This is a genomic window from Carnobacterium mobile DSM 4848 (assembly GCF_000744825.1).
Lineage (GTDB): Bacteria > Bacillota > Bacilli > Lactobacillales > Carnobacteriaceae > Carnobacterium_A > Carnobacterium_A mobile.
In genome coordinates, this window is sequence record NZ_JQMR01000001.1 from 922,744 (window position 1) to 980,414 (window position 57,671).

General features: G+C 36.3%; 49 protein-coding genes (2 of these 49 only partly in view). 5 read left to right on the top strand and 44 right to left on the bottom strand.

Annotated features, from left to right (window positions below; genetic code table 11):
• The 6 genes from murC to pepA form a co-directional block, all read right to left on the bottom strand.
• Positions 1-988 carry the 5' portion of a UDP-N-acetylmuramate--L-alanine ligase gene (gene murC / locus BR87_RS04180; RefSeq protein ID WP_035029076.1) on the bottom strand. The gene continues 341 nt to the left of window position 1, outside the view, so 988 of the gene's 1,329 nt are visible here — the first part of the coding sequence; its start codon is at positions 986-988; its stop codon lies beyond the left edge, outside the window.
• A gap of 250 nt (positions 989-1,238) precedes the next feature.
• Positions 1,239-4,070, bottom strand: coding sequence for a DNA translocase FtsK (locus BR87_RS04185; protein ID WP_035029079.1), 2,832 nt, complete (start codon positions 4,068-4,070; stop codon positions 1,239-1,241).
• Between the two features lie 161 nt (positions 4,071-4,231).
• Entirely contained in the window at positions 4,232-4,843 is a 612-nt protein-coding gene (ytpR, locus tag BR87_RS04190; RefSeq protein ID WP_035032787.1) for a YtpR family tRNA-binding protein, read from the bottom strand.
• A complete protein-coding gene (locus tag BR87_RS04195; protein WP_035029082.1) occupies positions 4,843-5,316 on the bottom strand; it encodes a universal stress protein in 474 nt (157 codons plus the stop codon). Before BR87_RS04195 ends, ytpR begins: the two co-directional genes overlap by 1 nt.
• 31 nt (positions 5,317-5,347) lie before the next feature.
• Positions 5,348-5,671: a thioredoxin family protein gene (locus tag BR87_RS04200; protein ID WP_035029085.1), complete on the bottom strand. Its 324-nt coding sequence runs from the start codon at positions 5,669-5,671 to the stop codon at positions 5,348-5,350.
• A 20-nt stretch (positions 5,672-5,691) separates the two neighbouring features.
• Positions 5,692-6,771 carry a glutamyl aminopeptidase gene (gene pepA / locus BR87_RS04205; RefSeq protein ID WP_035029089.1) on the bottom strand — a complete coding sequence of 360 codons (1,080 nt, stop codon included), beginning with the start codon at positions 6,769-6,771 and terminating at the stop codon, positions 5,692-5,694.
• Between the two features lie 172 nt (positions 6,772-6,943).
• Here pepA and BR87_RS04210 point away from each other — a divergent pair, with 172 nt between their 5' ends.
• Positions 6,944-7,282: a PepSY domain-containing protein gene (locus BR87_RS04210; RefSeq protein WP_035029092.1), complete on the top strand. Its 339-nt coding sequence runs from the start codon at positions 6,944-6,946 to the stop codon at positions 7,280-7,282.
• A 172-nt stretch (positions 7,283-7,454) separates the two neighbouring features.
• Here the strand turns inward: BR87_RS04210 and trmB are convergent, their stop codons facing one another.
• The 6 genes from trmB to BR87_RS04240 all read right to left on the bottom strand — a co-directional run bounded on the left by trmB (position 7,455) and on the right by BR87_RS04240 (position 13,781).
• Entirely contained in the window at positions 7,455-8,102 is a 648-nt protein-coding gene (trmB, locus tag BR87_RS04215) for a tRNA (guanosine(46)-N7)-methyltransferase TrmB (RefSeq protein WP_035029095.1), read from the bottom strand.
• Positions 8,103-8,187: 85 nt separating this feature from the next.
• Positions 8,188-8,985 (bottom strand): phosphotransferase family protein, encoded by a 798-nt coding sequence (locus BR87_RS04220; RefSeq protein ID WP_035029098.1) that lies wholly within the window; start codon positions 8,983-8,985, stop codon positions 8,188-8,190.
• 317 nt (positions 8,986-9,302) lie between these two features.
• Positions 9,303-10,745: an MDR family MFS transporter gene (locus BR87_RS04225; protein ID WP_226799470.1), complete on the bottom strand. Its 1,443-nt coding sequence runs from the start codon at positions 10,743-10,745 to the stop codon at positions 9,303-9,305.
• Positions 10,746-10,857: 112 nt separating this feature from the next.
• Positions 10,858-11,718, bottom strand: coding sequence for a D-amino-acid transaminase (gene dat, locus BR87_RS04230; protein ID WP_035029100.1), 861 nt, complete (start codon positions 11,716-11,718; stop codon positions 10,858-10,860).
• Between the two features lie 96 nt (positions 11,719-11,814).
• Positions 11,815-13,044 carry an ABC transporter permease gene (locus tag BR87_RS04235; RefSeq protein ID WP_051929656.1) on the bottom strand — a complete coding sequence of 410 codons (1,230 nt, stop codon included), beginning with the start codon at positions 13,042-13,044 and terminating at the stop codon, positions 11,815-11,817.
• The gene (locus tag BR87_RS04240) at positions 13,041-13,781 is read right to left on the bottom strand and encodes an ABC transporter ATP-binding protein (protein ID WP_035029103.1); all 741 of its coding nucleotides are present in this window, start codon (positions 13,779-13,781) and stop codon (positions 13,041-13,043) included. Before BR87_RS04240 ends, BR87_RS04235 begins: the two co-directional genes overlap by 4 nt.
• A 219-nt stretch (positions 13,782-14,000) precedes the next feature.
• On the opposite strand from BR87_RS04240, the gene BR87_RS04245 reads away from it, so the two are divergent.
• The 3 genes from BR87_RS04245 (at position 14,001) to BR87_RS04255 (ending at position 15,951) form a co-directional block, all read left to right on the top strand.
• A complete protein-coding gene (locus BR87_RS04245; RefSeq protein WP_035029106.1) occupies positions 14,001-14,429 on the top strand; it encodes an HIT family protein in 429 nt (142 codons plus the stop codon).
• Positions 14,430-14,431: 2 nt separating this feature from the next.
• Positions 14,432-14,788, top strand: a complete 357-nt coding sequence (locus tag BR87_RS04250; RefSeq protein ID WP_035029110.1) for a YtxH domain-containing protein — start codon at positions 14,432-14,434, stop codon at positions 14,786-14,788.
• Positions 14,789-15,000: 212 nt separating this feature from the next.
• A complete protein-coding gene (locus BR87_RS04255) occupies positions 15,001-15,951 on the top strand; it encodes a peptidylprolyl isomerase (protein WP_035029113.1) in 951 nt (316 codons plus the stop codon).
• 64 nt (positions 15,952-16,015) lie between these two features.
• Here BR87_RS04255 and BR87_RS04260 read toward each other — a convergent pair whose 3' ends face one another.
• The 5 genes from BR87_RS04260 to BR87_RS04280 form a co-directional block, all read right to left on the bottom strand.
• On the bottom strand, positions 16,016-16,981 hold the full coding sequence (locus BR87_RS04260) for a 3'-5' exoribonuclease YhaM family protein (protein WP_035029116.1): 966 nt from the start codon (positions 16,979-16,981) through the stop codon (positions 16,016-16,018).
• A 25-nt stretch (positions 16,982-17,006) separates the two neighbouring features.
• Complete coding sequence (locus tag BR87_RS04265) at positions 17,007-19,847, bottom strand: ATP-binding protein (RefSeq protein ID WP_035029119.1); 2,841 nt, start codon at positions 19,845-19,847, stop codon at positions 17,007-17,009.
• The gene (locus BR87_RS04270) at positions 19,837-21,078 is read right to left on the bottom strand and encodes a metallophosphoesterase family protein (protein ID WP_035029121.1); all 1,242 of its coding nucleotides are present in this window, start codon (positions 21,076-21,078) and stop codon (positions 19,837-19,839) included. Before BR87_RS04270 ends, BR87_RS04265 begins: the two co-directional genes overlap by 11 nt.
• Positions 21,079-21,196: 118 nt before the next feature.
• Positions 21,197-21,541, bottom strand: coding sequence for a YlbF family regulator (locus tag BR87_RS04275; RefSeq protein ID WP_035029124.1), 345 nt, complete (start codon positions 21,539-21,541; stop codon positions 21,197-21,199).
• Positions 21,542-21,639: 98 nt separating this feature from the next.
• Positions 21,640-23,757, bottom strand: a complete 2,118-nt coding sequence (locus BR87_RS04280; RefSeq protein ID WP_035029127.1) for a PBP1A family penicillin-binding protein — start codon at positions 23,755-23,757, stop codon at positions 21,640-21,642.
• Between the two features lie 486 nt (positions 23,758-24,243).
• On the opposite strand from BR87_RS04280, the gene BR87_RS04285 reads away from it, so the two are divergent.
• Positions 24,244-25,590 carry a hemolysin family protein gene (locus BR87_RS04285; protein ID WP_035029130.1) on the top strand — a complete coding sequence of 449 codons (1,347 nt, stop codon included), beginning with the start codon at positions 24,244-24,246 and terminating at the stop codon, positions 25,588-25,590.
• Positions 25,591-25,700: 110 nt separating this feature from the next.
• Here the strand turns inward: BR87_RS04285 and BR87_RS04290 are convergent, their stop codons facing one another.
• The 27 genes from BR87_RS04290 to BR87_RS04420 form a co-directional block, all read right to left on the bottom strand.
• Positions 25,701-26,666, bottom strand: a complete 966-nt coding sequence (locus tag BR87_RS04290) for a DHH family phosphoesterase (protein WP_035029133.1) — start codon at positions 26,664-26,666, stop codon at positions 25,701-25,703.
• A gap of 18 nt (positions 26,667-26,684) precedes the next feature.
• Positions 26,685-28,016 carry a DRTGG domain-containing protein gene (locus BR87_RS04295; RefSeq protein WP_035029136.1) on the bottom strand — a complete coding sequence of 444 codons (1,332 nt, stop codon included), beginning with the start codon at positions 28,014-28,016 and terminating at the stop codon, positions 26,685-26,687.
• Positions 28,017-28,043: 27 nt separating this feature from the next.
• Positions 28,044-28,724, bottom strand: a complete 681-nt coding sequence (locus BR87_RS04300) for a metal-dependent hydrolase (RefSeq protein WP_035029138.1) — start codon at positions 28,722-28,724, stop codon at positions 28,044-28,046.
• Between the two features lie 108 nt (positions 28,725-28,832).
• A complete protein-coding gene (gene dinB, locus BR87_RS04305; protein ID WP_035029141.1) occupies positions 28,833-29,960 on the bottom strand; it encodes a DNA polymerase IV in 1,128 nt (375 codons plus the stop codon).
• Between the two features lie 130 nt (positions 29,961-30,090).
• Positions 30,091-30,738, bottom strand: coding sequence for a metal-dependent transcriptional regulator (locus BR87_RS04310; protein ID WP_035029144.1), 648 nt, complete (start codon positions 30,736-30,738; stop codon positions 30,091-30,093).
• Between the two features lie 162 nt (positions 30,739-30,900).
• Positions 30,901-33,528, bottom strand: coding sequence for a bifunctional acetaldehyde-CoA/alcohol dehydrogenase (adhE, locus tag BR87_RS04315; RefSeq protein WP_035029147.1), 2,628 nt, complete (start codon positions 33,526-33,528; stop codon positions 30,901-30,903).
• Positions 33,529-33,785: 257 nt separating this feature from the next.
• Positions 33,786-34,067 carry a post-transcriptional regulator gene (locus BR87_RS04320; RefSeq protein ID WP_035029149.1) on the bottom strand — a complete coding sequence of 94 codons (282 nt, stop codon included), beginning with the start codon at positions 34,065-34,067 and terminating at the stop codon, positions 33,786-33,788.
• Positions 34,068-34,273: 206 nt separating this feature from the next.
• A complete protein-coding gene (yajC, locus tag BR87_RS04325) occupies positions 34,274-34,597 on the bottom strand; it encodes a preprotein translocase subunit YajC (RefSeq protein WP_035029152.1) in 324 nt (107 codons plus the stop codon).
• Between the two features lie 92 nt (positions 34,598-34,689).
• Positions 34,690-35,835, bottom strand: coding sequence for a tRNA guanosine(34) transglycosylase Tgt (tgt, locus tag BR87_RS04330; RefSeq protein WP_035029155.1), 1,146 nt, complete (start codon positions 35,833-35,835; stop codon positions 34,690-34,692).
• A gap of 531 nt (positions 35,836-36,366) precedes the next feature.
• Positions 36,367-37,398, bottom strand: a complete 1,032-nt coding sequence (gene queA, locus BR87_RS04335; RefSeq protein WP_035029158.1) for a tRNA preQ1(34) S-adenosylmethionine ribosyltransferase-isomerase QueA — start codon at positions 37,396-37,398, stop codon at positions 36,367-36,369.
• A gap of 13 nt (positions 37,399-37,411) precedes the next feature.
• On the bottom strand, positions 37,412-38,422 hold the full coding sequence (ruvB, locus tag BR87_RS04340; protein ID WP_035029160.1) for a Holliday junction branch migration DNA helicase RuvB: 1,011 nt from the start codon (positions 38,420-38,422) through the stop codon (positions 37,412-37,414).
• Between the two features lie 30 nt (positions 38,423-38,452).
• Positions 38,453-39,067: a Holliday junction branch migration protein RuvA gene (gene ruvA / locus BR87_RS04345; RefSeq protein WP_035029162.1), complete on the bottom strand. Its 615-nt coding sequence runs from the start codon at positions 39,065-39,067 to the stop codon at positions 38,453-38,455.
• A gap of 209 nt (positions 39,068-39,276) precedes the next feature.
• Positions 39,277-39,714, bottom strand: a complete 438-nt coding sequence (gene msrB / locus BR87_RS04350) for a peptide-methionine (R)-S-oxide reductase MsrB (RefSeq protein WP_035029164.1) — start codon at positions 39,712-39,714, stop codon at positions 39,277-39,279.
• A 184-nt stretch (positions 39,715-39,898) separates the two neighbouring features.
• Entirely contained in the window at positions 39,899-41,851 is a 1,953-nt protein-coding gene (gene mutL, locus BR87_RS04355) for a DNA mismatch repair endonuclease MutL (RefSeq protein WP_035029166.1), read from the bottom strand.
• A 48-nt stretch (positions 41,852-41,899) separates the two neighbouring features.
• Positions 41,900-44,521, bottom strand: coding sequence for a DNA mismatch repair protein MutS (gene mutS / locus BR87_RS04360; RefSeq protein ID WP_035029168.1), 2,622 nt, complete (start codon positions 44,519-44,521; stop codon positions 41,900-41,902).
• A 56-nt stretch (positions 44,522-44,577) separates the two neighbouring features.
• On the bottom strand, positions 44,578-45,381 hold the full coding sequence (locus BR87_RS04365; protein WP_035029169.1) for a TIGR00282 family metallophosphoesterase: 804 nt from the start codon (positions 45,379-45,381) through the stop codon (positions 44,578-44,580).
• A 125-nt stretch (positions 45,382-45,506) separates the two neighbouring features.
• Positions 45,507-47,066, bottom strand: coding sequence for a ribonuclease Y (gene rny, locus BR87_RS04370; protein WP_035029172.1), 1,560 nt, complete (start codon positions 47,064-47,066; stop codon positions 45,507-45,509).
• Positions 47,067-47,436: 370 nt separating this feature from the next.
• Positions 47,437-48,510 (bottom strand): recombinase RecA, encoded by a 1,074-nt coding sequence (gene recA, locus BR87_RS04375; RefSeq protein ID WP_035029175.1) that lies wholly within the window; start codon positions 48,508-48,510, stop codon positions 47,437-47,439.
• A gap of 132 nt (positions 48,511-48,642) precedes the next feature.
• Positions 48,643-49,917: a competence/damage-inducible protein A gene (locus BR87_RS04380; RefSeq protein ID WP_035029178.1), complete on the bottom strand. Its 1,275-nt coding sequence runs from the start codon at positions 49,915-49,917 to the stop codon at positions 48,643-48,645.
• Between the two features lie 179 nt (positions 49,918-50,096).
• Complete coding sequence (pgsA, locus tag BR87_RS04385) at positions 50,097-50,678, bottom strand: CDP-diacylglycerol--glycerol-3-phosphate 3-phosphatidyltransferase (protein WP_035032797.1); 582 nt, start codon at positions 50,676-50,678, stop codon at positions 50,097-50,099.
• An 88-nt stretch (positions 50,679-50,766) separates the two neighbouring features.
• The gene (locus tag BR87_RS04390) at positions 50,767-51,633 is read right to left on the bottom strand and encodes a helix-turn-helix domain-containing protein (protein ID WP_035029181.1); all 867 of its coding nucleotides are present in this window, start codon (positions 51,631-51,633) and stop codon (positions 50,767-50,769) included.
• A gap of 154 nt (positions 51,634-51,787) precedes the next feature.
• Positions 51,788-52,513 (bottom strand): elongation factor P 5-aminopentanone reductase, encoded by a 726-nt coding sequence (gene ymfI, locus BR87_RS04395; protein ID WP_035029184.1) that lies wholly within the window; start codon positions 52,511-52,513, stop codon positions 51,788-51,790.
• Positions 52,510-53,811 carry an EF-P 5-aminopentanol modification-associated protein YfmH gene (gene yfmH / locus BR87_RS04400; RefSeq protein WP_035029187.1) on the bottom strand — a complete coding sequence of 434 codons (1,302 nt, stop codon included), beginning with the start codon at positions 53,809-53,811 and terminating at the stop codon, positions 52,510-52,512. Before yfmH ends, ymfI begins: the two co-directional genes overlap by 4 nt.
• Positions 53,811-55,073: an EF-P 5-aminopentanol modification-associated protein YfmF gene (yfmF, locus tag BR87_RS04405; protein WP_035029190.1), complete on the bottom strand. Its 1,263-nt coding sequence runs from the start codon at positions 55,071-55,073 to the stop codon at positions 53,811-53,813. Before yfmF ends, yfmH begins: the two co-directional genes overlap by 1 nt.
• 131 nt (positions 55,074-55,204) lie before the next feature.
• Positions 55,205-56,164 carry an ABC transporter permease gene (locus tag BR87_RS04410; RefSeq protein WP_035029193.1) on the bottom strand — a complete coding sequence of 320 codons (960 nt, stop codon included), beginning with the start codon at positions 56,162-56,164 and terminating at the stop codon, positions 55,205-55,207.
• A 1-nt stretch (position 56,165) separates the two neighbouring features.
• Complete coding sequence (locus BR87_RS04415) at positions 56,166-57,233, bottom strand: ABC transporter permease (protein ID WP_035029196.1); 1,068 nt, start codon at positions 57,231-57,233, stop codon at positions 56,166-56,168.
• Positions 57,223-57,671 carry the 3' end of an ABC transporter ATP-binding protein gene (locus BR87_RS04420; protein WP_425304605.1) on the bottom strand. Its footprint extends 1,099 nt past the window's final position, so the window shows 449 of its 1,548 coding nt (coding positions 1,100-1,548); its start codon lies off the right edge, out of view; the stop codon is at positions 57,223-57,225. The genes BR87_RS04415 and BR87_RS04420 overlap by 11 nt, the downstream gene beginning before the upstream one ends.

The window sequence follows — 57,671 nt, forward strand, 5'->3', positions numbered from 1 at the left end:
CAGCATCAATCGTTGCACGTATTTCTGAAGGATGATGCGCATAATCATCAATGATCACCATATCTTCCATCGTTTTTTCAGAAAAACGACGTTTCACGCCAGCAAAGGTTTTAAGATTTTCCATTACTTTTTCTTTATCCAATTCTTCATGATAACAAATTGCAATAACAGCCAAAGCATTTAAAATGTTGTGTTTTCCATAAGTCGGGATTTCAAAGTGACCATAGAATTCATTTTTTACATACACATCGAAACTTGACCCTGTAATTGAACGGCTAAGATTTTGAGCTTGAAAATCATTATGATCTTCAAATCCATAATAAATAATCGGTGTTTCTGTTTTAAGCTTAATCAGTTGTTCATCGTCTCCACATGCAATGATCGCTTTTTGTACTTGTTGAGCCATTGTCTCAAAGGCTTCTGTAACATCTTCCAGACTCGTAAAGTAATCAGGATGATCATAATCAATGTTGGTAATAATCGCATAATCTGGGTGATAAGCTAGAAAGTGACGGCGGTATTCACAAGCTTCTAATGCAAAGTATTCAGCATTAGGAACGCCATGCCCCGTACCATCACCGATTAAATAGCTTGTATCCTTAATCGTACTCATCACATGCGCCAACAAGCCTGTTGTACTTGTTTTCCCATGCGACCCTGTAACAGTGATACTCGTATAATTCTTTAAGAGATTCCCAATAAAGTCATGATAACGTATAACTGGCAATCCTTGTTCTATTGCTGCTTTGATTTCTTCGTGATCGTCTGAAAATGCATTTCCAGCGATAACCGTTAGTCCATCATGTATGTTTTTTTTATCAAAAGGTAGAATAGGTATTTTTACTTCTTCTATGTTTTTTTGTGTAAAAAAGTATTTCTCTACATCAGAACCTTGGACTTTAAATCCTTTGTCATGAAGGATCAATGCCAATGCACTCATACCAGAACCTTTAATTCCAACAAAATGATAGGTAGTTTCATTATTCATTTTATGAAGCCTCCATTAATTTTAGCTACTTTGATTATTTGTAAATAGTTCAAATTGTTTTTTTAAGCTTATTCATCATTAACAAATAAGCGGATTGAAAAATAGTGAAAAATACAACGAATACAGTATACCACGATTTTTTTTTTTCGCCTAACAATAATCGATTTCTTTCTTTATCTTAATTATACTTTTATTTAAAAATCAAATCTTGTCCAAACAAAAAGAAGAAGGATGGCCTTCTTCTTTTTATTTACAGTTGAGAGGCTTCGTAATCACTTTTTGTAATAAAAACATCTCTTGGTTTTGATCCTTTATTTCCTGAAATCAGATTTTCACTTTCGAGTGTTTCGATTAAATTAGATGCTCGATTAAACCCAATTTTAAACTTTCTTTGTAAAGAAGAAGCAGAAACTTGGCCTTCATTAATAATAAAAGATAAAATCTCGTCATATAGTTCATCTTTCCCTTCAATCGCTTCTACTCGGCTTAACAGTGTTTCAGGTTCAAACAAGTAAGATGTTTTTCGTTGCTCTTTTACATGCTTTACAATCGAATCAATTTCTTTTTCAACATACGTACCTTGAATACGTATCGGTTGGCTAGCCCCATTTTCAAGAAACAGCATATCGCCTCTGCCTAGTAATTTCTCAGCACCGCCAGTATCCATAATGGTCCGTGAATCAACTTGGCTTGACACCATAAAAGCAACACGCGTTGGAATGTTATTTTTAATGGTTCCTGTGATTACATCTACACTCGGTCGTTGCGTGGCTACTAACAAGTGAATTCCTGCAGCTCGGGCTTTTTGAGTAATGCGCGCAATCGAATCTTGAACATCATTACTCGCTACCATCATTAAATCAGCTAATTCATCAATTACAATCACAATATACGGCAACTTCAATCCGTATTCGCCCCGCTCCTCAGCTTTTTCATTAAATCGTTGAATATTCCTGACACCAGCAGCTGCTAGTTTTTGATACCGCTCTTCCATTTCATTGACGGCCCATTTTAAAGCTTCGCTAGCCGCTTTAGGTTCTGAAATAACCGGAGACAATAGGTGAGGAATCGCATTGTAAGGTGCTAACTCTACTGCTTTAGGATCAATCAGAATCATTTTAACTTCACTTGGTTTAGCTTTATAAAGCAAACTGATTAAAATAGAATTAATAAAGACACTTTTTCCTGATCCAGTTGCTCCTGCAATTAACCCATGCGGCATTTTATCAAGAGTTGAAACAATTGCCTCCCCTGACAAATTCACGCCAATGGCTACAGTCAATGGAGAAGTACTTTTCGAGAATTTTTCACTTTCCATAACTTCCGAAAGCATGACTGGTCTTGAATCTCGATTTGGTATTTCTACACCTACTGTGCTTTTACCTGGAATAGGAGCTTCGATACGGATATCTTTAGCAGCTAAAGACAGCTTTAAATCATCTGATAAATTCGTAATCTTATTTACTTTAACGCCGCGACCTAATTGCAATTCAAATTGGGTAACAGCTGGTCCTACTGTCCATCCTACTACTTGAGCATTGACATTAAAAGCATCTAACGTTTCATTGAGGAGTTCAGCTTGACCTAATACCCAATCGTCTACTGCGTTGCTTTGAAACTCAACAGGAGGGTTCAATAATTCCAAAGGAGGAAATTGATAAGTACGTAAGGCTTCTTCCTCCAATTCACTAGTTAGTGGAGTAGCTGGTATAAAGGCTGAATTTTTGTCTTTTTCACCTGTTTCCTGCTCTTCAATTAGTGAAGCTGTTTCAGATAAGATCAACTCATTGGTTTGTGCAACAGAATCTGTTTCAGGTTCATTTTCTGCTAAAATTATGCTGTCCTCTTTTTCAATTCGTTCTTCTGGATCAAGTATTTCCATTTCAATCCGTTCGGATTGGTTTTCAATTAACGTATTTTCTTGGGAAACACTCTCTTCTATTAAATCAGCCACATCCTCAGTGGAGTGGTCTTCTGCTGGAAGTTGGTCCATATTTTCTTTCTTATGGTTTGTATTAGAAAGTTCTGCAGCGAATTGAGGCTCTGTTTGCCTAGATGGTTTTGCATTAAAGGTCTGTTGATCTAAATAACGCAACCGGCTTAAAGCCGCTTCAATTTCCAGCATTTCAATTTCTTCTGGAGAGCGTTCTTGTGTATGTTCTTGTACTATATTCGTTTCTTGCTGTTTTTCTTGAGTTGCTTCTTCATTTTTTACTTCAGCTACTTCTACTTCCTTCTCTTGATTTAAACTAGGGAATTGTTCGCTTTTCGCTTCTGCTTTTATTTTTCCTGATGACAAAGATAATGCATTCAATTTCTCAATTGGTTCAGAGGCAACTACAGGATCGCTTTTCATAAAATAGCTGCTCACATTTTTCCCATGATTCAATTGGGTGTTTTGATCTTCTTCAATCATGCCCGCTAAAGAACGGCGCAAAGTACGTTTTTGCAAATGAGAAGAAACCACTGGCTGCTTTTCATCCTCAGCTTTTTTAACGACTACATTAGTTTCAGAAGGTTTAATTAAAGCACTTGATTGTTTTTCAGCAAATAACTCTTGCACTGTACTGGATAAGTGATCCGCCAATAAAATAAAGTCGCCTGCTTCTTTTTTAAAATTTCCAGCAATCTTTTTATAATTGATTTTAAAATCGTCATTTTCATTTCTTTGCTGAAAACCATAATACGGAGAAGGAATTTTTTGTACTTTAAAAGGAGTTGAGCTCCGTCCATTTTGCACTAATGCTGTTTCTTCTTTTAAAAATCTTTTTGTTGATTTCTGATCAGATGATTGATTTGATTCAGCTGCTTCTGTTTTTTTGACAGCTACTTTTCTAGTCTGCCTTAATCGTTGTTTCCGTTCTAAGTTATTTTGATTAACGAACTCAGAAAACAACGTTTCTGGTTCTCTAGCTGACATCTCTTTGCCTATTTTGACAGGTTGTTCAAACTTAGAGGTCTTAGTGCGATCAAAAAGGTTATCTTTCTTCGTTACGCGTACAGAGTCACGATAGAAAGGAAACTTGGATTTATTTGACCGTTTTTGGCCTTTGTGGTAACTTGGTCCATCATATTTTGCCATGATGACGCTCCTTTCCTCTCTGGTATTCGTGTTTTAGTTTAACACAGATTACTCTATCCTTATAGAGCTAATCTCAAACAGCTAGCTAAAAAGCAAGTTTTAAACAAAAAGAAATAAAGAGGGTAAGATTTTTCTTACTCCCTTTATCTCTTCTTAGACTATTATTTAGTTTTGAACGCTGAACCTGTTACAGCATTTTCATCTAAAACTAAAATTCCTTTTTTAGTTGTTTCAGCTTCTATTCCTAATTCTTTGGCTGAACAAACCATACCATGACTTGGTTCGCCTCTCAATTCTCCATCCCAAATGACTAATCCATTTGGCATCATCGCTCCGACTTTAGCCACAACAACTTTTTGCCCTGCAGCAATATTGGAGGCTCCGCAGACGATTTGCACAACCTGCTGGTCATCTATTTCAATCTGCGTAATCGATAAATGATCGGAATTTGGATGTGGTTTGCACTCTTTGACATCACCGACAACAAACTTAGGTTCTTCATCTGCTTCAAGCTGCTCATCAAAACCAACACTTAACAGGTGTTCATTTAAACGGGCTACTTGATCTGCAGATAATGTAATGGACCCTTTCCCCTCAATTTTTATGAGCTCTGAAATAGTAAAAAAGTTGTATCCTACTGTTTCTTTTGTCTCTTCTTTGAAAATACGAGTAACATTCCCTTTTGTTTCAGAGTTTTGTTCTGAGAACACACTGTTACCTGTCATAATCATTAGCGTATCGCCAACACCGTTTCTGTTATAACTACTAATTATCATCTGTTTTTATCATCCTTTTCAGTATTTCTAACAACTAGCACATCGCAAGGAGCATGTCGAATAATATATTCGCTTACGCTTCCAATCATCCAGCGTTCAATCATATTTAACCCTGTGCTTCCCACGATGATTAAGTCTGCATGGTATTTTTCTGGAATTTCTTGAGTTAATAATAATTTTGGAGACCCTTTAAATAATTCAGTTTTAACTGATCGTACTTTAGCTTCAGCTGCTTTGTCTTGATATTCAATCAATAAGTTTTCCATTTCAGCCGCATCAAATTCAATAACATCAAAATTGGCACTTTCAATTCCCATATTATAAGAACTTGAATCAATGACGTGCGCAATGATCAACTCACTATTGTTTCTTTTAGCAATTAAAACAGCTTTTTCAAAAGCCTCTTTAGCTGACTCGCTTCCATCGACCGCCACTAGAACGTGAGCATACTGTTGTATAGTTGTTTCCATCTTCTCATCTCCTTAATACTTTCATCGACTTTTATTCAAGGTTGTCTAAAGATTGAATAAAAGCTTCAATTTCTGTTTTTGTTTTGCGGTCTTTACTGACAAAACGTCCTACTTCGTGTCCATTTTCGAAAGCAATAAAACTAGGAATACCAAAAACAGCTAAATCTCCACATAAGTCAAGAAACTGATCTCGATCCACTTCAATAAACTGGATTTCTGGATGGTCTTCGACTATCTCTGGTATAAAGGGTTTAATAAAATTACAATCGCTGCACCAATCCGCTGTAAAGAAAAAAATAACTTTTTCTTCTGTAGTTAAAGAATGAAATTCCTCAATTGTTGTTAATTTTTGCATCGCTATCGCTTCCTGTCTGATTAATTATTTTTCATAATTGTTTCAAATGTGCTGCGGTCCAAAGTACGTGCAATTTGTAAGACCATCTCTTTAGCTGCTGCATAATCATCAATATGAAAAACGGTTTGATGAGTGTGTATATACCGAGCACAAACTCCAATCACAGCACTCGGAACGCCATTATTCATTAATTGAGCTGCTCCAGCATCTGTTCCGCCTTTTGAAACAAAATACTGGTAAGGAATATGGTTTGTTTCCGCTGTATCTAATAAAAATTCACGCATTCCTTTTAATGTGATCATTCCAGGATCTTGGATTCTAAGTAAAAAACCTTCTCCTAAATGACCGTAGCTTGCTTTATCACCTGTTAAGTCATCTGCTGCTGAACAATCGACAGCGAAAAACAAATCTGGTTTGAATTGGTGAACAGCTCCTTTAGTTCCCCGTAAACCTACTTCTTCTTGAACATTTGCTCCTGCAATCAACGTATTAGGCAACTCTTCGCCAGCCAGTTCTTTTAATGCTTCTATCACTACTGTCGTTCCATAACGATTATCCCAAGCTTTCCCTAGTATTTTTTTCCCATTAGCCATTTTAACCGTTTCAACATCTGGCACAATTGTATCGCCAGGTCGAACACCGAAGGCTTCAGCTTCTTCTTTAGAATCAAATCCTGCATCAAAAAGAATATCGCTGATTTCTATTTTTCCGGTTTTACCGTCTTTTCCTCTTAATAAATGTGGTGGGACAGAAGAAGAAACGCAGGGATAGTCTCCTTTGGCTGTTTGCAAAGTAAACCGTTGAGCTGAAACAACATAAGGGTTCCATCCGCCCAGAGGAACCACATTGAATAACCCTTGCTCAGTAATACGAGCTAACATAAACCCAACTTCATCCATATGAGCCGCTACCATGATTCTTGGAGCATTTTCTGCTTTGCTTTTTCGAATACCAAATATTCCGCCTAGTCCATCTTGTCTTACTTCATCAACTAAAGGAGTTAATTGCTTACGCATTTCTTCACGGACCCGGTGTTCAAAACCACTGGTCCCTTGTAGTTCTGTCATTTTTTTAATCAGTTCAAATGTATTATTTTCCATTACTTATGTATTCATAAAAGTCCTTCTTACTTTTATGATCTCCCTTCTCATGATAATTGCTTCCATTGTTATTATACCTTACTTATCCTTAAAATTTAAGATAGAAGACTTTTTTTTCAATAAGTAGTATACTGATTGGAAGACAATAAGCTGCTTGAAAGGGCGGGATAACATGATAAATATAGATAAAAAAGTAACGAGTTATACAGCAGCCAGTGGGTTTTTGTTCGGTGCAGGCATAGCTTGCGGTTATTTTTTGAGCCGGTACATTCAAAAAAATAAAGCCATCAATGGCGATCACATTTTAACAGATGTAAAAAAATTATTTTTAAAAGAAGGTCCGATCGAAGGGTCTTGGATCGAATTAAAGAAAGTACCTCTTCAAAAATTTGCTCTCAAAACAGATGTTTACTACGGCGGAATTTCCAGAATGGAAGAAGATCAGTTAGTCCAATATGAGTTTATTGCCGATGCTTATTCTGGCAGTATTTTAGATATCTATCGCATTTAATGAAGTAAGAAAAACGGGACAAGCTCGCATAGCGAGACTTTAGGCCCTTATTTATCTAATTTCCGAGAGGCAGGCTTGTCCCGCTAGACATTGAATGCAAAAAAATTATAATACCCTACTCAGTAAGAAAAGCTGAAAAGGTTTCTTTTAAAGAAGCCTTTTCAGCTTTTTTTTACCCTCTTTTAGGAAACTTTGCCACTACTCGATAAATACGCTGACCACGGTTAGAAAATTTTTCCTCGTACTCTGTCATGATATTTCCTTCAAAATCACTTTCATGTAGATTTAACCACACTTGTTCTAAAATCATGCCATACTTAGAGAAGCTAGTTAATGAGTATTCAAATAACCCTTGATTATCTGTTTTAAAATGGATTTCGCCTTCCGGAACAAGTACTTCTTCATAATTCGTTAAAAACGAAGGGTACGTTAGGCGACGCTTTTCATGTCGCTTTTTCGGCCAAGGATCTGAGAAATTTAAATAAATTTGATCTACTTCTCCTTTAGCAAAATACTGTGTTAACGAACCACCGTTCACGTGTAATAACTGTAGATTTGGCAATGCTGTTTCAATCAGCTTATCTAACGCAACTACTATTACACTTTCTTGGAGTTCAACTCCAATATAATTAATTTCAGGATGTTGCTTAGCCATTTCAGTTATAAAACGTCCTTTACCTGTTCCTACTTCTATATGAATCGGGTGAGAATTCTTAAACCGTTCATGCCATCTTCCAACCCATTCTTCAGGTGTATTGGCAATATACTGTGAATATTCAGCTATTTTAGCTGGTGCACCTGGCTTCTTTCTTAATCGCATGTTTATTCTCCTATCCTATTTCGTTTTTCTTTTCCTCAGATCACGCTAAATAATTAGGACCCTCTTCTGAATCACGAAGAGGATCCTAATTATTCTCATCTTTTGCTAATTGATGAAGCGTCTGTAATTTTAAAATGTCTTGATTCATTTCGTAAAATCGTGCTTCGTGATGATGTCGTTTAGTTTGAGCTAAATAATTCATGGCAGCATACCACGTCACACGTTTGATCAGTTCGTCAGTGACTGTGACTCCGTAGTGTTCTAACCAGCCAGGCCAATCTTCTCTTTCCACATATTGAAAAAGCAACATACTTAAATCCATTGCCGGGTCAGCTAACATAGCTGAGTCCCAGTCAACTAAGTACAATCTATTTTGATCAGATAACAACCAGTTTTTTTGGTAGATGTCACCATGACAAACTCTTGGCGTAACAGTTTTCATCATGCCAACTTCACTTTTTAATTTAAGTAGAATGTCATTCAATAATGGGTGAATTTTTAAGTCATGCGGTAAATCATTTTCATATTCTTGAAGCAGGCGCTGAGGAGTTACTTCTTCTCCACCTACGCGCGCAAGCATTCTTCTTAATGGCTCGGAAGTATGAATACGGCTGAGTAGTTGTGCAACTTCAGGAGATGACATTTCTTTGCTTTTAAGAGTTCGACCGTTTAACCATTCTTGTGCTGTTAAAACATCTCCATTTCCAATACGTTTCGTCCAAATTAATCGTGGAGTAATGCCTTCAACAGAAAGCGCAGCTAAAAAAGGCGAAGAATTCCGCTTCAAAAAAAGCTTTTCCTCTGCTCTGATCCCCATATATGCCTGTCCTGTATCACCACCAACTGGATGCAACTTCCATCCAGAATCAATTTCAAAATCCATACCCTATCATTCCCTGTTTTATATTCAACTACTTTTCCCTGTAGACAAAAAAAGACAGATATCACAAAAGACATCTATCATTCTGTTCTTTTCTATTTTAGATAGAATTTTTAATTCCGTCAAGCGCATATACGTTCTTTTTTGATTATTCATTTTGAATCCGATCCTTTTTAAGCTGCGTTTACTTTTTCTTATGCTAAACTCCCACGTCTTCTTAGTCAGCCGTAGCTCATTTAAGAAAAGAAGGAAAAAGCTAATTTAAAAGCTTGCAGAAAGATAATGCCTTCTGCAAGCTTTTTTGAGCATTTTTAATTTAGTTACTTAGTATGTGTAGTAATGTTATCTGGAATAATAGGATTTTCTCTGATAAAGAAAGTCATGATCAACGCGATGAATGAGAAAACTCCGACTAAGAGAAAGACCGCTTGAAAACCAGCTAAGTCAGCTAATTGAGTTGAGTGCAAGGCCTTAGCAGCATTACTATTTGAAGCTAATGTCATCACTACTACAAATAACGCTGTCCCCATTGATCCTGCTAGTTGACGCTGCGTATTGAACATTGCTGAAGCATCTGGTGCCATTGTAAGTGGTACCGCATTGAATGCAGCTGTTTGCAGCGGCATTAAAGTTAAAGAAAAACCTAATGAACGGAACATTTGTAAAATCACCAGTGTTTTGATCGTTGTTTTTAAATCAACAAAGCCAAATAGTAACGTTGTTGTCGTGATTAACAATAAACCGATTACGGCTAATTTCTTGCCGCCGTATTTATCAAAAAGCCGACCAGTAACCGGGCTCATTACAGCAATGATAATGGATCCCGGAAGTAAAACCATCCCTGATTGCATGGGTGATAATCCTCGAATAGTTTGGAAGTAAATCGGCAATAGAATGATCGCTCCGTATAAGCCCGCTGTAATAACAAAAGAAATCATTAAATTCAGACGGTATCCTCGATAGCTAAAGACTTTAAAATCCAATAATGGAGAGTCGATCTTATTACTCCTTCTAACCAGCAAAATGATGGCTGCCGCTCCAACAGCTATTGCCAGAGCTACATTTATACTGAAAAACGGATTTGAAGAAGCATTACTGAAACCAAACAACAAGCCGCCAAAACCAACTGTTGAGTAAATGACACTAAGCCAATCTAGACGCGGCCGACTTAGTTCTCCTACATTTTTCAATACAAAGAAAGCAACGATAACATCTAAAATTGCAAAGGGTAAAATAAAATAAAAAATCATGTTCCAATGGTAATTTTGGACTACCCAGCCTGAAAAAGTCGGACCGATAGCAGGCGCAAAATTCATTGCCAAACCGATCAGTCCCATTGCGGCTCCGCGTTTTTCAATCGGGAACATATAGAGCACAACAATCATTTGTAAAGGTAAAACAATTCCTGCTCCTACTGCTTGTATCATTCGTCCCATAATTAAAACACTATAGACTTGAGAAGTAGCTGCAACAAATGTACCAATTGAAAAAACGCTCATTGCGAAAAGGTAGAGTTGCCGAGTTGTAAAACGATTGACTAAGTAAGCTGTGATAGGCACCATGATTCCGTTAATCAACATGTAAGCAGTCGTTAACCATTGTCCTTGATTTGGAGTAATCGAAAATTCTCGCATAATACTGGGCAACGCTGTGCTCATCAAAGTTTGATTTAGAATAGTAACGAATGTTCCCATTATAATAACACCTAAAATCGAAATAATTTGTTTCAATTGCATAGGTTCTTTTTCTATCTGACTTTCCATAAAGTCACTCCCTTTTTATAATCAGTTAAAAAACGCTGATTCTTGAGTACCAAGAATCGCGTTTCTATAAAAATCTCATCAATTTAATTGTTTCCGATTAAATTTTGTCCGCTCAATTAATCTTACCACATTGTGCCTCTACTGCACTAGTATAGAGTTCCTGCAGTCTTTTTACAACAGGTCCGCATTGACCGTTACCTATTGGTACTCCATCAATTTCAATTACCGGCATGGCTTCCATGGTTGTGCTGGAAGCAAAAACCTCATCAGCCTCTTTTAATTGTTCAAGAGTGAATACTTCTTCTCTTACGGGAATTCCTGCTTTTCTAGCGACTTTTAACAAGACCAATTTTGTTATACCTGGCAAAATCAGGTTCCCGTCAGGATGAGAATAAAGCACTCCATCTTTAATTATTGATAGATTGGAAGAAGAACATTCTGTTACATTTCCTTCACGGTGAAGAATTGACTCATCTTTTCCTAGTTTATGCGCCTCATGCTTAGCCATGATATTTCCTAACAAACTAATAGATTTTATATCACAATGCAACCAACGCGTATCCGGAAGAGTAATGGCAGTGATCCCTTTTTCCATTTTTTCTTTGTCTCGTGGAACATTGGTTGTCGTTGCCGTAACTACTGGAGCAGTAACTGCCAAATCGGGATACCCATGGTTTCTGGGACTCGCAATTCCTCTAGTTACTTGTAAGTAAACATTTCCTGTAGAAAGTTGATTGACTTTTATCAATTCGTGTAACAAGTTTTTTAGTTCTGGTTTTGTAAAAGGTAAAATCAAGTCAATCTTTTCTGCTCCCTTAAACAAACGATCTATGTGTTCATCTAGCGTAAAAAAAGTCCCATTGTAAGCCCGAATCACTTCATAAAGACCATCAGCAAATTGATACCCTCTGTCTTCCATATCAATGACAACAGTATCTCGTTCAACAAGTTGATTATTCCAAATAACTTTCATGTTTCCGCCTCTTCCGCTTAAATTAATAATACATGTGTTAGTTTTTTATTTTTATTACCTTTGTGAATACAAAAATCAGCTGCCTGTTCTTTTAGTTTAAAAATAACGTGTCTTTTCCATCTTCTTTATTCTTTTTGGCAGATAAAAGTAACTGAAAAAAATGCAGAATAAAAACATTAAAATAATAAAAGCTAGGCTTTCTGATAATGTAAAAACAAATAAAGCCGCAATTCCAATACCGCAGCTTTCACCGATCAATATAACGAGAATTGTTTTTTTTATGGCTTTAAGTTTTTGATTCTGATCAACTGGATATAAGACAGTTACTGCATTATTATCAAAATGAAAATACAATGGTGCTAATTGAAAACCAGTTAAGTATAAAAATACTACTGCTAAAAACAAATTCAGTAAAAACGGCTTAACAAATACAGTCAATCCTATTGCTATTAGAGCCAATCGAAAAAAAAGTCCGCTATATTCTGTTCCACGTATAAAAGCACGCGTATAAAGGTAGTGGAACGTATTTTTGTGCTCTTTTTTACTATTTTTCAAGAAAACATCCATGTAACGGCGCCTCTTTGTACTACTTTTTAAAATTGGCACATCTGTAAATAAATTGATAAATTGATAAATACGCTGAACTCGTTGGCTCTCTTGTGTAACCATTTGTTGCCATTGATACGGTAAACCTTCAGATAAAGTCAGTTCGTATCTATACCATCCAAATTGCAAAAGAACAGCATACAAAATTCCTAAAAACGGCGACACGAAAACTAGTAAGATACTGCCGACCAATGCAGCAATAAAAAACAAAAACTTTATTTTTCGTCTGGCTGTTGAGGAGGACAGGCGCATACAAAAGCCTTGAATATCAAATTCATTATTTTTCATCAAGAACAAGTATACTACAAAATAAAGCATATCTGCAAAATTAAATGCCTCAGCTGCTACTAACAACGGCATCGTGATTCCTGTTCCTAGAAGAATCACGATAATAGGTAATAAAAAACTATATCGTTTAGCTAAATGCAAATAACCTTTCAATTCTTTTTCTTTCGGAAGCAAAAAAACTGTATCCGCAGATTGGAGAAGAGTAGCTAACTTTCCAATAAAAAGCATCCCTGTAAAAACAACAACTGCTATCCACTTTGCATAATGAAAATTTTCTGGCAGACTTTTTAAAGACTCAGAATAAACGTATCCTAATGCACCTACTAAAAATAAACAAACAATAACAAAATGATCATTCAGAACATATTTTAAATACCGCATCATTTTTTTTTGGTGTTGCGCAACTCTTTTTTTCCATAAGTTATTCATCATACTTGAACATCCTCTTCTTGAGTCAACTGAAGATAGATCTCATCTAATGTAGCAAGCGGCATATCAAAGGCAGCTCTTAAATCTTCTAAAGTCCCTTCAGCACGAATGACGCCTTCATGAAGCAAAACAAACCGGTCGCATTGTCTTTCGGCGGTGGCTAAAATATGCGTAGACATTAGTATAGAAGCTCCCTGGCGTTTCATCTCATTCATCAACTCCAATAATGCATTGATTCCTAGCGGGTCTAGACCAACAAAAGGTTCATCAATAATATATAGACTGGGCTCAATCAAAAATGCACACAAAATCATAACTTTTTGTTTCATACCTTTAGAAAAATTGGCTGGAAACCAATCTAGCTTTTTTTCTAATCGAAATTTTTTCAGCAATTTCTCTGCCCTTGAAAAAGCAATATCTGCAGGTATATCATAAGCCATTCCTGTAATTTCAATGTGTTCCCGTAACGTTAATTCTTCATAAAGAATAGGTGTTTCAGGTATATAACCGATTTTTTTTCGATAAGCAGTAATGTTTTCTTTTAGGGTCTGTCCATCTAGTTTGATTTCTCCTTTAGATGGGTTCATTAAGCCGATAATGTGTTTGATAATCGTACTTTTTCCTGCTCCATTAAGGCCAATTAACCCAATCAGCTCTCCGTCATTTACTTCAAAAGAAACATCTTTTAAAACAGGTATTTGACTATAACCTCCTGTAACATGCGAGACTTTTAAACTCATTAACACTCTCTCCCCCTCATTTTCTTTACTTGTTTTTTTATTGTACCATACTATAATAAGAGAAGCTTTCTCGTTTCTCTGTTTGTTACCGTTTCACTTTATTTAATTTTTGTGATACATTTATTATGAAGACTTATAATCCTTAAAATGGAAAGATGAACTGATTGAATAGATTAACACATTTGCTAACTAAATCTTAATAAGAAAGAAGGGCATTCCGTGACAGATTGTATTTTTTGTAAAATTATCAATAATGAGATCCCAAGTCGTAAAGTTTATGAAGATGAAGAAGTTGTTGCCTTCCTTGATTTAACACAAGTAACGCCTGGACATACTTTAGTCGTTCCAAAAAAGCATGTAAGGGATATTTTTGAATATGATGAAGAAATGGCAGCATCTGTTTTTTCTCGTATTCCTAAAATCGCACGAGCCATTGAACAGTCTAACCCAGCAATTACGGGAATGAACATTATGAGCAACAATGGATCGGTAGCGTATCAGTCTGTTTTTCATAGTCACATTCATTTGTTACCGCGCTACACTGTGAGAGATGATTTTAGTATCATGTTTGGTGATCATTCAGAGAAATACACAGCTGCTGAATTAGATGCAATTGCTGCATCAATTAAAGAAAAAATGGAGGGATAACCATGGCAAAAGAATTTTTAAAAGGACTTATTTTTGGTTCACTAGTGGGCGGAGCGTATACTTTATTGAATACCCCTCGTTCTGGTGAACAAAATAGAGAAATGCTACTAGATTATATTGATGATACTACTGTTTTAGTCGATGATGTATCAAAAAGCGTAAATGACTTAAAAGATGCTGTTTCAGTTCTTACAAACGAAGGCAAAGCTTTAGTAGAAGAGTTTACAGAAGAAGTCACTGAATCTGTAGAAGATTTTACTTACCAGGCGGAACCTCGGATGAGACGAATTCAAGAACAAGCTGAAAAATTATCTAAGGATGTCGAAGATCTAAGCCAAGAAGTAACTTCTCAAAACTAAACAAACAAAACGGAACGGATTGAGCATGAGCAATTCAGTCCGTTTTTTTTATTTATCTTTTATTATTTTATGTTTTTTTTGTGATTTTTAAAAGACTTTATTGAGGTTTGCTCGATTTTGTTTTTTTTATTTAAATGGTTGTGGTATATTAGTACTTGTGATTGGAAACATGTTGAACAGCGAAAAAAAAGAAATGGATGTGTATATTTATAATGAAAAAACTTATTTTAACAACTGCAACAGTTTTAGCCGGTTTGGCAATTGCTGGTTGTGCAGACAATACAGTTGCTTCTACAACTGCTGGTAAAATTTCACAAGATGAATTATATGAAGCAATGAAAACAACTGCAGGTTCTTCTACTTTACAACAATTGATTATTAAAGATGTCTTAACCGAAAAATATGGAAAAACTGTTACGGATAAAAAAGTAAACGCGGAATATAAAAAACAAGAAGAATCTTATGGCGGAGCAGATGTATTTAAAAATGTCCTTGCTTCATCAGGCTTTACTGATTCTTCATACAAAGACACTATCCGTTTAAACTTATTGATTGAAGCTGCTGTCAAGGACCACACTAAATTTACAGATGAAGAAATTCAAACTGCTTATGATGCGTACACGCCTCCAATGACGGCTGCACATATTCTTGTTGCTGATGAAGATAAAGCAAAAGATTTGATTAAACAATTAAATGATGGTGCTGATTTTGCTACGCTTGCAAAAGAAAACTCAACAGACACCGGTACTGCTGAAAATGGTGGCGAATTGACATTTTCTACCGGAGAAATGGTGCCAGAATTTGAAGAGGCAGCTGCTAAGCTAGATGAAGGAAAAATAACAACTGAACCGGTAAAATCTGAATATGGTTACCACATCATTAAAATGGTTAAAAAACCAGAAAAAGGTTCGTTGAAAGAAGAACGTAAGACAATTGAAGACCAATTGCTTCAAGAAAAATTAGCTGATAGTGCCGGAATTCAAGAAATACTATCTACTATTATGCAAGATGCTAATGTAGTGATTAATGATGAAGACCTTTCTACTGCAATGGATGGCTATTTAAAATCAAGCGATACTTCATCAAGTACAACAGAATCAAAAGCTTCAGATTCAAAAGCTACTGACTCAAGTACTGCTGATTCTGAAAGCTCTGAAAAATAATACTAGTAACATGTAAAAGACCAATAGGAAATCGAAATCTCGATTTCCTGTTGGTCTTTTGTTTTTAATCTTCATCGATTTTTTCACTTAGCTGCGGCTTATAAAATATCCGATTGTCTAAACCAAAAATACGTTCAGTAAAGGCTCCTGGCTCTGTTCTGCTTAACGTTCCATCCAACATATTGATCGTAGCATCCAAATTGTCGATCATAAATAGAATTTCTGCTTCTTTTAGTTTTGGCTGAACGGGTGATCCATACTCTAATTTCCCATGGTGAGCTAAAATCATGTGTTTTAGCAAAATAACATCTTCACTTTTATCATCAATTTTAAGTGTTTGGCAAGCTTTTGTAATAACTTCATCTAGGATAACGATATGCCCAATCAAATTTCCTTCTAGCGTATATTCTGTTGAAATAGGACCAGATAATTCAATGACTTTTCCTAAATCATGTAAAATAACTCCTGAAAACAACAGGGGTTTGTTAATATCCTCATACTGATTTGCAATCGATTTCGCTATTCTCAACATTGAAATCGTATGAAAAGCTAAGCCTCCCATGAATGCATGGTGAAAACGTTTTGCAGCTGGATACTGAAAAAAATCTTTTTGATATTGATTTAAAAGATAACGAACAATTCGGTTCATATTAGCATTAGTGATTTCGAAAAGCGTTTCATTGATTTCTTCCATCATGTCTTCTTTTTTTAATGGAGCTCGTTCTATGAAAAGATCAGGTGTATTGGGTTCCCCTGCTTTCGTTACTCGTACTTTAAATATTTTGATTTGAGGTTTCCCCTGGTATAATTCTCTTTTCCCTGAAAGCTTTACGACATTTCCAGCAGTTAAGGCTGCAATATCTTCTTCAGAAGCGTCCCAAAATTTCCCATCCATTTGTCCACTCGTATCTTGAAAAGTAAAAGCAATGAATTTCTTTCCATTTTTTGCTACTCGAATATCCGCAGCTTTAATCAATAAATACAGTTCGAAGGTTTCGTCTACATTGTATTCAAATAATTTTTTATCCATTAGGCTCCCTCGCTTTCTATTGTAATCAGTATAACATTTCTATTTGCTCTTTTCGAAACTTAGACAACATTTGTTCATCAAAAGTAAAATAAAGTACTTGTGTTGTTTCACTTACTTGTTTCATTAATTCCAGCATTTGAGTTTTACGACTTTGATCAAAATTAACAAATCCGTCATCGATCATTAATGGCAAACAAACTATATCACTTGCATTTTTAACAAAAGCAAACCGCAAAGCAACATATAACTGTTCTGCTGTTCCTTGAGACAATTCGGCTGCATCAAAAATAACTCCATCTTGCCGTTTGACTTCTATTCTATTTTCTTTTATGAAAACATTTTGATAATTATTCTTTGTCAGCATCTTAAAGAAAGTTGTTGTATCTTGAATAGTTTCAGGAAATCGATTTTTCCGAGCATGTGTAAGTGCACGTTCAATTAAATCAGCAGCTACTTTATATGTTGCCCACTTATCTACCAACTCTTGTAATTCACTTTTTAAATTCGCATATTCTTGCAATAGAACAGAATAAGCACCGCCTTTTTCTAATTCCTTCATAGCTACTTCTTGTTTGATTTTTTGATTAATCTGTTGCTCTTCATTTTTCTTATACTGTTGAATCATATGTTTAGTTTTTTCAATTTGTTCTAATAAGTCTGTCTGGTCACGGTACTGCTCTAATAAATCAATATCAGCTGATACTTGCTGTTTGAGCAACGCTAACCGATCTTTTTTCTGCTTCCATTGATCAAATAAAACAAATTTTTTCCGGAAGTCTTGTTCATCTTTCGCTTTTACTACCTGAAACAATGACAACCGCTGTTGTTCAAATTCTCTTTGTTGATAAACGTATTTTTTTATCTGTTTTTGTCGTTCTTCTTCTTTTTCATGTACTGCCAAAAGCTTTTGCTCTTCTGCTACAGCTTCTTGGTAAAATTGGATAATGCCCGCTATGACAGCTGGGATATGATTCCAATCAACAAAAATGACAGACTCTAGAAACCGAGCACGTTCTTTCCATTGAGCAAGTTTTTCTGTTAACTGATTGTGTGTTTCTTCATTTTTTTCAATAGACTGCTTCTGTTCTCGCACTAATTCAAAAGGGTCTGGTTGTGCAACTAAGTCACTGATAGAGAAATTTTCTGGATAATGATTAGCTTCAATGATTTGTTTTACATTTTTTTCGAACTCTGATTTTTGCTGAACATTTTTTTCTAATGCTTCATTTATTTGTTTTAATTCCATCATTACATGATCGAATTCTGCTAAAACACCACGCCATTGTTTTCGAAGTTCCTTTTGCTTGATGTATTCTTCATAGGTATAACCTGATTGTGTTTCTGTAGAAACAGCCTGGTTTTTCTTGAATCCCCATAAAACACTCAAAACGATCATAAGTATCCCTATTATAGACAACCCGATTCCTGAAATCCCGTTCATAAATGATCCTATAATTCCTATAATCAGACCAATCGATCCACTAAAAAGAGCTGGGTTAATTTGCTTTTTGCTAGGTCGCTTATTTAATTTATTTTCCTGTCCTTGATACAAATCAGAAGCTCGTTTATTTTTATAATAGCTTTCAGTTTCTTGAAAATGTTGATTTTCCCATAAGTGCGGCTCTATTTTATCTAGTTGTTGGGTTAAGGAGTTCTCTTGGAAAGTTAAAAAGGCGCTTTTTTCTTCAATCATTTGGTTGTCTTGCGCTGTTTTTGACATCACCTGATAAAGCTGATGGTAATTCTTTTTTTGCTCTTCTGTTTGAGGCAACGGGAGAGTTTGTCCTACATTCAGTCCTAATTGTAACTTGCTTCGTACAAACTGATTCGTTTCTGTTTGGATTTCCCGCTCAATAAACTCTTTTTCTTGCAGCGTTTCTTTGACCGTATCCATTGCAGCCATCAAGTCCTGTATGTCTTCTTTGTATGCTAAATATACCTGTTGTGACTGCTTTAACTTATTTTTTTCCATTATTTGCTTAGAACGTTCTTTTTCTTGCACTATTTCCATTCTGATGTGTTCAATAGACTGATTTAGATGATTCAATTGGTACAATCCGTCTTCAGGCAAACTAACTAAATCCATTTTTTTTATTTCTTGTTGGAGGGATAGCATTTCAGAAAAAAGTTGCCAATTTGCTGCTAAATGACTAAGTTGTTCTAGCTGTTTTTCTGCTTTATCTCGTGAACCCCTAACAGCTGCAATTTCTTGTTCGTATTTTTCTTTTCGAGTATAAAGGGTTGTGTACTCATCATTTTTCGCTTTTGCTGTTCGAACTTGCTGCCTTTTTTCTTCAACTTCTCTCATTTTTTGATTGATTTCAGGAACTCTTCCAGTTTGTTTATATAATTTTCCTGCATCTGCTTGAAATTTATCAGCTACTTTTAAAAGCTGTTCATTCCCAAGCGTACCGACACTTAAAAAATAGCGGTTAAGTTTGGAGCGATTCATCTGTTGTATTCTTTGAAGTCCAAAAAGATTAAATGAAAATAAGGCTTGGTAAGTTGCTTTATCTACTCCGTAAACTATTTTTTCAAGTAACGCATCAGAGCCAGTTTCTCCATTTGCTAAGGTCACGGTGACTTCTCCGTTGCCTTTCCCTTTTATGCGTTCAATTGTAGCTTCTCCATATACAGTATCGCAAACGGTAAGGCGACCGCCATATTGCACACTGCTTCTTGGCTCATAACGCAATTCAGAACTTTGCTTAGTTGGAAAACCGAATAATATACTATGGATAAATGCCATCAAAGTCGTTTTTCCTGCTTCGTTCGCTCCATAAAAGATTTGTAATTGATCTACGGATTCAAATGTTTGATTTACCCACTTTCCAAAACCATAAACCTCAATCGTTTTAATTTTCATTTTCATCACTTCCTTCAAACCCTAACAAAAATTGAACTTGCTGCTTTGCATTTTCTATTATCTTTTCACGGTATAATTGATCTCTTGTTTCAAGTAACTCAGCTGCTTCTGCGTAATCAAAAAATGAATTAGTCAACTCATTAAAATTAGCTTCTTGTTCGATTTCTTTCAGTGCTTTTTGCCATTCTTCAGGAAAAAGTTGGACATAAGTTGTTTTTTCTTCTTTATCCGATGTCAATTCAATTTGATATACCCATACAAATCCTGTTTCTTTTGGTATCTGCTGTAGTGCCTCTAGGAGTTCACCATTGTTTATTTTCTTTCTAACACCTTCTAATAAGGTAGTGGTATCTTTTAATGCGATGGAAAGAAAAAGACTGTATGCTTTATTTTTCTTGCGAGTTATCGTTTCTTGAACAAGCTGGTAAACTTCATTAAGAGTTTTTAAACCTTTGATCGATAATTCAATGCGTTCCCATTGTATGGGTCCCGTTGGATAGAAAACGATTTCTTCTTTTGTATCCGTAAGTGTGACCCATTCACACCCTTTTGATCCATTTTCTTTGCTGCTGCGTCCTTGAGTATTTCCTGAATAGATAATTGGAGGATGTTCAGATAGGTGCTGCCTTTTGTGAATATGTCCCAATGCCCAATAATCATACTGTTTGCTTTTCAATTCTCCAATTGAAAAAGGAGCGTAATTGCCGTGTTCTGATTCCAATCCTTCTGAAAATCCGTGTAATAAGCCAATTTGGTAATCTGCTTCTGCAAATTTTTTTGGGTATTCTGTTATTTTTCTTTCTCTGACCCAGCGTTCTGTGTAGCTGAATCCTGTAAGAGCTACTCGTTCATTTCGTTTAGTCGTCAACCAATGCGTTTCCGTTTGTTCGCCAAATATAGTCACATTGTCCGGCATTTTCAAATGCAACCCTTGGTTTTCTATGTAGTCATGATTCCCATGCAACAAATACACCGGAATATGGTATTTATTCAAACGTTCCATTTCATTTCTTAAATAGGCCTGAGCTTTAACACTTCGATCGTCATTATCGTAGATATCTCCAACCAGACATACAAAATCAACTTCTTTTTCGATTGCCACATCAACTAATTTAGTCAGCGCTTGAAATGTTGAATTGTAAATGGCTTCCCAAATAAAAGCAGGCATAGACTTCAAGCCGATAAAGGGACTATCTAAATGTAAATCAGCTCCATGAATAAATTGAACCACTACTATCTTTCCTTTCTTAACTAATTATTATCGTTATTCGAAGGGCACATATGTTCAGGTAGGAATATAAAAAAAGTTCACTACCATTTCACAAGTTGAGTGAACTTTTTTTATTAGCTTATCCTTGGTAAATATCTTGAACAGGCTTCATAATAATACGATTTAAATCATCTATTAGAGTGCTTAATTTTTGTTCAGCTTCCATTAGATCTTTGATTATCGCATTGTCGCCAGATTTCAATGCCATTTCTTGTGCTTCTTTAATTTCTTCTTCTAATATTTCTTCTCCGGACATTTGTTTTTGTTGTAATTTCATTTGGATTTCTTGGAACTGTTGAAACACTTCATTTGCTTCTGCATTATTTTTCACTGAATCAAAAGCTGCTTTTAAATCAGCATACGCTTCAGTTGTTCTTAATTCTTGTTCAAGTTGATTAGCTGTATCATAAATATTGTTGTTCATAATCTAAATCACTCTCCTGTTATTTTTTATTCACTTATTTACTATACCATTTCCATTTAATTTTTTCCAATAAACTCTTTCTTCTTGTCCTGGTAAAATTAATGATTTTTAAACCGCTCTATCCATTTTCCGGTTTTGTCTTTTAACTGATCCAATCCATTTTTAAACTGACCGCTCCATTGGTCAATATTGTCTTTCAACTCTTTTTTCCATTGTGGGTTTTCTTCTGCTTCAGATTGCACTAATGTTTCAGCATTCTCTGTTCCAAAAGCTGTTTGAGGTGTTTTTGGTAAGATGTTTTCCATTTCCAATTTAAATAAAGGACCTACACCTGTTGAACTTCCTGTTCCCATATAATGGTTTTCATCTGTTTCGTCAAAACCTATCCATGTTGCTACAACAATATCGGGTGTATAACCAACCGTCCATTGGTCTGTTGTTCCGCCTGATTCATTGAATGTCACTTCTGTGCTTCCAGTTTTCCCTGCGATCGTATACCCGTTTGGTGCGTTATTGCTGGCAGTTCCATTGGTAAAGACTCCCATTAACATACTGGTCATTTCTTCTGCTATTTTAGGAGAAGTAACTTTAGTTTGTTTTGGATCAGTATGATTCACGATTACTGCACCGGACGCATCAACGATTTTTGTAATAAAGAAACCTTCACTGCGTACTCCTTCATTCGAAAAAGTTGTGTATGCACTGGCCATCTGTAAAGGAGAAACCCCGCCGGTTGTTCCTCCTAAAGCTAATCCTAAATATTTATCTTTTTCTTGAACAGGAATCCCAAATTTTTCAACTTTTTTAATTCCTTTATTTAAGCCAATCTGATCCAACAGCCAAACTGCTGGAGCATTTAAACTTTGAGCTAAAGCTTGATACATCGGAACTTCTCCAGCGTACGTATGGGTATAATTTTTAGGCGTATAGTTATCCGTACCATAAGAAGCTTCTTCATCTTTTAATAGAGAGTCCATTTCATAACCTGACTCAAGCGCTGGAGTATAAACGGCTAACGGCTTCATTATAGACCCTGGCTGGCGTTTAATCTGCGTAGCTCGATTAAAACCTCTAAAAGTATGTTCGCCGCGTCCTCCTATGATAGCCAAAACTCCTCCTGTTTTAGGATCCATTGCTACTGAGCCGCTTTGTAATAATGTTCCATCTGCAGCATCTTCAAACAGCCAATCGTTTGTATAAGTTTGATCCATTCTCTTTTGATAGTCTTGGTTTAAAGATGTATAGATTTTATAGCCTTTATTTAAAATTTCTTCTTCTCCAAGGCCATACTTATTGATAGCTTCTTCCACCACTGCATCAAAATAATAAGGATATTGGTAGCCATTAGTTTGCTGATAATCATCGTTCAATGTCAAAGTTTCATTTTTTGCCGCCTCACCTGCTTCAGGTGTGACACCTTCATTTTTGACCAATAAATCTAACACTACATTTCGGCGTGATAAAGCATTTTCCATATTGTCTCTTGGATTATAAGTAGTTGGCGCTTTTAACATTCCAGCAATCGTTGCTGCTTCCGATAAAGAAACTTCACTTGCTGATTTCCCAAAATACTTATGAGACGCATCTTCTACTCCCCAGACGCCGTTTCCAAAATAAGCATTATTCAAATACATTTCTAATATCTCTGATTTGGTGTATTTCTTTTCGATTTCAATCGCTAAAAATAATTCTTTTAGTTTACGGATCAAGGTTTGGTCAAGTGTCAAATAAGCATTTTTAGCCAATTGCTGGCTAATTGTACTTCCTCCACCGCTTATTTTTCCGCCGTTTAACACAAATCCAACGGCTGAACGGCCTATTCCGATAATGTCAAACCCATTATGGTCATAAAAACGTTTGTCTTCAGTTGAAATAACGGTTGCTTGAATAGAAGGAGAAATATGGTCTATTGAAACAAATGACCCTTTATGCGAATAGAGCGTTCCTGCTTCTTCACCATCCACATCGTAAACAGTCGTTGTCTGTTCAAGGCCAGCTTTTAATGTGGATACATTTGCTGTTTTAGCAAGGTATAATAAATATACGCTGCTAACTAATGAAATAGTTAAAATAAGCAAAATTAAAATTTTAGTAAAGTGATATTTTTTCCATACTCGGCTTATCTGTTGCCTAGCTATCCTAAGATAGGGCTTAAGCCACTTCCAAAAGAGTTTCAATTGTTGTTTTATTTTTTCAAAAAAAGTTGGTTCATTCATTTTATTAAGACATCCTTTATATTTACTATTTAATTGTCTGCTTCTTCAGCAGTAGAAGTATATCAAAAGTTGGCTATTATCACTATCCTACTTAAGTAGGATAGTGATAATAGCTAAACCAGCGATAGATTTTTATTAATTCATAAAAAAAATGTTTTTTGCTTTATCATTTTACCATATTAAGGTAAAGTAAACCTATAAGTCTTTTTTAAATTGCCTGTACTGGCTATAGAGAATCAGTCACACTAAAAAGACAAGTATCAACCTAATCAAACTAAAAAAGAGGTGAGCATCTTTGGGACAGAAAATAGAATACAAACAGTAACTGATCAAAAGAAAGTAAATAATATCTATCCACTTTCTTTTGATTTGTTTTATCTTTTCCCCCTTAAGAAATTCACTGTAACAAAACGAAAATCCATTCAAATTTATTTTTACAACCTTATAAGGAGGTGAAGCTTACGTTTTGTTAACGTAAGCAGCCATTTGTCAATAACTACCGGTATGATTTTATTTTTTGTTATTTTATTTGTTGCAGCTTTGTTTGTTATGTCTGAGTTTGTTCTAGTACGTATTCGTCCTTCTCGTCTAGACTTTTTAATCGAAAACGGCAATCAAAAAGCCCGACTACTAAAAACAATGACCCAAAGATTAGATACTTATTTATCGGCTACTCAACTTGGAGTTACCGTTACGTCTCTTGCCATTGGGTGGTTAGGCAGTCCAACTTTTGGGCGTTTATTTGATTCACTTTTCTCCGACATTCGTCTTCCTGCATCTGTTTCAAAAATCGCTTCTGTAGTACTCTCTTTTATTATTCTAACTTTCATTCAAGTGATTATAGGCGAATTAGTACCAAAAAATATTGCCATCAATAATACAGAAAAAATTGGGTTGCTTATTGCTAGACCTTTACAATTTTGGTTCCGCATCATGTATCCAATTGTTTTTATTTTAAATAAATTAGCTAATTCTATCTCACATGCAATTGGAGTTCCCACTAAAAGCGAATTTGGAGAAGGTGTCTCCGAAGAAGAATTACGAATTATTATGGGAGAAAGTTTAAAGAGCGGTGAAATCAATCGCGATGAGTTTCAATTCGTTGAAAATGTCTTTGCTTTTGATGATCGAATGAGCCGTGAAATCATGGTACCCCGAACGGAAATGATTACTGTTTCAACGGATATGTCTTTAAAAGAGATCAGTCAGTTAGTCAGTGAAGAACGCTATACTCGTTATCCAGTAATCCAAGACGGCGATAAAGATATCATTCTAGGCACATTAAACACAAAAGAAATCTTTGCCGCTTATGTGGATGCTGTAGAAGCTGGTCAGCCTGAATCATTTGATTTTTCTAACTATATTCGTCCTATTATTCGCGTTATCGAAACGATTCCTATTAAAGAACTGTTAGTAAAAATGCAAAAAGAACGGAATCAGATTGCTATTTTAGTCGATGAATATGGCGGAACCAGCGGTATGCTTTCAATGGAAGATATTGTAGAAGAAATCGTTGGAGACATCAGTGATGATTATGAAAGTATTGATGAACCCGAAATGAAGAAAATCGGAGAAAATCATTATCGTGTCAGTGCAAGAATGCTGGTTGATGAGATCAATGAACTTTTTGGTCTTTCCATTGAAGAAGAAAATGTGGATACCATCGGCGGCTGGATGCTAAATGAAAAATACGATATTGCTGAAGGCGAGACGCTTACTGCGGGTGACTATTCTTTTACCGTTATAAAATCCGGTAATAGTACTATAGAAGTCATCGATATTTTTAAACTCAATCCTGTTCAAGAAAATGATGAGCCTGAAGAAACAAAGTAACTGATTCAAAGTAAAAAAAGTAAACGCCAATTCTGCTTTTTGGAACACGTTCTAGAATAAACATTCGGATATGCAAAAGGGGTTAGGACTGTTGTCCTAACCCTTTTTTTCTATTCCTCTTTGTTTCCCCATAATTGAGCTGCTTCTGTCAGCTCTGCTACGATTTGACTAATTTCTTTTTCATCTTTTGCATTTGCCCCACTGGCTAAAGGATGTCCGCCGCCATGGTGAAGTTTTGCTATTTCATTGATGACAGGCCCTTTTGATCTTAAACGGCATCTAAAGTAACCTTCTGGTTGTTCAACAAAAATTCCCCAAACTAAAATTCCTTCGATTGTCCCAGGAATGGAGACGATTGAAGATGTTTCCGTATCGGTTACCCCAAACTGCTCCATAATTTCTTTAGTCAGCATCACTTTAGCTACCCCACTTGCCGAAACTGCAATATTTTGCAATACATAGCCAGTTAACTGGGCAACTCTTTTCGAGATCACATTCATTTGGTTGTTAACTTCAGTAGGGACAAAATCATAACCCATCAGCATAGCTGCTATTTGCATGGTATGTGCAGTAGTTGCAGGATATAAAAAACGTCCTGTATCTCCCACGATTCCAGCATACAGTAAACGAGCCGCTTCATCTGATAACGTTAACTGGTCTTGGTTAGCTAAATAAAAATCAGCAATAATTTCACTGCAGCTGCTGGCTTCGATGTTTACCAACAGCAAATCACCATATGCATCATCATTAGGGTGATGATCTATTTTAATCAGTTTGGCACCTTGATCATAGCGTTCATCGCTGATTCTAGGACGATTTGCAGTATCTGTTACAATCACCAAGGCTCCTTGATAATCTTCATCAAGAACGGTATCCATTGTTGTCAAAAAAGCTAAGTCGCCAACTGGGCCTCCTGCTTTTAATATTTTTTTATCCGGAAAACTTGCCTTTAGAATTTCAACAAGTCCTCCTTGCGAACCAAGTGCGTCGGGATCAGGCCGCATATGGCGATGAACAATGATCGTCTCGTGCTGCATAATAATTTCTAAAATTTCTTGATAAGGAAAACGTGCCATATAACTTACCTACTCCTTTTAATTTCTTTGCAACATTTGACAAATAACAATAGCTTTCGCGACTAAAACATTTTCCACGTAAACTTCAATGTCAAATTTTGATGACCGTCTACCAATTTCAAAAACTTTTGGTTTTATTTCTAAAATACTCTCTAATTGAATCATTTTAAAATAATGTAAATCCATTTGCTCGATCAGCGCGTTTCGTTTTTGATAAAGCAATAAGGAACGTTTCGCACAACTCGTAACAATTTCACTCAAGACACCAAAAGAAATGGTGCCTACTGAATCAGTCATCTGTGGAGTGACATTGAATTTATATGCAGGAATACCTGACTCTACATCTGCCGATTCTTTATTACTTAATACGATTTGTTCTTCAATTTGATCAGCAATGGTGTCTCCAACTTGAGGTTGACGTTGGGCAGATTGCATGGCTTTCATCACATCTTGTCTGGAAATAATGCCCATCAACGTCATATTATCCTCTACTACAGGCATGACTTCTAATTCATCCCAAATCATCAGGTGTCCAACACTGGCTACACTCATATGTGTCTTTACCAGAGTTGGGTCTTTTGTCATCACACGCTCGATACTTAACTGATCTGCTTTTCCAATCATATCTTTAGCTGCAACGATTCCAACTAAACGCATATTTTTACTGACAACCGGGAAACGAGTATGTCCGCTTTTTTCATTTAATTTACGATAATCCAGTACGGTGTCTTCTACGTTCAGGTACATCGTTTGTTCAAGTTTCGTATAAATATCGCCCACTAAAATAATGTCTTTTTTAATGAGTTGGTCAGTCATAGCTCGGTTGATCATAGTGGCTACAGTAAATGTATCATAAGTTGTGCTCATCAAAGGCAAGGCTAGGTCATTCGCTAATTTAACAATTTCATCACTTGTATCAAGCCCGCCAGTAACTAAAACAGCTGCTCCATTTTTTAAAGCTAGCTTTTGCACGCTTTCGCGGTTGCCGACGATCATCAATGAACCTGGTGTAATATACCGGATCATGGCATTTTCTGTCATTGCTCCGATAATAAATTTATTTAATATATTAGTTAAACCTTTCTCGCCGCCTAATATATCTCCTTCAATGATTTTTATAATTTCGCCATAACTAAGAGTCTCTATACTTTCTTTCATTTTCCGTTCAATACGGATCGTTCCTACTCTTTGGATGGTTGAAACTAGCCCACTGTTTTGCGCGTCTTTGATTGCACGGTATGCTGTTCCTTCACTGACACGCAAGTTTTTAGCAATCAATCGAACAGAAATCTTTTCTCCAACGGGTAGTGTTTCTATATAAGCCAATATTTGATCGTGCTTCGTGGTCATGAATTAACCTCCAAAAATCTTTTACTTCTAAAGTTCTAAAACTTCTCCTATTTCTAAAGCTTTTCCTTGGTTTCCAGGCAGTCCTTGACAAAAAGACTGAGGGTCTTGTTCTATTAATGGAAACGTATTGTAATGAATGGGTACAACAGTTTCAGCATTCAAATAAGAAGCAGCTATCGTTGCATCTTCCGGCCCCATTGTGAAATTGTCTCCGATTGGCAGAAAGGCAATATCAAGCGGTCTATATGCGCCAATGAGCTGCATATCAGAAAACAGAGCTGTGTCTCCTGCATGATAAAGCGTTTTTCCATCTGCATGAAAAATAATACCAGCGGCTAAACCAAGTGTTGTTTCTTTTCCATCTATCTCATAAGATGAGCCATGGATAGCAGGAGTCATTTTGATTTCACCAAAATCAAAACTATGCTTTCCTCCCATTTGCATCCCATGAGTTTTTAAATCTTTTGTTTTAAAGAAGTCAGCTATTTCAACATTGGCTACGATTAATGCTCCTGTTCTACGAGCAATCGCTTCTGTATCGCCAATATGATCAGCATGTGCATGAGTGATGATAATGGCATCTGCTGCTACAGTCTCTGGATTTAAATCACTTTTTGCATTTCCTGTAATAAACGGGTCAATTAAAATTGTATATCCTGTATTTGTCAAAACCTGCACACATGATTGTCCATGCCATGATATCTTCATTATTAAACTCCCCTTTCATTATAACACAAGAAAAAATCTGTATTAGTATCTTTATTATACCTTTGTAAAAAATAGAATGCAATTTAGCTTGTTTATTTTTAATATGGATTAATGCTCATTGTCCCAAAGAGGCAAAACGATATTCTCAAATGACAAAGGGTCAAGGGTTGTGACCGTTATCCCCAATAGTCTTACCCCTTTTTGAAGGTTGCCGATTTCATCCCAAATATTTTGAGTATGAAAAAACAGCTCTTCCGCATCTCGAAGATAATGCGGCAAAGTTAATCGTTTGGTGACCGTTTCGAAATCTGAGTACCGAATTTTTAAAACTACGGTTTTGCCATGTTTTTGTTCTTTAAGTAAAGAACGTTCAACTTTTCTAGCTAAAAAACGCAATTCTGCTGTTACTTCATTTTCAGTAGTAAGATTTCTTCTATATGTGTTTTCCCGTCCCACAGATTTCCTTTCTCGGCTTACGCGAACAGGAGAATCATCTATACCTCTAACTTTTCTGTAAAGCGAATAGCCCATTTTCCCAAAAGAATGAATTAATTCCATTTCATTCATCTGGTATAGATCTTCTCCATTAAAAACATTTAATTCGTGCATGCGTTCTACTGTCTTCTTACCAACTCCATAATACTTTTCAATTGGCAGCTTTCTTAAAAAATCTAGCGCTTCTTCCGGAGGGATAACCGTGACGCCAGCTGGCTTTTTATAATCAGAAGCTAATTTAGCAATGAATTTATTGTATGAAACACCTGCAGAACAAGTTAAATGGACACTTTCCCAGACCTCTTTTTGAATAGCATAAGCAATATGTGTGGCACTTTTGATCCCTTTTTTATTTTCAGTTACATCTAAATAAGCTTCATCTAAAGATAACGGTTCGATCGTATCGGTATACTGCTTAAAAACCTCTCTGACTTTTTTTGAAACTTCACGGTACAACTCATAGTTTCCTGGAATAAACACGCCTTTTGGGCACAATTCATAAGCTTTTTGTGCGCTCATTGCAGAATGAACGCCATACGTTCGAGCAACATAATTTGCAGTAGCGACTACCCCTTTGCCATTTGTTAACTTAGGATGATTGGCAATAATAATAGGCTGTCCCTTTAATTCCGGATGTTCTCTTTCTTCGACTGAAGCGAAGAAGGCGTCCATATCAATATGAATAATTTTTCTTGAAGTATCTCTGACCGGCTCATCAAATTGGACTACTCCAAATTCCACCTTCTCCACCCCCTTTTTTCTCTATTATAATTATACGCGAACGTATATTCTTATACAAGATTTGTTCATCTTATCCTTTGGTACTATTTTTTTTTTAGACAAAAAAGGACATCCCTAAGGGTGTCCTTTTCTATAAAGCTTGAACATATACGCTAGAAGCTGCCTTAAAACTAATCTGAAACTGCTTATTCTCTTTTTCCATTACAATAGACCCTTCATAAGCTCCCACTTCCACAATCGTATAAACATCATTTATTTGAATCCCGATAGACACTAAATAATCTAATAATTCTCTTTCATCCGCTACTCGTTTAATTCTAACTTTTTGATTTACTGGTTGTTCAGTTAAAGTCGGTAATTGCGGTTCTTTTAAAACGCCATTTTTATCAGGAATCATTCCTCCATGAGGACATATTTTAGGATAATTTAAGTAACCTTCTAGCCGATTGGTTAATTCCACTGAAGAAACATGTTCTAATACTTCTGCTTCTGCATGGACCTCGTTCCAAGAATAACCTAAGTGTTCGACTAAAAAGACTTCCCATAAACGATGTTTTCGGATAAGGGTACTAGCTTTCCGCAAACCTTCTGCTGTAAGTTGCACACCTTGATAAGGAACTCGCTCAATAAATCCTTCTTTTAATAATTTAGACATCATTTCACTGACAGATGCTGCCGAAACTGCTAATCTTTCTACAATCTCTTTATTGTTTATTTTTTTATCTGTTCCGCCAAGTTCATAAATGATTTTTAAATAGTCTTCTTTATTGGGTGTCATTCTCTTCACCTGCTTTTTATTTTTAGGTCTGCCTAACTCTATTAATTATATCTATTTTACTTACAAAAAGCAATTCTCTCATATTTTTTTAAGGTTTGTTTAAAAAAATATAAAAAGAGCAGCTGAAATCCGCTGCTCTTTTACAGAATTTATGATGTGGAACTATTCTCCTTCATAGGCTTCAATAATGATTTGACGCAACTCGGTAATCAAAGGTTGTTTTGGATTAGCTGTGGTACATTGATCTAAGAACGCTAATTCAGCCATATGGTCAACCGTTGCATCTATTACTTCTTGTGTCACTCCTTGAGCTTTCAAACTCATTTCAATACCGACATCTTTTCCTAGTTTAACGATTTCAGCAATAAATGATTCTACCAACTCTTCGGTTGTGGTACCCTCGAATCCCATGAAGCGAGCAATTTCAGCATAATCTTCGTCTGCACGGAAATACTCATACTTAGGAAATAAAGCATGTTTTGAAGGATCTTTCGCATTATAGCGGATAACATGAGGCAGTAAGATGGCATTTGTCCGGCCATGAGGAATATTGTATTCCCCTCCTATTTTATGGGCTATCGAATGATTGATTCCTAAAAACGCATTAGCAAAAGCCATACCAGCTAAGGTAGATGCATTGTGCATTTTTTCACGTGATTCTTCATTCGCATAGGCATAAGAATCTCTCAAGTTTTCAAACACCAATTTAATCGCTTGTAAACTCAATCCTTTTGTATAATCGCTTGCCATCACAGAAACATAAGATTCAATTGCATGAGTCAATACATCCATCCCCGTATCTGCGGTCACTGATTTAGGAACACTCATGACAAATTGCGGATCAATAATCGCAACATTCGGTGTTAGAGCATAATCAGCCAACGGATATTTCACATGGGTTTCACTATCCGTAATTACCGCAAAAGGAGTAACTTCTGAACCGGTCCCAGAAGTCGTTGGAATGCAAACAAATTGTGTTTTTTCTAAAGTCGGGATCTTATACGTCCGTTTCCGAATATCTAAGAATTTTTGTTTGGCTCCAAAAAATTCTGTTTCTGGTTTTTCGTAAAACAACCACATGCCTTTTGCAGCATCCATCGCCGAACCGCCGCCGATCGCAATGACTGTATCTGGCTGAAATTGGAACATGGCTTCTGTTCCTGCCATGACCGTATTGGTTGATGGATTTGGTTCAACATTTGAAAACACTTCAACTTGTACAGGATTCTTACGTTTATAGAGCTCATTGATAATTTTATCAGCATAACCAAATTCTACCATCCCGGGATCGCAAACTAGGAAAACTCTTTCCATATTCTCCATTTCTTGTAAATAATGAATCGAATTCTTTTCGAAGTAAATTTTTGAAGGTAATTTAAACCATTGCATATTATTTCTCCGTTTCGCAATTGTTTTGATATTCAATAAATTAATAGTGGAGACGTTTTTTGATACTGAATTTTTACCATATGAGCCACAACCTAATGTCAAAGAAGGAATCATATTATTGTAGAGATCTCCTATACCGCCTTGTGCTGTTGGTGAATTTACTAAAATACGGCAAGCCTTCATTTTTTCACCATATTCTCTAGCCAATTCATCATTCATCGTATGAATGGCAGCAGAATGTCCTAACCCGCCTAGTTCCAACATTTTCTGTGCTAATACAAACCCTTGCTCAGTCGATTCTGCTTTTAACATGGCTAATACTGGTGAAAGTTTTTCACGCGATAAAGGATAATCTTCTCCAACTCCAGCTAATTCAGCCACAATTATTTTTGTTTCTTTAGGAATTTGAATTCCTGCAAGTTCAGCGATTCTCCAAGCTGGTTGACCTACAACAGTTGGATTGACAGCTGTTTTGTCTTGATTCATCACTGCTTCTTCTAATTTCTCTATTTCTTCAGGTTTTACAAAATAAACTTGATGCTTTTCAAATTCTGATTTTACTGCCCCATAAATTTCTTGATCTACAATGACAGCTTGTTCAGAAGCACAAATCATTCCATTATCAAATGATTTAGAAGCAATGATATCATTGACTGCTCGCTTGATCTTGGCAGACTTTTCAATATAGCTCGGTACATTTCCTGGTCCTACTCCTAATGCAGGTTTTCCTGTAGAATACGCTGCTTTAACCATACCAGAACCACCAGTAGCTAACACAATAGCAATGTCAGGATGATTCATTAATGCATTCGTAGCTTCTAGTGAAGGTTGTTTTATCCATTGAATACAATCTTTAGGAGCACCTGCTTTAACAGCGGCTTCTAAAACAATTTGTGCAGCAGCTTCTGAACAAGCTTGTGCGCTTGGATGAAAAGCGAAGATAATAGGATTTCTTGTTTTGATGGAAATCAACGCTTTAAATAAAGTCGTTGATGTCGGATTTGTCACGGGAGTTACTCCACAGACTATCCCTACTGGTGTAGCGACTTCAATTAACTGTGTTTGATCATCATCACTGATTATTCCAACTGTCTTATTATCTTTAATTGAATTCCAAATAGATTCTGTTGAAAACATATTTTTAATACATTTGTCTTCATAAATACCACGGCCAGTTTCTTCAACAGCCATTTTCGCCAATTTCATATGGTCATTTAACCCTGCTAAAGCCATTTGGTGGACAATGTGATCAATTTTTTCTTGATCAAAACTTTCTAATACAGCTAAAGCCGTTTTTCCCTTACGCGTCATTTCATTGATTTGAGATTGGACGGTTTCTTTTTGTACCTTCTCTTTTTTTTCATGTGTTCGTTGTTTTTCTATCGTTTTTGTAGAAGTCATTTTGATTCCTCCTGTTTCAATTGTTATTAATTTCACAATATAAGCATAAACTACTTTTACAAAAAAGTAAACACATATATGAAAGTTTATTCAAAAAATATTTACCCTTATATAAAATGCTTTAAAAACAACGTTAACCTCTATTTTTTTGTTTAAAAAAAGGAAACAGCTCTTTTATTATTAAAAAATACTATTTGTTAAATAAATCACAAATTTAATAAAAAAAAGAAAAGGTTTTTCGCCTCTTCTTTTTTATATTAAAATAAATCAAATATTTCCATCTCTTCTAAGGAGACAGCAGGAGAAACCAGCGCTTCAATAGAGGCAAAATCTAAATAATTATTTGGCGTTAAACTCATTATTTCTTGAATTTGTTGATAATAATGAGCAGGTACAGATTTTTTCCAACAAAAAGAAATCAAATAATGCCATAAATCTGCCTGAGAAATTTGTTGATATCCTAGCAATTGAAATTCTTTAATTTTTAAATTTAACCATGGCTCAATTTTCTCAAACTGAGGGATTGAATGTTCTTCCAAATCAAACACTCCTATACTCCAGAAAAGGAAATCTTTGAGACTAAGACAAACTAATCATAAAAGGAAAATTTCAATTGACTCCATACCGTACTTCATTCCTTTTATACATTATAAGAAAATCGATCACTTTGTTCTCAGTTTCAAGAGAAAAAACAAAAGAAAAGATAGTTTATCTTCTCTTTTGCTTATTGAATCGTTAAATTTTATTATTCTACTTCATTTGAATCTTCAGTTATTGTTTCAGTCGGTCCAACTGACGCTGCAGATGCTACATCTTTAATACGTGCAATTGCTCGTCTTTCGAACGTCAGAAAAATGCCTTCACAATCTAAAACAACTGTTTTATTGGTATCGTTAATTTCATCAACGATGCCATGTAATCCGCCGATTGTGACCACACCATCACCTTTTTTCATTGAATCCAACATATTTTTAGTTTTATCAGCAGCTTTTTTTTGCGGTCTGATCATCATAAAATACATTAATACCATGATAGCAGCAAATGGTAAAATGCTTAAAATAAATTCCATTTCTTCACTCCATTCTTTTCCGGGTTGATTTCTTCTTCATTATTAACTGTACCAAAACTTAGGAGCTAGTACCACTTAATTTTTCATTAAATTTAGAAATTTCTAGCATTTGGCTTATTATAGCCATATTCTTCAAAAAAGTTTTCTCTAAATTCAAGCAGATTGTCATCCATAATAGCCTGTCTGACGTTTTTCATCACATTTAATAAGAAATAAAGATTATGGTAACTGGTTAAACGCAACCCAAAAGTCTCATCTGTTTTAATCAAATGACGGATATAAGCACGTGAGTAATTTTTACAGGTATAACAATTACATTTTGCATCAAGAGGACCAAAGTCACGCTCGTATTTTGCATTTTTAATCACGACTCGTCCTTGGCTCGTCATACACGTTCCATTACGCGCGATTCGAGTCGGCAGCACACAATCAAACATGTCTACTCCACGTATCACTCCATCAATCAATGAATCAGCTGTACCTACTCCCATTAAGTAACGGGGTTTGTTTTCTGGGATCAATGGTGTTGTGTATTCAAGGACTTCATTCATCAAGTGTTTAGGCTCTCCAACAGATAATCCGCCGATTGAATATCCAGGAAAATCCATCGAAACCAAATCTTTCGCACTTTGTTCACGTAATTCTTTATATCCTGCTCCTTGAATGATGCCAAACAAGCCTTGTTGTTGCGGATTTGCATGAGCTTTTAAGCCGCGTTCTGCCCAGCGGCTTGTACGCTCGACAGATTTTTTAACGTAATCAAAGCTTTCATCAAAAGGTGCACATTCATCAAAACTCATCATAATATCCGGACCTAATTTGTTTTGAATAGCGATAGCCTTCTCTGGAGAAAGAAACATTTTTGAACCATTTAAGTGGTTTCTAAAATGAACCCCTTTTTCTTCGATTTGGCGTAAATCACTAAGAGAGAATACTTGGAATCCGCCAGAATCTGTTAAGATCCCTTTGTCCCAATTCATAAACTTATGCAGCCCGCCAGCTTCCTCAACGATGTCTTCTCCTGGTCTTAACCATAAATGATAGGTGTTACTTAAAATGATATTCGCACCCATAGATTCAAGCTCTTCAGGTGCAATACTTTTAACAGTTGCTAACGTACCGACTGGCATGAACATAGGTGTCGGAAAAGTTCCATGAGGAGTAATAATTTCTCCCAAACGAGCTCCAGTATGTTTTTCTTTTTTTATTAAGCGGTATTTGATTGCCGGTTCTGACATAATAATTTTCCTACTTTCATTTAACTTTGCGTGAGAATTTTAATTTTATACTTCACTGTTATACTTCACTGATTATACTGTTTTTTTTTATTTTGGCAACTTAAGTCAAAACAATAAGCATATTGTTTGTAAGCGATAACTTTCTATGCTATATTATGAGTGTAAAGAGAGATGCTCGTATGAGTGAACGATAGAATTTCTTAGTTGTTTAGTTTCAAAGAAACAATAAACACAACATCCTGTTTTTGAATTACCAGTTTCACCATTCATTAAGTAACACAGTGTAAAGTGAGCAAAATCATGGAAAAGCCTTTTGTTAGGATGATGAGCTAAAGCTTAAATGAACGTACGAATAAAGTAGAATGAACCGCATGTCGTTTTTAAAGAGATTCAGTAACCACTATTTACCTTTAAACAATAAACAGTTCACTCATACCTCTCTTAAAACAAAAGAGAAGTTGGCAGTTAGTTAGCCGGCTTCTCTTTTTATTGTCCAAACAGTCCTTTTTAAAGAGAGTTCATGGTTCATTTTTATTTTACAAACATGGCATCGCCAAAACTAAAGAACCGATAGTTTTCTTTTACTGCATGCGCATAAGCAGCTAAAACTTGATCTTTTCCTGCAAAAGCACTGACTAACATCACTAACGTTGATTTAGGCAAATGAAAATTAGTTGTAAAGGCATCTACTACTTTAAATTGGTATCCCGGTGAGATGAAAATACTGGTCCAACCGCTGTCTGCCTTAATTTCACCATCAAATTTAGTTCCAATGGTTTCGAGTGTGCGAATAGAAGTTGTTCCTACTGCTACAATTTTTCCGCCTGCAGCCTTTACATCATTTAGTTCAGCTGCGGCTTCTTTTGTCAGCCGATAAAATTCTGAATGCATTTCGTGATTTTCAATATTTTCGACACTCACAGGACGAAAAGTACCCAGTCCCACATGTAGAGTCAAGAAAACCAAACGAACTCCTTTTGCTTTGATCTGTTCCAGTAATTCTTCTGTAAAGTGAAGGCCAGCCGTCGGAGCTGCAGCAGAGCCGTTTTCTTTTGCATAAACCGTTTGATAGCGATTTTTATCTTCTAAACGTTCTTTAATATAAGGCGGCAAAGGCATTTCACCTAAAGATTCTAAAACTTCTAAAAAAATGCCTTCATAAGAAAAATCAATGATCCGTCCTCCATGATCTAATTCCTCTTTTACAATTGCTTTTAAACGGCCATCGCCAAAGTGGATCTCTGTTCCCACTTTTGCCCGTTTAGCAGGCTTAACCAATGTTTCCCATTGATCCTCAGTTGTATTTTTTAATAATAAGACTTCTACGTGTCCACCGGTTTCTGGCTTCGTGCCATAAAGACGAGCTGGCAAAACACGTGTATCATTCATCACTAATGCATCTCCGGCTTCCAATTCATCTAAAATAGCCGGAAAATGTTTATCTTCAATATTTCCTGTTTCTTTATCCAAAACTAGTAACTTTGAACTGGAGCGGTTTTCTAATGGAGTTTGGGCAATCAACTCCTCCGGTAATTCAAAATCAAAATCATTTGTTGATAACATAACTAAACGCTCCTTATTGATTATTAATAGGGTAACCTAAATGTTCGAAACCTAATTGTGTAACAATTCTACCACGTGGCGTTCGTTGAATAAAGCCCATTTGCAATAAGTAAGGTTCGACCATGTCTTCAATTGTCTCAATTTCTTCTCCAATGTTTGCAGCTATCGTTGACAAGCCTACCGGTCCCCCATTATAAACTTCAATCATTGTTCGGACTAACTTTTGATCGACAAAATCCAAGCCTCTTTGATCAACTCGCAACATCGTTAAAGCAGCGTCCGCTACTTTTTTATCAACGACTCCATTCGATTGAACTTGAGCATAGTCTCTCACTCGTTTCAACAGACGATTAGCTACCCTTGGTGTTCCTCTTGAACGTCTGGCAATTTCTAAAGCACCATTATCATGGATTTCTGTTTGAAAAATTTCAGCAGACCGAATCACAATATCGCTTAAATCGGTTACGTTGTAATACTCCATATGAGAAACAATACCAAAACGATCACGCAAAGGGGCTGATAACATACCAGCACGCGTAGTTGCGCCTACCAAAGTAAAGGGCGGCAAAGGGAAATGGACGGGATGAGCTGTCGGTCCTTGTCCCACAATGATATCCACAAAATAATCTTCCATAGCCGAATACAACATTTCCTCTACCATACGGGGCATTCTGTGGATTTCATCAATAAAAAGGATATCTCCAGCTTCTAATTCATTTAAAAGTGCAACTAAATCACCAGCTTTTTCAATAGCTGGACCACTTGTAGTTCGAATATTCACACCCATTTCATTCGCAATGACCATTGCCATTGTTGTTTTCCCCAGTCCAGGCGGTCCATATAATAAAACATGATCCAATGCCTCTTCTCGACTTTTAGCAGCCGTAATGTAAATGCCTAATTCCAATTTTAATTTTGTTTGTCCTATATACTGGCTTAATAATTGAGGTCTCAGCGACTTTTCAATAGACATTTCCTCTAAACTATCACTTTCCCCTGAAATAATCCGTTCTTCAGCAGTCAACCTTATTCACCTCTTTTATGAATGAGTCATTTATTTTTTCATCAATAAGCGTAATGCTTCTCTTAAATATGCATCTGTTGTTTCTTTGTTCAGCTTCCGGATATCCGGTTCAATTTTTTTAATTTCTCTTGCACTATACCCAAGAGCCGCTAAAGCTTCTATGGCTTCATTGACTGGCCCATGATTCGTAGATAAGGACAGTTCTTGTTGGACAGATCCTTCAACAGAAGTACTTACGCCTTCTAATTCATCCAACTTTCCTTTTAAATCCAAAATAATTTGAGCGGCGGTTTTTTTCCCGACTCCTGGAAACTTTGTTAAGTAAGAAACATCTTCACTTTCAATCGCTTGGATCAATCCAGAATGATCATCATTTGCTAAAATGGCTAATCCGCTTTTTGGGCCGATACCTGAAACACTGATTAATTTTAAATAAAGTTGTTTTTCATTATAATCTTTAAAGCCATACAAAGTGATTGCATCTTCCCGAACAGCTTGATGAACATAGATTGTTACTTCTTTATTCAATTTATTAGAAAAGCGGAAAGGGTTGGCCATATACAATAAATAGCCGATGCTGCTTGCTTCAATTACTACATAAGCAGGGCCGACAAAAGTAACCGTTCCTTTGATATATTCATACATATTTTATGCTCCATTCGTTCTTTTAACTAAAGTTGCTGAACAGCACACTTGTTCCCTAATGTATTTTAACATATCTGACCGTTTAAAAGGAAGCCCTGAAAGAATTCGTTCATTTTCTTTTATAGCCGCTTTTTTGGCTATTCTAAATAAAAACACCCTCTACTCGTTTTAACGAGAGAGGATGTAGAAAATAAACTATTTTTTAGCGTTTAGGCGAATAACTTAAGGTAAGTGCCATACCCTTCTTCTTCCAGTTTTTCTTTTGGAACGAAACGTAGAGCAGCTGAATTGATACAATAACGCAATCCGCCAGCTTCTGAAGGGCCATCGTTGAAAACATGACCTAAATGAGAATCTGCATTTTGGCTGCGTACTTCTGTCCGGATCATTCCAAACTTACGATCTTTTTTTTCAATAATTTCTTTGGAATCAATCGGTTTTGTAAAAGAGGGCCAGCCACACCCAGCATCATACTTATCTGTCGAAGAAAATAGCGGTTCTCCGCTGACTACATCTACAAAAATACCATCATCATAAAAAGCATCGTATTCTCCAGTAAAAGGACGTTCCGTTGCTTCGTTTTGCGTGACTTCATATTGAATTGGGGTTAATTTCTGTTTCAATTCTTCTTTTTTTAGTTTTTCCATTTTAATTCTCCTATCTTTTTTTGGAAACTCATAAAAATAGTAACGTATGGGCCAAGTTTTTCTTTATTCTTCTACTTGTCTGCAAGCAATTCAACAAATCCATTCTTATTTTATGCCTAACTTTAGTTTAGTCCATTTAATTACGGGTTTCAACTTATTCGTTTTGGCGTACCGCTTTCTTCGTTTAATGAGGGTCTTGGATACGTTTAAACATTCTTTCCATATCTTTATTCGTAAATTGAATCAATACGGGACGCCCATGCGGACAATTATAAGGATTTTCAGTTTTTGCCAAATCTGCTAGCAACATGCGAGCTTCTGCATCATTTAAATGATGATTTGCTTTAATCGAGCCTTTGCAGCTCATCATGATAGCTGTCGCTTCGCGAAATTTAGCAACACTGACTTTGCCTTGTTCTAATAATAAATCAATCATCTCTTTAACAATTTGTTCTTCTTCACCATGGTTAAACCAAACTGGGTGGCTTCTCAAGAGAAAACTATTTTGTCCAAAAGGTTCTAAAAAAATACCGATCTCTTCTAAAGCTTGCTGATTTTCTTTGATTTTTATCGCATCGTTATTGGGATAATCTAACAGGATCGGTACCAATAATTCTTGCCGGTCTGTGCTGACTTCGCCAATTTTTTTACGGAAGTATTCGTATTTTATTCGCTCTTGTGCAGCATGCTGGTCCAGAATATATAACCCGTCTTCATGTTGAGCAAATAAATATGTGCCATGCATCTGCCCAATATAATCCAATAACGGAAGGTGACCTTTTGATAGATCGGCTTGTTTTTCTGTTGCCAGCATCTTTTCGGCCATCTGCAAATAAGGAGCTTGGTGATCAGAAACAGGACTATTTTCTGTATTAATAGGACTTTCAAAAGCTGGTTTATTCAGCATAGGTTCTCTTTTTTCAAAATTGGGGTTCATCTGTTCACTATTCTTTTCTGCTTGTTCTTGGAAAGGAGCAGATAAACTGTTTACTGGTTTTGAAAAATAGTGAGGACGTAAAGGTGTACTTGGTTCTTTTACTTCCTCCACAGATGTTGGACTTGAAAAATCTAATTGTGTTTGTTCTAGTTGCTCTGCAGATTGCTTTATTTTGTTCTTGAAATTAAGATTTCCCAAAGCTTCAGGAATCAATTGTTCATTGCTTAGACAGTCATTGATCGCTGTTTCTATCAATTCCATTAATTCTTTTTCTTTACTGATGCGGACTTCTTGCTTCGTAGGATGGACATTGACGTCCATCAACAAAGGATCAGCTGTAATCTCTATAACCGCAAGAGGGAAACGACCGACCATCAATTTCGAACGGTAACCCGCAATAATAGCTTTATTGAGCAGATAATTTTTAATGTAGCGACCATTGATGATAATAGAAATATAATTACGGTTCGCTCTTGTCACTTCCGGTAAAGAAATAAAACCAGAAATTCTAAAATCTAAATCCTCTTTTTCAATTTTTCGCATTTTTTTGGCTGTTGCTACGCCATAAATACCGGCTAAGGTTTGTTTTAAGTCACCATTTCCAGCAGTGCGCAATAATTGATTGCCATCATGGACTAATCGAAAAGCTACATTTGGATGACTGATGGCCATTCGATTAACAATATCAGATACATTTGAAAGTTCCGTTTGAATGGTTTTAACGTATTTTAGACGAGCAGGCGTATTGAAAAACAAATTTTCAACCGTCAATATCGTTCCCTTTCTTGCTTGGCTTGGCCGTTCTTCTATCACTTGACCACCTTTTAAATAAACGAACGTCCCTTTTTGATCGCCTGTAGAAGTTTCTAAAGTAATTTCTGAAACAGAGGCGATACTCGGCAAAGCTTCTCCTCGAAAACCTAAAGTTCGGATTCGAAATAAATCATCTCGTGAATAAATTTTACTAGTCGCATGCCGTTTAAAAGCATTCAATACTTCTGCTGGATCAATTCCTTCTCCGTTATCGATGATTTTGATTTTTTTAAGTCCAGCTTCTTCAATCAAAATTTCGATTTGCGTGCTTCCAGCATCAAGAGCATTTTCAACCAATTCTTTTACAACAGAAGCTGGACGCTCAATTACTTCTCCTGCTGCAATTTGATTAGCTAGTATTTCCGAAAGTTCTTGAATTCTCGCCATTTCTCTACCCCTTTCTACTCTAACTCTACGTTAGTTATTTTTAACAGTTTATTTCAACTGTTGCTGAAGCTCATGTAATACATTTAAAGCCTCTAAAGGACTCATAGTCAGTAGATTTAATTCATTCAATGCCTTTAGGATGGAAGATTCATTTTCATCTGCCATTCCAAATAAAGATAACTGTCCTGCCGCTTCTTCTGCAACAGCCGTTTCTTTTTCTGTCGTTCTTTTTTTATTGGTTTGAAACTCTTCTGTTTGAACTGTTGTTTCTAAAACAATTTCTTCTTTTTGTTCCAAGCGATCTAAAATAACAGCTGCTCTAGACAGCAAATCATCTGGCAATCCTGCTAACTTTGCTACATGGATCCCATAACTTTTATCAGCTGGTCCTGGCAACATTTTGTGTAAAAAAATCAATTCTCCGTTTTCTTCAATAGCTCCTACATGTGTATTAACTAATCCTGTTAATTCTTCATCAAGCACTGTCAATTCATGGTAATGAGTAGAAAACAAGGTTTTGGCGTGGACATGGTCATGAATGTATTCAATAATCGCTTCAGCTAAAGCCATGCCATCAAAAGTAGCTGTTCCACGGCCAATTTCATCAAATAGTATTAAACTATGAGGAGTCGCATGTCGTAAAGCTTGATTAGCCTCCATCATTTCTACCATAAACGTACTTTGTCCAGAGATTAAATCATCCGCAGCACCTATACGAGTGAATATTTGATCGAAAATAGGTAATTTGGCGGACTCGGCCGGTACAAAGCAGCCCATTTGAGCCATAATAACTGTTAAAGCCAATTGGCGCATATACGTGCTTTTACCAGACATATTTGGACCAGTAATCAGCATAATTTCTGTTTTCTCATCCATTTCAACGCTATTCGGTACATAAGTTTGTTGTCCCAGTACTTTTTCAACTACTGGATGCCGCCCGTCTATCAAGGTAAGTTCTTGACTGCCGTATGCTAATTCTGGGCGCACATAATGGTGTTTCTCACTCACTGTCGCAAAACTTTGCAGCACGTCAATTGTAGCTACTGTTTTGGCTAACAATTGTACCCGTTCAATGTAGTGCTTAACGGTTTCTCTAACCTCAGTGAATAAAGAGTACTCTAATGCCAAGGACTTTTCTTCTGCTTCTAAGATAAGCGTTTCTTTTTCTTTTAGCTCTGGCGTAATAAAACGTTCAGCATTAGCCAGAGTTTGTTTGCGTTCATACAGACCTTCTGGCAAATTAGCCAGATTTGATTTCGTGATTTCAATATAATAGCCGAATACACGATTATACCCAATTTTTAATGTCTTGATTCCTGTTTTTTCCCGTTCTTGAGCTTCTAACTGAGTAATCCAACGTTTGCCATTACGCATAGCGTCACGATACTGATCCAGTTGTCTATCAAATCCGTCTTTGATAACATTGCCTTCTTTCAATGATAAGGGCGTATTTTCATCAACCGCCTGCTCAATTAAGTCTACAACTTCTGGTACAGTATCTAAATGAGATAACAGTTCATCCCATTCCCCTTTATTCATTAAGGCAATCCTATCTTTCAATACAGGAATTTGAGATAAGGATGTTTTTAATTGAATCAAATCACGGCCATTTACATTTCCAAAGGCTACTCTTCCAGCTAAACGTTCTAAATCATACACTTGAGTTAGTGCTTCGTTTAAATCGATTCGTTCAAAAAAATGATTGATTAAACTTTCTACGACATCTTGGCGTGCTTTGATCCTTGCTTCTTGGATTAAAGGACGATCAATCCACTGTTTCAATAAGCGGCCGCCCATTGCTGTTTTGGTTTCATCCAACAACCAAAGCAAGGTGCCTTTTTTTTGTCCTGATCGAATAGAAGACACTAATTCTAAATTGTGTTTAGAATAATGATCCATTTTTAAATAATTAGCAGGAGTATAAACTTCAGCTTTTTGTAAATGGGCTAAACTTCTTTTTTGCGTCATGGTTAAGTACAACAATAGAATTTTTAAAGCTGAAAGAATCTCCATATTTTCTACATCACTAGATAAATAAGCAAATTCAGCAATTTCTTCTCCAGCTTTTTGGGTAGAAACCATAACCCCCAGTTTTGTTTGCAGATCTGATTGTAATTCAAGGTGTTTCGCTTCTTCGAAAACGACTTCTTTTGTTTTTAAACTACTCAGTTCATTGATGACCTCTTCTACCGAAGATAATTGAGCAGCTTTTAATTCTCCAGTACTTAAATCCGCATAAGCTAAATTAAAGCGCTGCTCGCCAGTTATAGAAAGAGCAGCTAAATAGTTATTGGATTTTGCATCAATATTTTTAGACTCTATCGCTGTCCCAGGTGTAATCAATTGAACAACTTCTCGCTTGACCATCCCCTTAGCGGTCTTCGGATCTTCTACTTGTTCGCATATTGCGACTTTGTAGCCTTTTTCAATCAAAATATCGATATAGCCTCTTGCTGCGTGATAAGGAACACCGCACATCGGGATCGGATTTTCTGCATTCCGATTCCGGCTGGTCAATGTAACTTCTAATAATTGTGAAGCTTTAATTGCATCCTCATTGAACAACTCATAAAAATCACCCAAACGGTAAAATAAAAAAGCGTCTGGATATTGTTCTTTAATTCCTAAGTATTGCACCATCATTGGGGTAGGTTGAATTTTTTGCGTCATATAGATCCCCTTCTTTATGTTTCTTGATTCGAAATGAATGTATCTTCCTCACTTGTTTAAAAGCTGCTCCCAAAAGGGCGGTCATCGTTAATCACGATATTCTCGATTTTTTTCGCAGCTCCTGTTGCATCATCAATTTCAATGAAACAGCCGGATAATATTTTCCGTCCTTCTTTTGGCACTTCAAATCGTGTAGGCATTTGAGTCAAGAAGCGATTTATAACAGCTTCTCGTTTCATTCCTAAAATTTCATCATAAGGACCCGTCATACCAGCATCAGTCAAATAAGCTGTTCCAGCAGGTAATATACGTGCATCATTAGTTTGTACATGTGTATGAGTCCCAACGACTGCGGACACACGCCCATCAAGATACCAGCCCATCGCTTGTTTTTCACTCGTCGTTTCAGCGTGGAAATCAACAAAAACTAAAGGAGTCCGTTGACTGACCTCTTCAAGTAACTCATCTGCTTTTCTAAAAGGATCGTCAACATCCGACATAAATGTCCGGCCATGTAAATTGATAACCGCCAACTCCAATTGATTGACTTTAATAAATGCCAATCCTTTGCCAGGAGTACCTTCCGGATAATTAGCTGGTCGTATCATTTTTTTAGCGTCTCCAATAAACTCAAAAATTTCACGATTATCCCATGTGTGATTTCCCATCGTTACCACATCGACTCCATCTTGCAAAAAGGTTTTATAAATTTTTTCTGTAATGCCGCGCCCAGCTGCTGCATTTTCACCATTTAAGATCGTTACTTGCGGTTTATATTTTTGTTTTAATTTTTGCAAATGATCATGGACCATTTCTCTTCCCATTGATCCAACGACATCTCCGATAAATAATAATTTCATTTTTTGTTGCCTCTTCTCTAAATAGTTGCTTTCACTTTATTTTAACAATAAACGGGTATAAAGAAAAGCAGCGTAAAAAAATACGGAACAAATGATAATCATTTGTTCCGCTTTTTTACTTCACGTTATTTTGCGTATTCAATTGCACGTGTTTCACGAATAACCGTTACTTTAATATGGCCTGGATAATCTAATTCATTTTCAATTAAATTACGCACATCTCGTGCTAAAGTGACCGCTTCTAAATCATCTACTTTATCCGGTTTAACCATAATTCTGATTTCGCGTCCCGCTTGGATAGCATAACTTTGTTCCACACCTTCAAAACTGTTGGAGATGCTTTCTAATTTTTCAAGACGATGAATATAATTTTCAAGTGATTCACTTCTTGCCCCTGGTCTTGCAGCAGACAAGGCATCAGCAGCTGCTACTAAAACAGATATGACTGATGTAGCTTCTATGTCTCCATGATGAGAGGCAATTGCATTTATAACGGTCGCATTTTCTTTATAACGCATAGCGATTTCTGCGCCAATTTCTACATGAGAGCCTTCTACTTCGTGGTCTAAAGCTTTACCAATATCATGCAGCAGTCCTGCTCGTTTAGCTAATACAACATCTTCGCCTAATTCAGCAGCCAGTACTCCAGCTAATTTTGCAACTTCTATTGAATGTTGCAACACATTTTGACCATAACTTGTTCTGAAACGCAACCGTCCCAAAATTTTAATGATATCTGGGTGAATCGAATGGACTCCTACTTCAAAGGTTGCTTGTTCACCTATTTCGCGTATTCGTTCGTCCATTTCTTTACGTGATTTTTCAACCATTTCTTCAATACGAGCAGGATGAATTCGCCCATCTTGAATCAATTTTTCAAGTGTCATCCGAGCAATTTCACGACGGATAGGATCAAACCCACTTAAAATCACAGCTTCCGGTGTATCATCAATAATCAGATCAATTCCGGTCAGTGTTTCTAAAGCACGAATATTGCGGCCTTCTCTTCCAATGATCCGGCCTTTCATTTCATCATTCGGTAAAGCTACTACAGATACAGTTGATTCAGAGACTTGATCTGCTGCACTTCTTTGAATTGCTAAAGCAATTAAATTCCGCGCACGGCGCTCACCTTCTTCTTTAGCTTTTTCTTCTGAATGTTTAACCATTACAGCAAGCTCATGTGAAAGCTCTTCTTCTGTTTCGTGGATAATAATACTTTTCGCGTCTTCACGTGAAAGTGCAGCTACATGTTCTAATTCTGCTTCTTGTTGTTCAACTAGATTTCTTGCTTTCTTCTCTAAATCGTCCAATAATTGCTGTCTTGAACCTAATTTTTCTTCTTTTGCTTCAAGTGTCCGCTCACGTTTTTCTAAGACGTCATTTTTACGGTCAATATTATCTTCTCGCTGTACTAACCGGTTTTCTTGTCTTAGAATCTCATTTCTTCTTTCTTTCAGCTCAGCTTCAATTTCAGTTCTATATTTGTAGTTTTCATCCCTCGCTTCTAACATCGCTTCCTTTTTCATGGTTTCTGCTTCTCTTTGCGCTTCATCCAATATTCCAGTTGCAGTGTTTCTAGCACCAGCCAATTCTTTTTCATGTTTTGATTTGCGGATGGCATATCCTACAAAAAGACCGACAATTAAAGTAACGATAGCGAAGGCTATACTGTTAAAATTCATTCTTCCACCTCCGTATCTTCTATTTAATTTGTCATTTACTATTTACCAATTATCTGGTAGAACTGTATAATTTTTTACCAATAAAAACCTACTTGTTATCTAAGATAAAGTAATAGATAACTTAATTTTAATTGTCTGTACAAGACATGTCAACTTAATAATAACTTTTGATGCTCTTTCAGCTATTTTCATTTCATAAATGGCATGGCCCGCTTCATAAAGCGCTCTTTTTATTTTTTAAATTTTTTTATTTTTTTACCAGTCTTCTGACTAGAGCCGCACTTATTCTCGATTAGCTGCAGAAAAAAGAGTCAAAACAGTTGAACTTGTTTTGGCTCTTTGACTTTTTGCATCTGTTATTTTTTAACATTTATTTATTTTTTTCAACCAATGGTATTTCTGTTTTCTTTTCTTCAGTTTTCTTCTTCTCAGAATTTTTCGGCTCTTCCACTGGTTCTCCAATACCATAAGCTGCCCGAACTTTTTTCTCGATTTCAGCTCGCATTTCAGGATGATCTATAAAGTATTTTTTAGCATTTTCGCGTCCTTGACCAATACGCTCGCCTTCATAAGAATACCAGGCACCCGACTTATCAATGATGTCTTTTTCTGACCCCATATCTACTAATTCGCCGACTTGTGAAATTCCTTCGCCGTACATAATATCCACTTCAGCCACTCTGAAAGGCGGCGCTACTTTGTTTTTTACGACTTTGATTTTTGTACGGTTTCCCATAATATCTGTACCTTGTTTGATTTGTTCAGCCCGTCTTACTTCTAAACGAACAGTCGCATAAAATTTCAACGCACGGCCGCCCGGTGTAATTTCAGGATTTCCAAACATTACACCCACTTTTTCACGAATTTGGTTAATAAACAAAGCAATAGTTTTTGTTTTACTGATAGAACCAGATAATTTGCGCAATGCTTGTGACATTAAACGGGCTTGTAAGCCAACATGGCTGTCTCCCATTTCACCTTCAATTTCTGCACGCGGTACTAAAGCTGCTACTGAATCAATTACGACAATATCAACAGCTCCACTTGAGACTAGCGCATCTGCAATTTCTAGTCCTTGTTCACCAGTATCTGGTTGAGACAAAAGAAGTTCGTCAATATCCACTCCTAAAGCAGCTGCGTATTTAGGATCCAACGCATTTTCTGCATCGATAAATGCTGCAATACCGCCTTGTTTTTGAACTTCTGCTACAGCATGCAAGGAAACAGTTGTTTTACCTGAGCTTTCTGGTCCATACACTTCAATGATTCTTCCTCTAGGAAAACCACCTACTCCTAAAGCTACATCTAATGCTAAAGAACCACTTGGAATAGTAGAAATACGAGTGTCTACCTTTTCTCCTAATTTCATAACAGAACCTTTACCAAAGTTTTTTTCAATTTTTTTCAACGCTAAATCTAATGCTTGTTTACGATCTTCTGCCATTCTTATATCCTCCTCGAATATCTTCGATTAACTGAATTGTTTAAGTTTAATTTTATTAGTATCACAGGTTCTATCATACTTGTTTTTTGGTGAAAAAGCAAGAAAAAAGCGAACAAACATTCGGTTTATTTTTTACCCGTTTTTTGATTTTTCTCCTTCAACAGGTATCTCTATTAGTTCACGTCGGATTAAATCTAAACCGGATAAAACAGCTCTTTCCCGATTGTTGTTTCGGTCTTTCCCAAAATGAAAACAGGTGGCATACGGAGCCCTATCTTTAGGTGCCAAGCCGATCCAGACAGTTCCTGGTTGTTGACCTTCTAGTTTTGATGGACCAGCTACACCCGTGAATGAAATGCCTATATCTGTTCCAAATTTTTCTTTAACCCCTCGTGCCATCTCAATAGCGCACTGGCAGCTAACTACTCCATATGTGTCAATGACTTCTTGCGAGATACCGAGAGTTTCTTTTTTTATCCGGTTGCTGTATGTCACTAAACCACCTTCAAAATAATCAGATGCTCCTGCTACTGAGGCCAACATACTTTGGAAAGCTCCACCTGTTAAACTTTCGGCAGCGGTTAGCGTCAATTTTTTCTCTATTAATAAACGACTTACCACTTCAACTAAACGCGTATCATCGCCATAGCCATATAAAAAGCTTCCAACACGTTTTTTGATTTCGGCCTCCATATTATCCAAAAGAGAGCGGCACTCTTTCTCAGTACCTCCACTAGCCGTTAAACGTATGCTCACTTCATACTTACCAGCATAAGAAGCTACTGTTGGATTTATTTGGTTTACGATTAAATCATCTAATTGAGCAGCTAACTGTGATTCTCCAATTCCAAAAAAACGCAGCACTCTTGAAACAAGTGCATTTTCTTGGTTTGTATAAGCCAATAATAAAGGCTCGGCTTCTTGCCTAAACATCTTTTTTAACTCATGAGGCGGTCCGGGAAACAGCAAATAAAACTGTTCGTTTTGTTTAAAAAACATTCCCGCCGCTAATCCATTCGCATTTTTTAAAACAGTTGAGCCTTCGATAACCAGTGCCTGCAATTGATTGTTTTGTGTCATTGGCCTTTTCGAACGCTCGTAGAAATCAATAATGTTCTTCATAGTTGCAGGATCTACTACTAAGTCCTTTCCTAAGTGTTCTGCCAAGACCTGCTTAGTTAAATCATCTTTAGTTGGGCCTAACCCACCTATTAAAATAATTAAATCGCTTCTTTGTTCTGCATACTCTATCGTTTCTTTTAATCTTTTGGCATTATCTCCTACTACAACGTGATGGTAAACATTGATTCCTAGAGTCGCCAGTTCTTGTGATAGAAAAGCTGCATTTGTATTGACTATTTGTCCCAGTAATAGTTCTGTTCCAACTGCTATAATTTCAGCGTCCATCTTTTTTCACCTCGTTCTTAGTTAATATACGTTCGTTTACCGTTTTTTCTTTTTTTATCTCCTATACAAAAACTGCTATTTGGGTAAAGTAAGTTACATTTTCTATTTTAACATAAGACAACTTCAACTAATAAAAAAAGGAATGATTCCTTTTCGAATCATTCCTCTCTTGTATTCTATTACATTGACCCTTTAAAAACACTGCTGTTTTTAACGAAATAATCAATTCCTGAATAAATAGTAAAAAATAAACAAATGTATAACATTATATTAGCCATTGGAATACCCAATCCAGCAAACGGGAAATTATCTATCAGCAAAAAAATGATAGCTAGCATCTGTGTCATGGTTTTTATTTTTCCAGGCCAAGCTGCTGCTAATACCGTTCCGCCTTGTTCAACTAATAATAGGCGTAATCCTGTTACAGCCAATTCCCGGCAGACAATAATGGCCACAACCCATGAAGGAGCAAGTCCTTGTCCGACCAATACGATCAAAGCGGTCATAACCAACATTTTATCTGCTAATGGATCAGCAAATTTTCCAAAGTTAGTCACCAATCCTCTAGAGCGTGCAATTTGTCCATCTAACCAGTCGGTTAAACTAGCTAATGCAAAAATAATAGCCGCTACTAATTGAGTAAGTTCAATAGAAGAACCCCACATGTGCCAAACGCCCCAGTTTAATGGCATCAGAGCTACAATAACAAATAATGGGATCATAATAATTCGTATAACTGTCAGTTTATTCGGTAAATTCAAAACTTCGCCTACTTCCTTTTTCAACATGAATGAAAATAAAAATAACTTTTTTTCACCTGCTAATGTCTATTTGCTTATCTTTATTTTTTTATCCTGTCTTTTTAAATTGAAACTCGATTTTTTGCGTCACAGCATTAGCTGCTTCAGGAGCATAATCTACTTTTTTATCGTTTAATTTCACTACAGTGACAGCCGCATTTCCAACCACGATATTTACCTGTTCAGTATCAGCGGGTATATCAGCATTCATTGCATCTCCATTTGTTAATAAAACTTGATCAAGCATAACTCCATCTGCCTCGACACTTACCCAGCTGTCGCCGCCTTCTGCATTCAAAGTAATGACATTGTTAGTTGTTGCTCCTTCAACAGCATAAGTTGTTTGCGAGCCTGTTGATGAAACAACAGAGACAGTCTGCTTCTCTTCTTTTTCTTCAGAAGCAGCAGATTCTTTAGATTCAGATTCACTTGTTTTTTCTGGCTCAGAAACTGCACTTGAAACAACCACACTTTCTGTACTTTTTGTGATCATGCTTTCCGTTGTTGCTTGATTTGTTTTGATAAAGGCAAAATAAATTGCTACAGCGATTACGATAACAACCAGCAAAATAATCAATGTCGGTAGGTAGTCCCGAACTTTTGTCAGTAATTCGTTGCCCGTCTTATTTCCAGAACGCGTTTGGCTGCTGGATACTTTTTCCACATACTCTTCATCATGTGTATGAGGGACAGTATCTGTATATTCTTCCAATAATTGGTCACCATTTAAACCAACTGTATCAGCATACTGTTTAATAAACGCCCGTGCATAAAATTTACCCGGCATAACATTGTAATTGCCTTCTTCAATAGCTATTAAGTAACGTTTTTGTATTTTCGTCATTTGTTGTAAATCATCTAAAGTATATCCTTTGGCTTTTCTAGCTTCTTGCAATTTTTCGCCAATTTCGTTCATGTTAGTTTCACCTACCTGTTATCTTGTTTAGAGAGCATAAAAACCTCATATCATTATGATTATAACACACCAAAACACGTTGAAACATCTCTTTTTACTTATCCTGTTTTTTTTAAGAGACCTGGTAAAAATATTTTTTAGTTAACTAAACCGTTTATTTTAACCAGCCGCCGCTCACAATAATAGATTGACCAGTCAAATAAGCACTTCTTGATTCTAATAATTGGTGCACCCAAAAACTGATTTCTGAAATGGTCCCCATTCGTCCAACAGGAATTTCTTCTTTTAATCCCGTTAATTCTAATTCTGTAAATGCTCCATTCATTTTCGTCTCGATAGCCCCGGGAGAAATTGCATTAACTGTGATCCCTAGACTTGCTACTTCTTTACTATAGGCTTTAACAAATGCCAATTGCGCTCCTTTGGTCGTACTATAAAAAACTTCCATAGAACTTCCCGTTTCTCCATAAATCGAGCTGATAAAAACAATTCGGCCATTAGGAGAGTGAGCCAGTTTTGATTGAAGCTTTTGAATCAATAAGACAGGCGTTTTTACGTGAACAGCCCACATTTTATCCATTGTTTCTGAAGTCACTTCTGTAAGTAATTGGAAAGTTGTAAAACCACTGGAGAAAATAATCGCATCCAATTGAAAAATATTTCTAATAAATTCTGGAATTCCCGCTTCAACTGTCATATCTAAATGCAGCCCAAAAAAATCTTGTTGCGGATAAGCAGCACGGTAGGTTTGCAATTGTCTTTCCACACTTTGGTAATCCGTATGGTAATGCAAATACAACGACCAGCCGCTTGCGGCCAATTCTTCAGCAATTCCTTTGCCTATATCACCGCTTGCTCCCATTATTAATGCTGCTTTCATGCTTCGCCGTCTCCCTTAGGTAAAATGTGAAAGACACTTATGTGTTTTTCTTGCATAAACTCTTCTGCTAATACCTTTAATTGGTTCAATGTTATGCCTTCAATAATAGGCACTACGTCAAATAAAGTCGCTTCGCCATAAGCTTGTTGACTGTATTGATTAGCAATATATTCTAGCGAGTTTAGCGATTGCAGCACTTGTCCAATCATTCTTTTTTTCACTAAGGTTAACTTCTCTTCAGTTAATTCAGGACTTTCCTTTGCTGTTAACAAAATCTCTTTTATAACTGTACTGAATGCTGCAGGATCTTTAGCATCGCCACCGATATCTGCAAAATGAAAAGTGCGATCCAAACTAAAATCATATGAAAAACTATCATCAATAATTCCTTTGTCATATAACTTTAAATAATTATCAGATGTCGGTCCCACCAATAACGTCAACAATAAATCCATAGCTGTTTTATATTCCAAAGCGGCTTTTCCTTTTGGTACTGGTCCAATACCTTTAATGCCAATCATACTTTTTGCACGTTGAACTGGCATTTCAATAGAATCAAACGGTTTGATATCTGACACTGTTTCTTCTGGAAAATGGCGTTTGATTTCAACAGCCGTCGGAAATTCTTTTTTGGCCTGGTTATCTCGGATCCATTGCATCATTTCTTCTGGGTCCATTTTTCCCACAACAAACAAATTCATATTGCTTGGATGGTAAAATGTTTCATAACTTTCATATAACAAATCAGCGGTAATATCCATAATACTGTCCACTGTTCCTGCAATATCAATGTGCAAAGGGTGTTTAGGATACAGATTGCCAAGAATACCAAAAAATAAACGCCAGTCTGGTTCATCTTCATACATCTGTATCTCTTGAGCAATGATTCCTTTCTCTTTATTGACTGTTTCTTCAGTAAAATAAGGTTCTTGAACAAAATCTAATAATGTTTCTAGATTTTCCAGCACATTGCTTGTACTCGAAAACAAATAACTTGTTTGCGTAAAACTAGTAAAAGCATTTGCTGATGCTCCGAGTTTTCCAAAGATATTAAAAATATCCCCATCTTCTTTTTCAAACATTTTATGTTCTAAAAAATGGGCAATCCCATCTGGAACCCGAATCATTTCTTTTTTTCCAAGCGGAACAAATTGATTGTCTATTGAACCGTATTTAGTAGTGAATAATCCATATGTTTTATGAAATCCATTTTTAGGCAGTAAAGTAACCGATAATCCATTCGATAATGTTTCTGTATATAAGGTTTCATCTAATTGCTCATAATTTTTTTTCTCCATTACTTAACCTCCCCCGATAAGAAAAACGCAGCTTTTAATTTCACATGATTGGCAACATCTATAATATCCTCTTTTGTTACTTTATCAATATTAGCCAACCAATCTTCCAAACTTATTACTTCTCCCTTAGCCAATTGATTAGCATATATGCGTTCAATGATTGCTCCAGAATTATCTTCTGATTGCAGCAATTGATTTTTCAGCATTTCTTTTGTTTGATTTATAGCTTCATCCGTAAAATTGCCGGATTGAATTTCTTTTAACTGCAGCGTAACGATTTCTTTTACTTGTTCCATTTTTTGACTGTCAATACCCGTTTGTACGATCAGCATTCCTCTAAATGTATCTAAAGAACTAGAGGCATAATAAGCTAAACTTTCTTTTTCTCTTACATTTGTAAATAATTTAGAATGAGGAAAGCCGCCAAATAAGCCATTAAACACCTGTCCAGCATAGTAGTTAGCTTGGTGGTAAAAAACATCTGTCCCATAACCTAAATTAAACTTAGCTTGAGTAATTTCTTGCCGTTCTGTTTTTAAAATGACTTCTTCAATTGGAGGCTCGCTATAAAAAGCTGTTTGTGCTAGTTTTTTTCTTACTTTAAAAGGAAACTCTTTGAATTTTTCAGCTATTTCATTCTCGTTTACATCGCCTAAAACATATAAATCGACTTGATCATTTAAGAGCATTTCTTGATAATACTCATACAATGAAGTAGCTGTGAGATCTGCTAAATCTTGTTTTGTTCCAATACTCGGAGTTTGTTGCCCTTTATCTTCAAAGAAAAGTTTCTGTAGTTCTAAACTAGCATAAGATTGTTTATCATCTGCTATAGAATCATAATAATTCACCATATTTTCTTTTTCTCGTTCAAATGTTTCTTCGTCAAAATGTCCATTTAAGACATTTGGGTGAAAAATAACTTCTTTCAAGAAAGCAATTGCCTCAGATAAAACAGAATCTCCCATAGTCAAATATTTTTCGTTCACTACATTTAAAGAAACTGTCAGAATATGAAAAGTGCCTTTTTTACTAACTGCAGTACCAAAACTAGCACCGTAAAGATGAGACAATTCGCTTCTTAAAGCTGTTTGTGTTGGGTATTTTTTACTATTCGTTTCAATTAAGCTAGATATTAACGCTCTTTTAGTGATATTTTTTTTATTTAAAGGGGCACAAAACTTTGCAACTATTCTTACCGTTTTATATTTTTTGCTTGGTAAAACATGCAAATTAACGCCTTCGGTTAATTGGATGGACATTCTTTTTCCTCCTCATTATAAAAAACAATCTATTCCTTAATCATAGATGAAAATCTTAAAAAAGTGAAGTATTGAATTCACTACAAAAAAACAATCAAGAGATTTCTCTCCCAATTGTTTTTTACACTCTTTTATTTTGATTTGATATAAGTCTTACCATTTGCTGCAGGTCCTTCTGATTTACCGATAACTCCTACCAATACGATAATCGTGATCAAATAAGGAGCGATTTGCAGCCAGACACTTGGTACATCTTGGATAAATGGGATATAGTTGCCAATTACACCTAAACTTTGTGCAAATCCGAAGAAGATCGCTGCACCCATTGCACCTAGTGGATTCCATTTACCAAAAATCATAGCTGCCATTGCGATAAATCCTTGTCCCGCAATAGTTGAGCTTGAAAAGTTCAATGAGATAGCTTGAGCTTGAATAGCTCCTCCCATTCCACCCAAGAGACCCGATAACAATACACCAGCATACTTGGTCATGTACACATTAATGCCTAAAGTATCTGCGGCTTGCGGGTGTTCCCCAACTGATCTTAACCGCAATCCAAAACGAGTCTTGAATAAAACAAACCAACATAACACGGCAATAAGAATTCCTACAAAAGCTGGTGCTGAAGTGCCTTTAAAGAAAATATCGCCAATAACGGGTATTTTTTCCAATAACGGAATATTAGCTTTTCCGAAATTTTTAGAAATAATATCTGTTTGACCACGGCCATCGTATAATACACGAGTTAAAAAGACAGCCAGAGCAGGCGCCATTAAATTAATAACTGTTCCTGAAATAATATGATCTGCTCGTAAATTGATGGTCGCAACGGCATGAATCAATGAAAAGAGAATACCTATCAAACCGCCTACGATTACTCCTATCCATGGCGTCCAATTGCCAAATTGACCCGCAAAGGACAGATTAAACACAATCGAGCCAAATGCTCCCATAACCATGATTCCTTCAAGTCCTACGTTAACGATTCCACTGCGCTCAGAAAATGTACCACCGAGTGCTGTTAAAATAAGAGGAGCCGAATAAACTAACGCTGAAGAAAAGATAAGTTGCAACACACTTATAGTATCCATCTTATTTTACTCCTCCTTTATTTACTCTAGCCCGTTTATCGATAAAGAAACGAATCAAGTAATTAGCCCCTACAAAGAAAATAATCGAAGCAATAACAATATCAACAACTTCTGTAGGTACTCCTGCCATTAATGGCATGCTGTTTCCACCGATTTTTAAAGCACCGAATAATAAAGCAGAGAATAAAATACCAACTGGACTGCCTAATCCAAGTAACGCAACGGCCATCCCATCAAACCCAATTGTCGGCATCGCTCCTTGGACGAAGATGTTTTGAAAAGTTCCCATTCCTTCCATTGCTCCGCCTAATCCGGCAAGCGCTCCACTAATCAGCATAGAAATTATAATATTGCGTTTTGTACTCATTCCGGCATATTTAGAAGCGTATGGATTTAACCCTACTGCACGAATCTCAAAACCACTGGTTGTCTTTTTCATCAAGATCCAAACGATTAACGCCATGATCAAAGCCAAAAATATTCCAGCATGTAAAGTTGAATGACTCGTTAAGTCCGATAACCATTGCCAACGCAAACTTGCTTCTTTGGGAATACGCGCAGTCGAATCTGATGCATCGGTCAACACATTCCGAATTAAATAATTTGTAGTATACAGTGCTGTATAGTTTAACATGATCGTTACAATTACTTCACTGGTATTAAAATAAGCTCGTAAAAATCCAGCAATTCCAGCCCATATTGCCCCAGCGGCAGCTCCCACTATCACGCTTAAGGTTAATAATATCATACCTGGCATTTCCGGAAATGACAGTGCGAACCAAACTGAACACAACCAGCCTAAGAGTGCTTGTCCGGCAACTCCGATATTAAAGAAGCCGGCTGTATAAGCTACTGAAAAACCAAGAGCAGTAAAAATAAGCGGTGTTGCTTGTCTTAATGTTTCTCCGATATAAAATGAATTACCAAATGATCCCTTGATCATTGATTGATAGCCAGCAATTGGGTCATAACCAAATACTAACATGATCAATGCGCCCAATAATAATCCTAAAACAACAGAAAATATTGGAACTAATATATTATTCCACTTGCCTTTATTACTTAACATGAGCCCGCTCCTTTCCGCCTTCTTGATCAGTAGCAGCTCTCGCTTTTTCAAGGGACGATCCTGCCATCAGCAACCCAAGTTCTTGTTGAGTTGTTTCTCTTGGTTTCACGAACGCGACAATCTGTCCATCATACATAACAGCAATGCGATCAGAGACATTTAAGATTTCATCTAATTCAAAGCTCATCAGTAAAACGGCTTTCCCTTTATCTCGTTGTTCGATTAAACGTTTGTGAATGTATTCAATCGCACCCACATCTAACCCACGTGTAGGCTGAGCTGCAATCAATAAAGAAGGATTACGATCGATTTCTCTGGCAATGATGGCTTTTTGTTGATTTCCGCCTGACAATGCACTGGCAGGTACCATTTCACTTTGTGTCCGTACATCAAATTCTCCAATCAATTTTTTCGCATAATTTTTGATGGCTTTAGGAT

Bases quoted from the DNA above. Each gene is read 5' to 3' on its own strand.
- BR87_RS04185 (WP_035029079.1), bottom strand. From the start codon at position 4,070: ATGGCAAAATATGATGGACCAAGTTACCACAAAGGCCAAAAACGGTCA.
- BR87_RS04195 (WP_035029082.1), bottom strand. From the start codon at position 5,316: ATGGAAACAACTATACAACAGTATGCTCACGTTCTAGTGGCGGTCGAT.
- BR87_RS04200 (WP_035029085.1), bottom strand. From the start codon at position 5,671: ATGCAAAAATTAACAACAATTGAGGAATTTCATTCTTTAACTACAGAA.
- pepA (WP_035029089.1), bottom strand. From the start codon at position 6,771: ATGGAAAATAATACATTTGAACTGATTAAAAAAATGACAGAACTACAA.
- BR87_RS04210 (WP_035029092.1), top strand. From the start codon at position 6,944: ATGATAAATATAGATAAAAAAGTAACGAGTTATACAGCAGCCAGTGGG.
- trmB (WP_035029095.1), bottom strand. From the start codon at position 8,102: ATGCGATTAAGAAAGAAGCCAGGTGCACCAGCTAAAATAGCTGAATAT.
- BR87_RS04220 (WP_035029098.1), bottom strand. From the start codon at position 8,985: ATGGATTTTGAAATTGATTCTGGATGGAAGTTGCATCCAGTTGGTGGT.
- BR87_RS04225 (WP_226799470.1), bottom strand. From the start codon at position 10,745: ATGGAAAGTCAGATAGAAAAAGAACCTATGCAATTGAAACAAATTATT.
- dat (WP_035029100.1), bottom strand. From the start codon at position 11,718: ATGAAAGTTATTTGGAATAATCAACTTGTTGAACGAGATACTGTTGTC.
- BR87_RS04235 (WP_051929656.1), bottom strand. From the start codon at position 13,044: ATGATGAATAACTTATGGAAAAAAAGAGTTGCGCAACACCAAAAAAAA.
- BR87_RS04240 (WP_035029103.1), bottom strand. From the start codon at position 13,781: ATGAGTTTAAAAGTCTCGCATGTTACAGGAGGTTATAGTCAAATACCT.
- BR87_RS04250 (WP_035029110.1), top strand. From the start codon at position 14,432: ATGGCAAAAGAATTTTTAAAAGGACTTATTTTTGGTTCACTAGTGGGC.
- BR87_RS04255 (WP_035029113.1), top strand. From the start codon at position 15,001: ATGAAAAAACTTATTTTAACAACTGCAACAGTTTTAGCCGGTTTGGCA.
- BR87_RS04260 (WP_035029116.1), bottom strand. From the start codon at position 16,981: ATGGATAAAAAATTATTTGAATACAATGTAGACGAAACCTTCGAACTG.
- BR87_RS04265 (WP_035029119.1), bottom strand. From the start codon at position 19,847: ATGAAAATTAAAACGATTGAGGTTTATGGTTTTGGAAAGTGGGTAAAT.
- BR87_RS04275 (WP_035029124.1), bottom strand. From the start codon at position 21,541: ATGAACAACAATATTTATGATACAGCTAATCAACTTGAACAAGAATTA.
- BR87_RS04280 (WP_035029127.1), bottom strand. From the start codon at position 23,757: ATGAATGAACCAACTTTTTTTGAAAAAATAAAACAACAATTGAAACTC.
- BR87_RS04290 (WP_035029133.1), bottom strand. From the start codon at position 26,666: ATGGCACGTTTTCCTTATCAAGAAATTTTAGAAATTATTATGCAGCAC.
- BR87_RS04295 (WP_035029136.1), bottom strand. From the start codon at position 28,016: ATGACCACGAAGCACGATCAAATATTGGCTTATATAGAAACACTACCC.
- BR87_RS04300 (WP_035029138.1), bottom strand. From the start codon at position 28,724: ATGAAGATATCATGGCATGGACAATCATGTGTGCAGGTTTTGACAAAT.
- BR87_RS04310 (WP_035029144.1), bottom strand. From the start codon at position 30,738: ATGACACCCAATAAAGAAGACTATTTAAAAATCATTTATGAACTTGGC.
- adhE (WP_035029147.1), bottom strand. From the start codon at position 33,528: ATGACTTCTACAAAAACGATAGAAAAACAACGAACACATGAAAAAAAA.
- yajC (WP_035029152.1), bottom strand. From the start codon at position 34,597: ATGGAATTTATTTTAAGCATTTTACCATTTGCTGCTATCATGGTATTA.
- tgt (WP_035029155.1), bottom strand. From the start codon at position 35,835: ATGTCAGAACCGGCAATCAAATACCGCTTAATAAAAAAAGAAAAACAT.
- queA (WP_035029158.1), bottom strand. From the start codon at position 37,398: ATGTTATCAACAAATGATTTTGATTTTGAATTACCGGAGGAGTTGATT.
- ruvA (WP_035029162.1), bottom strand. From the start codon at position 39,067: ATGTATGAATATATCAAAGGAACGGTTACTTTTGTCGGCCCTGCTTAT.
- msrB (WP_035029164.1), bottom strand. From the start codon at position 39,714: ATGGAAAAACTAAAAAAAGAAGAATTGAAACAGAAATTAACCCCAATT.
- mutL (WP_035029166.1), bottom strand. From the start codon at position 41,851: ATGGCGAGAATTCAAGAACTTTCGGAAATACTAGCTAATCAAATTGCA.
- mutS (WP_035029168.1), bottom strand. From the start codon at position 44,521: ATGACGCAAAAAATTCAACCTACCCCAATGATGGTGCAATACTTAGGA.
- BR87_RS04365 (WP_035029169.1), bottom strand. From the start codon at position 45,381: ATGAAATTATTATTTATCGGAGATGTCGTTGGATCAATGGGAAGAGAA.
- rny (WP_035029172.1), bottom strand. From the start codon at position 47,066: ATGAATTTTAACAGTATAGCCTTCGCTATCGTTACTTTAATTGTCGGT.
- recA (WP_035029175.1), bottom strand. From the start codon at position 48,510: ATGGCAGAAGATCGTAAACAAGCATTAGATTTAGCGTTGAAAAAAATT.
- BR87_RS04380 (WP_035029178.1), bottom strand. From the start codon at position 49,917: ATGGACGCTGAAATTATAGCAGTTGGAACAGAACTATTACTGGGACAA.
- BR87_RS04390 (WP_035029181.1), bottom strand. From the start codon at position 51,633: ATGAACGAAATTGGCGAAAAATTGCAAGAAGCTAGAAAAGCCAAAGGA.
- ymfI (WP_035029184.1), bottom strand. From the start codon at position 52,513: ATGAAAGCAGCATTAATAATGGGAGCAAGCGGTGATATAGGCAAAGGA.
- yfmH (WP_035029187.1), bottom strand. From the start codon at position 53,811: ATGGAGAAAAAAAATTATGAGCAATTAGATGAAACCTTATATACAGAA.
- yfmF (WP_035029190.1), bottom strand. From the start codon at position 55,073: ATGTCCATCCAATTAACCGAAGGCGTTAATTTGCATGTTTTACCAAGC.
- BR87_RS04410 (WP_035029193.1), bottom strand. From the start codon at position 56,164: ATGGATACTATAAGTGTGTTGCAACTTATCTTTTCTTCAGCGTTAGTT.
- BR87_RS04415 (WP_035029196.1), bottom strand. From the start codon at position 57,233: ATGTTAAGTAATAAAGGCAAGTGGAATAATATATTAGTTCCAATATTT.